This is a genomic window from Polynucleobacter parvulilacunae (assembly GCF_018881715.1).
In the GTDB taxonomy this organism is placed as follows: Bacteria; Pseudomonadota; Gammaproteobacteria; order Burkholderiales; family Burkholderiaceae; genus Polynucleobacter; species Polynucleobacter parvulilacunae.
In genome coordinates this window covers 288,357-346,027 of record NZ_JACVPW010000002.1, presented here as the reverse complement: position 1 = coordinate 346,027, position 57,671 = coordinate 288,357, and the positions used below count along the sequence as shown (strand labels likewise).

Genomic DNA, 57,671 nt, shown 5'->3' with positions numbered 1-57,671 from the left:
GGATGCACCCGCATCTAATTTGCTCAAGTCTAGAAGGGACTTAAACATAGAGTTTAAGGTTTGGATACTTTTTCTAATTTGCAGAAAGTTAATCTTTTCCTTGTGGTTGAGTTTATTTGGCTCAAATAGATCTAGATAAATATTGACGGCATGAAGTGGCTGCCTGAGGTCATGGCTGGCTGTCGCAATAAATTTTGATTTAGCGATATTTGCCGCAATTGCAGTATTGCGCTCAAGCTCTAGTTCTTTATTGAGGGTTTGATTTTGAATTTGTAGGCTCACTGTTTTAACCCATGAGCTAGAAAAATATGATGACATCTTTATTGCGTATAACGAGAATGCAAATTCACCCATGAGAATCGGCCATGGAAACATGAGCGGAGGTGTAAGGCTGGAAATAAACTGACCTGCAAAGATTGGTAGCGCAAAGCAGATAAAGGTTGAGCGATGAATAGAATAGCCATAAAGACCTACAAACACAGCCGTTGAGCTCATCAATAGATATAAGCACTGTAAGTTAAAGGGAAGGGTTGGTGCAACGATGAGCCAGCCTAAGCCCCAACATGCAGTAACAGTAAATACACCAAGATTCAGGTTGAATATTTTTCGTTTGACCGATAGCTGTTGATCTTTGTTCCTAGTCAAGACCATATAGGCCCTGAAAATTACGCAGACCAACATGGTTCCTAGCCAGATAGAAAGCGGACCAAGTGGCGCCTCCTGAAATACTAAGATACCAGTGAGCAGGGGTCCAATAACTGTTCCAGCCGTATTGGCTTTAGAGGCTGTTTCAAGAAATTGATACTTTTCTTCCAGCAGCAATTCGTTGTTGTTTTCTATTGAGAAGGTATCCATGTTTTATACCCACCCGTTCTCTTTGGCTTTAATAACAGCTTGTGTACGGTTAAATACTTTGATTTTCTTAAAGATCTCACCTAAGTGCACTTTTACAGTCTGCTCACTGATGTTGAGGGAGTAGGCGATCATCTTATTGGAGTCACCATTAGAAATGTGGCTCAGAATTTGTTTTTGTCTATCGGTAAGCTGGGTCAGTTCAGCCTCGTTTGGGCTCAATCCCATCAAGCTGCACAGACTTTGATAAATATAAGAGGTGTCACTACTTTTCGGAATAAAGATGCTACAACCAGCATCAAGACACTCTTTTTCTAAACTTTCTTGTTCCAGACCTGAAATCGCAGCAATTGCTATGATGTCTTCACACTTCTTAAACTCTTGGATTCCGAATAGTTGGTTTTCTGAATCTGGGATTAATAGGTCCAAAAGAATGATCCATTTGGACTTTTTTGAGCGGACTATATTGAGACCCTCTTTAATCGAGTTTGCTGAAAATACTTGAGTGCCGGAGGAAAAGAATTTTCGAGTAAGGAACTGATGTAGGGCATCCCTGTAGACCGGATGATCGTCGACGATCAACAATGACACGGGATGCATGTAAGTCCTTATTTTTACTTTATTTATTGCTTATATTGGGAGGAATAATTATGTCATTTGTATCACGATTTCTACTAGTACTTTAGCTCTAGGGCTAATATTGACCAAGATCAATATTTTGGCCTCAACCTTTATTTAAACGACCTATTTAATGGATTTTTCTAAATTCGCACCATTGGGGTCTTCGAAAAAATCATGAAAAATACGTGGCTAGAGCTAAAGTGCTATGGCTCTCAAATGAGGATGTACTTAGGATGACCTAAGTTCATTTTTTGGAGGTCCTTATGTCCTTTACTTCATTTTGCGGTCGTCATCCACTAGCTACTTTGTTGACATTCTCTCTGCTGGTTTGTGGTTCAGCCGCTCTTGCAGGTACCAAGATCCAGTTAAACATTGATGACTCTGTTCAGGCTAATTCCAAAAATCCACATCAGATTCCTACCCACATGGATCCGAAATCTGAAAGCCTAGCTGAGGAAATTCGACTCATCAAGTACGAAGTCAGCGAAGTAGCGCTTGAGGTAGAAGAATCAATCCATAGTGTTGCGATGCGAGATATTCACGGGCAATCCCATCCCATTCTTGACTATACAACTGGCACGTCCAATTAAATACTTTGGAGGGCGGGGATGAGAAATTCTCTTTCAGTATTTGAGGCTTTAGGCAACGAGACAAGATTCAAGGTCTTTGACTTTATCTATCAATCTGGAAAATTAGGGGCTAGACCCAAAGACATGATTGATGAATTCGGATTTGATTCTGGAACGTTGGATTTCCATCTTAAAAAGCTGGCCTCCTCAAAATTAATTTGCTTGAAGGCCGGTGGCCGCAGAGGCGTTTACTGTATCTGCGAAAATATCCCGCAATGGTTAATGCAGGCATTTGAATCAACCCATATTGTTCATGAATTACTGATTGGTGAGCGAGCTTCTTCATCTGCATCCAAAGCAGGAGCGCTTCACTAGTTAGCTTTGGTTTATTATTTTCCGAATAGGCTACCCATGGGTAGCCTATTTAGCTTATGGGATGGCAATTATTGATTTGGGTCTCTAGAGTTTCTTGAAAAATAAGATATCAATCAAAAGGTATTGGAAAGAAAAATGCATCAATACCTTCTTTTGGCCTGTATTTAATATCTGAATTTGGTGGCACTGTCTCAATCCAGTTGACGACCCCGTTTGCTCTCTGATCATTAATAAGCTTAGAGAAGCCAATTTGCCCTGCATTGGGTTGGCCTTCACGATTACTCCAGAGTAGATCAAAATAGTTCTTGTAGGCATTCCAAAGATTAGGCTTGTGGATATTGTCTCCACTCCATATGTAGGAACCAGGCTTCGCCGAAATAATGGTGCCAGCTTGCCAAAGTTTTCCACTGCCAATATTTGGGGTATCCATATTGGAAGAAGTGATGTAAATCTTGCGCTCCTCCTCATGGCCTTGAACGTTCAGGATAGCAAGCTTATTGTGCATATCTCTAGGTGTGCCTGGGTTGATCGCAACTCCTGAGGGATTCAATATAGGCCAGATACGTGCGCTCTCTAAGGCATAGGAATCAGCTTGAGCATTCTTTGAGGCTCCCCCAATTTGCTTTGGACCATTTAGCAGGGCATATGTTTTTCCAGACTCTTTCTGGTCGCTCTGGAATTGCCATAAGAAACGTACGTTTAACTTGCCAATATAGGGTTGCGCAACAATATCTTGAGAGGTTTTATCTTCGGGTTTGCCATTCTCAAATCCATTTTGGACAAAATCCCAAAGATTGCTAACAAAGGCGTTCTCCTGTCCGATCTCAAAAATAAGTAAATCAATATTGACATCTCTGCCCTGTCGCAATTGTTTGGCTGCATCAAAAATGATGTTGTCATACCAATTCAGAACACCTGGTGCGTGTTGGTTTGTGATGGGCGGGTTAATATTGTCTTGCCAAAACGGTTTCTGTACAACGCTATTGCCTACAAAGCCCATACCTTTTCCTGCATAAAACTGCACTTGGTAGTTGCCAATGGTGGCTGTGGGTAAATTAGTGCCGCTCGAGTTTTCAGTGCCAGCACCAGCGAATTTGCCCTTGCCGGTATTGGCTTCAACTGCATCTCCAAGATCTTTAAAGTAGCCATAAATCACTGGGTTTACTTCGGTAAATCGAAGGGCATTGTTAGCTTTGCAAGTTAAGCCAACCGTTTGTAGGTTTAAGGAGCCGTGAACAGTAAAGAACTGATCGACGCCATTGCCAAGTTGGAAAACCTTGGCATGGGTTTCTGGTGGATTCCAGAGGCCATTTAGCTTCCCGATTTGAATATTGAAATTTCGTTGTTTATTTTTCAAAAGATTCTGCAGATCCGCAACAGAGTCTCTACTTGCTCCGACTAAGATTCTTCCTGAATTGATTAATTGGCAGGAATCGATCTTCTTCAGAGCTAAACGTGAAGCATCTCGGTTAGTTGCTTGTTTATCTTTTGTTAGAAAAATGACGCCTTGCTTTTGATCTATACGGCAAAAGTAATCTGTATTTAAAAATCCCATATCCATATCAAGTTGATACTGACCATTTTCTTGGGCGCATTGATTTAATGGTGTTAACCAGGGATTGAGTAAAGGGTCTTCGAGGGGGTTTGAATATCCATAGACGTGTGCAGCTGACATGAATCCCAGTATTGAAGCGAGAAGATATTTATGTGGATTCATAATCATTGGCGCTTAAGGTCGACATTCCGTTAGTTGATGCTCAATTATAGAATTTGCCCATATGAAGAGCCCATCTTATTGCCTGGTCTTTTTGGGAGGAAAGAGTCATGACCCATGGTGGGTAAGCACTTACAATGCTTTTATTGATAAATGGCTTCGGATGATTTTGAATGACTAAGAAAAATTTACTACAAATCATACGTGGGGCCCTACTCCTCTTTGTTATAGCAGGTTTGTCTGGCTGTATCGGCATGCCTAGAAAGCCGGCTGTTCCATCTGACCAAACAAATCAAGCTCAAATTGCAGGGATGCCCGACATCCGTTATTTTGTTGACACCAAAGAAGGTATCAAGAAATATCTTTTAGCCTCTCAAAAATTTGAAGCCTCTCAACCCAAGCGAGTATTGGAGGATAGTACAAGCTATCTTTCTCTATCCGGTGGCGGTGATAACGGCGCATTTGGAGCGGGATTATTAGTTGGGTGGACTAAAAGCGGTACGCGCCCTGAATTTAAATTAGTAACGGGCGTGAGTACTGGTGCATTGATGGCGCCATTCGCATTTCTGGGTTCTGAAAGCGATCCAGTATTAAAAAAACTATATACCGACACGGATCAGTCCAATATTTTTGTGCCCAGGAACATCTTCTCCGGACTGATGGATGACTCCTTGGCAATAGACCATCCCTTGAAGAAGCTTTTAGATATTCATGTCACTGAAAATCTATTGCACAAGATTGCTTATGAATATCAAGTGAAGCACAGAGCTTTACTGATTGGCACCACTGATTTAGATGCGGGTCAGCCTGTAGTGTGGAATATGGGTGAGATAGCCGCTAGTAGCGACCCTGCCGCGTTAGATTTGTTTAAAAGAGTGATGCTCGCCTCAGCCTCCGTGCCAGCTCTTTTCCCGCCAGTGATGTTTGATGTATTTATTAATGGCCAGGCATACCAAGAGATGCATGTCGATGGCGGCGCCTCAACCCAGGTTTTTCTATACCCATCTTCTTTACCAGTGGTGGTTGATAAGCTTGTAAACCCATCGGTTAAGAAAAGACGGGCCTTCATCATTCGTAATGACAAATTAAGCGCAAGCTGGGCGGACACCCAGCGTTGGTCCGTTTCGATTGCATTGAGGGCAATTGAGCAAATTATTAATAAGCAGGGTATTGGCGACTTATTACAAATCTATGAAACCACCAAGTTGGATGGCGTGGAATTCAACCTTGCTTATATAGATTCAGATTTCAATCAGCCTTCACAAGGATTATTTGATGAGAGTTATATGAATGCACTGTTTGAATACGCATACTCCAAAGCAGTTTCAGGATACCCGTGGGTCAATTCTTTACCAAGCTATTCTGACGGTAATAAAGTTGTAGATAAAAATCCTAGCGCACAATAAGGTATTGCCCCGGTGTTTAGTTGCGCTGAGCCTCTGGATTTTCCTAGTGAGGAATTCATGACTTGCAGGGTATTTAATGGACTACGCCTTCTATCCGTAACTGAGTGGTATTTAGAGTGTTTGGTATGATCTTTTCATCGCCTCATCTAGCGACCTCACTGCCCAATAAAAGTAAGCCACCAATGAAAATCCTCAAAAATATATTTACCGCATTCATTCTTTTGATTGCTGCCCAAGCATTTGCAGATACTGCAAGCGTGTATTTCAATGGCGACATTCTGACCATGGAAGGTGAAAAGCCGCAGTATGTTGAGGCGGTAGTGGTGAAGGGTAAGAAGATTGCTTACGTTGGCAATATGAAAGAGGCTTTAAATGAGGCTGGCGCCAATGCGGTAATGAATGATTTGAAGGGTCAAACCTTATTGCCAGGCTTTATCGATGCCTGGGGGCACTTTACTTTGATTGCGCAGAATACTTTGACTGTTAATTTAGGTTATTTTTCATCCAAGCCTCCGCACACCACTCAAGAACTCATTAGCCGCCTGAAGAATGAGGCGCGACCATTTAATGGTTGGATTATTGGATCGGAATATGCGGATGCTTTTCTGACTGATGGTCCTTTAACGATTGCACAGTTAGATGCAGCCTTTCCGAATCAACCCGTATTTATAAATAATATTTCTACTTTGACCGGTATTGTGAATACTGCAGGTCTACAGAAGCTGGGGATTACCAAAGATACTAAAGTTACCCAAGGCATGCTGCCCGTGGATCCAAAAACTAGAAAACTTACCGGTGAATTGATTGGCAATCCCAATATAGAGGCAACCGCGAAGGTGTTCGGTAAGTATTCTCGTGATTTAACGATGGAAACATATCGCAAAGCTGAAAAGATTTATGCCTCCAATGGATATACGACTGCGCAAAGTTATGAATCGACAATTCAAGATATTAGTAATATGCGCCAAGCGGTAGATCGCAACGTTATTAGCTTGGACCTGATTGCATTGCCTACCAATGATGTGGTTGATCAACTGCTCGCGACTAACCAAAATTACCCATTTGGTATCTATACGAAGGGTGATGGTGGTTTTAAGGTTGCTGGAGTACTGGTCTCAACGGATGGTGCGCCGCAATTGCGTTTGGCCTATTTCACTAAGCCTTATGCCGACACCACAGGCTTTCCAAAAGACTGGCGTGGTATGGCTGTTGCCACTCAAGGCTTAGTGGATAAATACGCCAAGTTAGCTTACGAAAAGAATATCCAGTACTTCGGCTACTCCAATGGAGATGCTGGTATTGATATGACGCTTTCTGGAATTGCCAAGGCAATACAAGAAACAGGCGTTACTGAAGACCGTAGATCAGTCATCTCGCATTCCTTTTTTGTTCGTGATGATCAACTAGATCAATACAAGGCCAATAAGATTCTTCCTCAATTTATGGCTAACCATATTTGGATGTATGGCGATGTGTATAGACAGATCCTGGGGGATGAGAGGGCTAGCAATATGGTTCCGCTCAATTTGGCCAAAACAAAAGGTATGCAATTTGGTCTTCACAATGACGCACCTTCATCTGGCCCAAGCGCATTATTTACGGTTTGGACTTCTGTTAATCGCAAAACCTATGGAGGCAGCACTCTAGGTCCCGATCAACGCATTGATCCATACACAGCACTGCGTGGATTTACCACTGTAACTGCGTATCAGTACAAAGAAGAGGCTTTAAAGGGCAGTCTTACTGCTGGCAAGTTGGCTGATATGGTGCAGCTTGATCACAATCCATTAAAAGTCGATCCAATGGAAATTAAGGATATTCAAGTTGTGAAGACTGTTAAGAACGGTAAAGATCTATATGTTCGCCCATAGCAACTCAAGCACTAAAAATAGTCGATAGTGATTAAAAGAAAGGCCATCTACGGGTGGCTTTTGTATCAGCAGTAATTTCTTCATTGCTTAATTGCTTAATTACATTTAGTGTATTTACGGTTCTTGGCATCCACAAGATAGGCGTCAAACACCAGAAGAGGATCAAATTGGTTCTCACCCAGAATAGCGAACTGAAATCTCTTCGGAGTAGGTTGGTTTGAGCCAAACCAAGAGTAGGAAGTCATATAGCGAGAGGTCTTACCGTTTACAGTGAGGTCCACATCAGAAGCGGTACCATTTTGCTCGGGATTGACCAGGCGATACTCAACAACGGTCTTGGCGTGGCAGTAAACAGCGCCTTCAGGTTTCTCAATGGCAAAACATGGGCTTGAGAGTCCTATGGATGCAAGTGTCAAAAAGGTGGCCACTGTTCTCATATTATTTCCTCAGAAGAAATTGAAGGGTTGGTTTGATTGCTTCTAGGCAAGCCTTAGCATCAGCATTATTCATAACAGCATTTCTGTAGCCAACATAGTAAAGTGACCAGATACCAAAGCAACGCGCCTGAATGTCATCATAAGAATCATGATTTAAGGCATCTACTATTGGTTGAATGATTTGCATAAGCTGTTCAATGATCAGCGCCTCGTATTTTTCTGACCATTTCCATCCAAATGCGGCGCCTTCTTTCCGAATGCTCTTAATGGCTATATCTTGTTCATACAGCTTCAGTAGATAACCCTCTATAAATTGGATTGCTGTTTTCGATTTTGAAGCAGAGAAAGGTTTGACTTCTTTGATCTGCTCGGCATTTACTTTTAGGATCACCTCGGCAAGTAAATCGCGCTTATCCAACCCTAGGCGATAGAGTTGCATTGGACTTATGCCAGCCGCCGTAGAAATTTCCCTGATACCGACGTCTTCATAGCCGCACTCCTCAAATAGCTGACGCGCAACATTCACTACGTCGACCAATCTTTTTTGCTGTTTTGCTGCAAATGCAGGGGACTTGGTCATGGAAACAGGCTTTTTACGTAGATTGGCATGTAATAATGATGTGCATAAATGATAACACGTTAACAAAATGAATTTAAAGACCTCATTTCTAGCAATTGCCTCGATCCTCCTCCTGGCTTCATGTACCACCTACCGATATGAATATATTGCTCCGCCTACTGAAAGCGGCAAAACTTGCGCCGTTCATTGCATGAGCACCAAGAATGTTTGTTACAACGGCGCTCAAGCTCAAGCACAGACAAATATGAATGCTTGCCATCAGCAAAATAGCTATAGCTATCAAGCCTGCGTCAATCGTGCGCAAAGTCACGATGATGTGAAGAAGTGCAACCCCAACCCTCAGTACTGCTCAGTAAATCCAAATTACTGGAATTGTGATGAGTCATACCGGCAGTGTTTTGCTGCTTGCGGTGGAACAGTTAACGTATATAAAAACGAGTAATCAATGCCATCAAAAATTACCCCATTCATTATTAAATTTTGCGTTTTCCTTGGAGGGGTAGGCACATTTAATGCTGCCTTTGCGCAATGCGCTACAAGTGGAGACCCGGTTTCTATTACAGGAACAAACTGTCCAAACGTAGCTATAAACTCCAATAAGTCTGAAGTATCAGTTCAATCTGGAGCTTATGTTGGAACCACTGCATGGCTGCCAAATCCTGCGCTGTTGATTCAAAATGCGACTGTTCAAAATCTAAATAACTCAAGCCTAATACAGGGTCAAACCACTAACACAAGCGGTATTCAGGTTGATGGCACAGCAGTTGTAAAAAATCTTAACAATGCAGCTCAAATCAATGGCGCTCTGTATGCCATTCAACTCACTGGCTCTGGAAGTATTGCAACATTAAATAACACCGGAACTATTTATAACAATGGTAACAATGCGATCGCCCAGGGTATCTATTTGTCAACGGCTGGCGGATCCACATCCATTGGCACTATCAATAATTCTGGAGCTATTAATGGTTCCGCTGGCGCAATTTATCTTGATACGGCAACAGGTTCAAATACTGCATCCATAGGAACTATTAACAACAATGGCTCAATAAATGGTGGGCAGGATGCTGGCATCCTCGTCGGTACGGGTAATACTATCAATGTAATTAACAATAATTCTGGCGGTGATATTCGAGCTGGCGCTTGTAATGGGCTTACTTGCTATAACTCAATTCGTAACTGGGGCACGATATCGACCATTAACAACTTAGGAAATATTGCGGGCAGCACGGGCTATGGATTCATAGGTTACAGCATTGAAAATAATGGCCTCATTAAGACGATCAATAATGCGCAGTCAAATCTGACTTATACCGGCATATTGCCAACTAATTACAACGTCATCATTAAGGGCATCAGTAATTACGGTAAATCCACTTTTTCAAATGTGTCAGGCAGTCCGATGACTTTTGGCATTGGTACTGGCTCAGCGATTAGTCGATCCAATACTTACGTTGATGTGTTGAGTGGGCTTACAGCTCAAAATTTAGCAAATAAATCGGGCTCACTAGGTGGTGGCATTGTATTAACGCAGTGGAGCTTAATAAATACATCGGGTACAAATTGGAGCTTAACTACAACACCCAGCGCACCTGTAGCCCCAGTAGTCCCTACTAGTTTTGCAGCAACGAAACTGGTGGCCGCCTTAACTACGGCATATACCTTTGCTGCCGGTGGAGGCTCTAATCCAGTACTCACCAGTGGAGTAACTTTGGGTAGCGCGGTTCAGGACTTAACAACTAATCAGGTTAATCAACTGATTAATGTGCACGCCGAGGGCTACTCATCCAATATGACTATTGGTCTTGAGCAGATGGCCCATATCACCAATACCGTGATGGATCGCATTCATGCGCCATTGAGCTCTTCACCTTCTACCAAGGTTTATCAGGATGATGAAGGTCGCTATGTCTGGGCTGATGCGGCTGCAGTCAAGGGTACCGTTAACAATTACAACAATCTTGCAGGATTTGGATACAACTTGTACGACCTCATCATTGGCGGAGATATTAAGCGCTCTAAAGATGGTGGATACGGTGTGTTCGCGGGTACCGGCTCTACATCAATGACTGAGAGTCAGCAAGTTACGCAAAACTTCAACACCACCAACTTCTATGCAGGTTTATATGGCGCTAGAAACTTTGATGAGCAGGTGAAACTCTCTGGAGCGTTGGGTTATATGTATGGTAGTACGAATGCCAATCGAAATACTCCAAATGTTGGCCTATTTACCGGCGGTAATGCAACGAGCTCCTATAAAACGAATGGCGTGTATGCGGCGGCAAAATTAGCCAAGGCCTATCAAGCAGAAAGCTTTACGGTTTCTCCATTTGTGGGAGCATCCTATTCGCAACTGTGGATGGGCGGTACTAGCGAGCAGGGCGGTAATGACTTTAACTTTGCTATCAGCTCAGCAACAGCCTATACGGCGGTAACATTCGCAGGTTTGGATTTTGTCTATCCTTTACTCAAGGGTACCAATGATCCATTGTCATTAATTGGGTTCTATAAGCTTGGTTATGACTGGTATGCCAATAGCAATTCAGCGCATTCAATTACTGCTACAAGCCCAACTTACGGCTCTTTCACGCAAGTTGGCGCCAATATGGGCCCTGTATCCAATATGGTTGGCTTGGGTATCCAGGGTGGAATAACGAAAGAAGTATCTGCTCGTATTGGTGCAGTAGCTTCCTATAACACCTATGGTCATGAATATGGTGGTGGTGCTGAACTTCGATTTAAGTTCTAATTATTTGTTCTACCCACCTAGTACCTAGTGGGTGAGGGTAAAGAAAAAGCCACCTGCGGGTGGCTTTTGTACTCCTGTAGGTCAAACCTTAATTTGATTTAGCTTGCTTTAGGTGCGCCCGGTTGCTTGAGGGGATGTGCATCTGCGAAGCTAGGAATCTTCATGCAGTTTTTAAAGATGTTATCTAGAGTGGGAGCAGTGCTCATATCTACATTAAATAGCTTGGCACCAATGACATGTGATGCTAATGCAATATCAGCAATCGTCACTTCATCACCAAAAGCGTAAGTCTGAGATTTGCCTAGCTTGATGAGTGTGTTTTCAATCGCTTCATTGCCTTTAGTAAACCAATGCTGAGCCCATTTGGTTTGCTCTGCTTCATCTAAACCCCATTCCTTATTCAAAAAGTTTCTGACTCTCGGAACAATTAAGGGGTGGGTGTCTGCAATAGTGATTAACGCCAGTGCTTTGACTTCTGCTTTATCAAGCGGGGTGCTGGGGATGAGTTTTGGGCTAGGCCAAATATCTTCAATGTATTCCAGAATGGCCAAGGATTGAACAACTTCATTGCCGTCATGCTTCAGCAAAGGCACTATGTGTTGTGGGTTCAGGGTGCTATAGGCTTCGCTGAACTGCTCACCGCCAGCTAAGTTGACTGAGACCTCTTCAAAGGGAATGCCCTTGAGGTTAAGGGCAACCCTAACGCGATAAGCGGCTAGTGACCGCCAGAATCCGTAAAGAGTAACACTCATGTGGTGATTTGCTAATGAGTGCTTAGGCGTTAATGAAGTTGCGAATAGCGTCCATGAAGACCGCCGGTGCTTGCAACTGAGGAACGTGTGCCAAGCCTGGCAAGATGTTCAAAGTTGCATTTGGCAAGCCAGCATGGAGCTCTACAGACATTGCTGAAGGAGTTGCTTCATCAAGCTCTCCAACCAGCACCAACACTGGCTGAGTTACTTTGGAAAGTTGATCACGAATATCTAGGCCGGCTAGAGCAGCACATGCGCCATGGAATGTTTCAGTATCGAGAGTCAAGAAACGTTTCTTTCTTTCGGCAACAAGTGTTGGGTTCTGCTCTTGGAACTCAGGAGCAAATAAGCGGCGCATTGCAACATCAGCAATTGCTTCCAAACCTTTTTCTTTAGCGGCACCAGACATTCCACGGAAAGCCGCACGACCTGGCTCGGAGAACATCGCGCCACAATCTGCCAATACTAAGCGTGAAGCAAGCTGTGGGTGACGAATGCTGGTGATCAAAGCGATGAAGCCGCCGTAACCATTACCCAAGAAGATGGGTTTTTCAGAAAGGTGTAAAGTTTCAATGCCTTTGGCAATATGGTCTGCAATCACGTTGAGATCACCGCCTACAAAGTCAGAACCTTCAAATCCAGGAAGGTTCAGTGAGATCACTTCATGGGTTTTAACCAAGTCTGCTGCCAGTGGCGCAAATGAACTGCTGTCAGCCAATAGAGAGTGAAATAAAACAATCGGCTTGCCTGAGCCTGATATGTCCAAACTCAATTTCTTGTTATCAATGGTTAAAGTTTTAATTGCCATGTGAATTTTTTCCTTGCTCTCTATTGGAAGACGGGTGATTAGTTAAGGCGTGGCTGGCTGGCGGTATCTTTGTACCAGTCAAATGGCGCATCATCTAATCGAATCATTACACTCTTAGTTTCAAAGTGTTGGTCAAAGGATTCTGTACCGCACTCACGACCAATACCGGAGTCCTTAATGCCGCCCCATGGTGACGCTGGGTCTAAACGGTGATGGTCATTTACCCAAACAATGCCGCATTTAAGTTTGGCGGCAACGCGGTGCGCTCTAGTCACATCGTTTGTGCGGATAGCGCCAGCAAGGCCAAATGGAGAATCATTAGCCAATTCAAGACCTTCTTCTTCGGTTGTGAATTTAGTAACGGATACGAATGGTCCAAATACTTCCTCTTGGAAAATGCGCATATTTCTAGTAACGTCAGCAAAAACGGTTGGCTCAACAAAGAAGCCGTTTTGCAGGCTTGGGTCAGCAGGTACTTTGCCTCCAGCAACCAAACGGGCTTTGTCTTCATTCAAGCCAATGTCGATGTACTTTAGAACACGCTGCTGTTGACGTGCGGACACCACAGGCCCCAGTTGCACAGAAGCGTCAATTGGGTTGCCGATACGAATTGATTTTGCTTTAGCTGCAAGCTTCTCTACAAACTCATCATAAATTTTTGCTTGAACAATCTGACGGCTGCCGCAAATACAGGTTTGACCTGCACCAATGAAGGCGCCAAATGCGGCGTAGTTCACTGCTTGATCTACGTTAAAGTCATCAAATACGAGTACTGGTGTTTTGCCACCGAGTTCTAAAGTTTGGTGTGCAAAGTTGCTACCAGCTAATGCACCAGTAATGCGTCCAGCTTCTGTGCCACCAGTAAGAACCCACTTAGCCAAACCAGGATGCTCAGCAAGTGCTTTACCAGTCGATGGCCCAAGTCCAGTAATGACGTTAAATACTCCTGGAGGTAAACCAGCGTCAACAAATAACTGAGCAAGACGTAGTGTAGTGAGTGGGGTGTATTCAGAAGGCTTAACGACTGTGGTGCAACCAGATGCGAGTGTAGGAGCCAAGCTCTTTACCATGATCATCAGCGGATGGTTGAACGGTGTGGAGTTACCAACTACGCCAATAGGAGTACGCAGGGTGTAGTTTAGATAGTTGCCATCTACTGGAATCACTGAATCACGGCGTGCAATTGCGAGGCCTGCGTTGTAACGGAAGAAGTCTGGCAAGCGAGAAACTTGTGCGCGAGTCTCATTCAATGAGCGACCGTTATTAGCGGTTTCTAGTGTGTAGATTTCTTCTAAGTTCGCTTCAAAAACATCAGCCAATTTATTAATTAATTTTGCTCTTGTGCGATTAGACATTGCACTCCATTCGGAGCTAGCAAAGGCCTTAGCAGAACTTTTTACTGCCTTATCCACGTCTGCGTCTGTCGCATGTGAGATTTGTGCAAGCATCTCACCAGTCGCTGGGTTTAAAACATCCAGCAGTTCTGGTTGTGATGCAGGCACTTCTTTGCCATCAATGAATAATCCACGAATGGGTACTTGCTTGTTAGATGTTGACATGGTGGTCCTTTAAAAAATAAATTGAATTAATTAACAATCATTCCGCGTGAAACTGCATTACTGACCCGCTTACCAGCAGCGAGTACGTGCTGTTCAGCTAAACGCTGGGCAGCCTTAATAGATCTGGCTTGGACGATATCGATGATCTCGCGATGCTCTTCAACCAGGGCCTCTGGCTTGCCGTGATTCATATTGCTAACGCTGATCTGAACTGCTCTCTCCATTAAATCAATGAGGTCAATCAGTTGATCGCGCATGCGTGGATTGCCGCCGAGTTCAGCCATGTTGCGATGGAACGATTTGTTGTATCCCACAAATCCATCTGTCCATTGGCTTTCATCAAAGTGTTTGTATTGATCTAAGGCTTGTAACTGTTCATCAGTCGCATGACGAATAACGCGCTCGATATTGGCTCGCTCAAGTGCTGCGCGCAAATGAAACATGTCCAACATATCTGAAATCGAAACAGGGGCTACGCGATAACCTTGGCGTGGAATGGTGATTACAAGACCTTCGCGCTCTAGGCTAATCAGGGCATCACGTACTGGGGATTTGCTGACTTCAAACCGCGCTGCTAATTCAGCCTCTCGAATCTCAGCGCCAGGCATGAGTTCGCACGTCAAGATATCGTGACGTAGTTGCTCGTAGACTCTCTCGCGGAGCAGTCTACCGTCTACTTCTACGGGTTCTGTAATTGTGGATGTCATGGTTTCAGAGATATTAGGTTCTCTATAAATATTGATCGTAATATATCACAAGGGTTTTCTAGTACGCCAAGTAATTTTATAAGCAATTGATTAATATAGATAAATAATATTTACAGAAAAATATTGCTTAAATTAAAATTTATTGTAGTATATCAACCAAGACATTAAAACAACTATTAAAGAGTACAAAACACCGCGAGGAGACAGTTATGTTGAAAAAGATCCACCTAAAAGCCATAGCGCTTGCAGTAACGGGGGCGCTGTTAACCCCCGCAGCCTTTGCTGCTGATCAGGCGCCGATTCGGGTTGGTTTTCTAACCATTAAATCGGGCGCATTAGCTGCAGGCGGAAAACAGATGGAGGAGGCAATAAATCTGTTTATGAAGGAGCGCAACAATACGATCGCTGGTAGAAAGGTCGAGCTTTTTGTTGCTGATACTTCTGGTCAACCAGCTGTTACTAAAACTAAAACACAAGAGCTGGTAGAAAAAGATAAGGTTCAAGTCATTATTGGACCTTTGGCAGCATTTGAGGCGATTGCAGTGGATGACTACATTAAAAAGGTAGGCGTACCTGTAATCTCTCCATCTGCAGGCGCCGAAGATTTGACACAACGTAAACCAAATCCTTGGTTTGTTCGTGGTGTTGGTAGTTCGGCTCAACCAAGTCATGCGCTTGGTGAGTACGCTGCTAAAGATCTGAAGTACAAGCGCATCGCCATCATTGCCGATGACTTTGCTTTTGGTCATGAAATTGCAGCTGGCTTCCAAAGAACATTTGAAGAGAACGGCGGCAAGGTAGTGCAGAAGCTCTGGACTCCTTTGAACGTAGCGGACTACGGTACTTATATTGGTCAGATCAAGCCAAACGTTGATGCTGTGTTTGCAGCCTTTGCAGGTGGTAACGGCGTGAAGTTTGTGAAGCAATATAGCGAGTACGGCTTAAAAGGAAAAATTCCACTGCTTGGTGCAATGACTACAGTTGATGAGGGTATTTTGCCTTTCATGGGTGACGATGCAATCGGTGTGATTTCTACCGGTTGGTATTCAGCAAACTTGAACAATGCTGCTAATGCAAAGTTTGTAAAAGATTTCAATGCGATGTACAAAAAGGATCCTGGCTACTATTCCATGGGTGCTTATGGCGCAGCCTTGATGCTTGAACAAGCATTAAAAGATGTCAAGGGCAATATTGAGGATAAGAATGCCTTCATGGCTGCATTGCGTGCGGTGCAGTTACCAAATGATCCAAGAGGTAAGGTGACATTAGATGCCTTGGGTAACCCAATTATGGATATCTATATCCGTAAGGTGGAGAAAAAAGACGGCAAGCTTACTAACGTTGTACTTAAAACTTACCCAGCGGTTAGTCAGTTCTGGACGTACAAGACAAAGGACTTCTTGGCTAACCCTGTTTACTCCAGAGATTACCCACCTGCGAACAACTTAGAAAACTAATTCGCCGCACATGTCCTTTTGGTTAATTCAGAGTCTTAATAGCCTTGCCCTAGGGGGAGTTCTTTTCACCCTAGCGGCAGGCTTTTCATTAATTTTCGGATTAATGCGCATTGCCAATCTCTCGCATGGCGCGTATTTCATGTTGGGCGCTTATGTGGGTTTAAGTGTCATTGAGGCTGGCCATTCTTTCTTTCTCGCCATCCTCGCTGCAGCTTTGGCTATTGGTCTTTTGGGCTGCATAGTAGAAAGAGTGATTCTGCGCCGTTTGGCGGGCAACAGCCTTTCTCAGGTATTGGCAACTTTAGGTGTCGCTTTTGTGATTGCCGATTGCAGTCTTTGGTTCTGGGGCGGCGATCCCCGTCCTGTTGCGGCCCCAAGCTTTCTTGCTGGGGGTGTTCAGATCCTTGGCCAAACCTTTCCCCTCTACCGTATTGCATTAGTTATTTTTAGTATTTTTGTTGCACTCGGTTTATGGCTCTTGCTTGATAAAACAAAACTGGGAGTCATGATTCGCGCCAGTGTTGACGATCGCCAAATGGCGCAGGGTATTGGTGTACCTGCCACAAAATTGTTCTCCATTGTTTTTTGCTTGGGCACGGCCTTAGCAGGAGTAGGGGGCATTGCTGCCGCTCCGATTTTGTCGGTTTATCCAGGTCTAGACGCTGATATGTTGCCTATCGCATTGGTAGTTGTAATTCTGGGCGGACTCGGGAGTTTATTAGGTGCATTCATTGGCAGCTTTTTGATTGGCTTTATCTACAGCTTTGGTCAAGCCCTATTCCCTGATTTGGCATACATCGTTTTATTTTTGCCGATGTTGATTATTTTGGCTGTTCGCCCCCGTGGCTTGTTTGGAAAGATTAGCGCTTGAACCGCATTTTCTATATCGGCATTCTGGCTGTATTGCTTGCGCTCCCAATCATTATTGGGGGCACGTATTACACCAACCTAGCGAGCCAAATTCTGATTGCCGCCATTTTTGCCATGAGTCTGAATTTACTTGTGGGTTATGCCGGCTTAACCTCACTAGGTCATGCGGGATATTTAGGTTTAGCGGCATACATCAGTAGCTGGTTGACTGTAAAACTGGGTTGGAGTCATGCCAGTACTGCAGCGATTGCAATCGTTAGCACTACTGTCGTAGCCGGCATTTTTGGACTCATTGCTTTGCGCGCTACCGGCATTAGCTTCTTGATGATTACTTTAGCCTTTGGACAAATTCTATGGGGCTTAGCGTATCGCTGGGCTAGTGTTACTGGCGGTGATAACGGAATTTCTGGCATCACTAGACCACATATGTTCGGGCTTGACTTAGGAGAGGCGAATTACTTCTACTACTTCACCCTTTTCGTATTTTTGTTAGTTTGGGTTGCGATTGCAATCTTGGTACGCTCTCCATTTGGCGCCACCATTCGTGGGACTAAAGATCAGCCACGTCGAATGAGTGCGCTTGGGTTCAATGTCTGGCTTATTCGCTGGGTAACCTTTACTGCTTGTGGCTTCTTCGGTTCCATCGGTGGAATTATGTATGTCTACTATCACCAATTTATTAGTCCACACAGCCTTTCATTAGCAAACTCTGCTGAGATGCTCTTGATGGTGATTGCTGGTGGAGCTGGTACCTTGATGGGTCCAGTCATCGGCGCTGCTTTAGTCATGCTATTAAAGAACGTGGCAAGTCAATATGTTGATCACTGGGTAACTTTATTAGGTTTGGTATTTATTTTCATTGTGATGTTCATTCCAGGTGGCATTGTTGCTGGTTTTGAGCGTATTAAAAATGCACTCAACTCAAATAAGTAAAAGATGAGTCCCATTCTTCAAGTTTCCGATTTAAGTAAATCCTTTGGTGGCCTGAAGGTGACTAAGGGTGTCAATCTCACTGTGAATGCAGGTGAGAGGCACTTATTGATCGGGCCAAACGGCGCCGGTAAAACTACGCTGTTTAATTTAATTGCTGGTGATCTAGCTTCAGACTCTGGAACGATCACGCTAGCAGGGAAAAATGTAACCAAGCTGACAACTGCCAAGCGCGCACAACTGGATTTAGCAAGAACCTATCAAATTCTGACGCTGTTTGGAAAAGACAATTTAATTTCAAATGTGAAGTTAGCGCTGTTAGGAAAAATGCCGCTGCGTTGGAAATGCTGGGGGTCTTTCTTATCCGAAGCGGATTTAGACCAGAAAGCATTGGCTGTACTGGAGAAGGTAGGGCTTGGTGCCAAAGCCTATTTGCCTTTAGAGCAAACATCCTACGGAGAAAAACGTCGCCTAGAAATTGCAATGGCCTTAGCTCAAAACCCAAAAATCCTATTGCTCGATGAGCCTTTGGCAGGTTTGTCGACCGAAGAGCGTGAAACGATTACCGCTTTACTCCAGCAAATCGATCGCAACATTACTATCTTGATGATCGAGCATGATATGGCTGTAGCCTTGGCCTTTGCTGACCGAGTAACGCTCTTGCATTACGGTGAAGTGATTACCAGTGGCACACGCCAAGAGGTCGTAAACGATCCACGCACCAAGGAGATTTATCTTGGCCACTAATTCCATATTAAAGATCAAAGACCTCAATGCTTTTTATGGCGATAGCCATATCTTGTATGACGTGTCATTTGAGCTAAAGAAGGATACCGTTTTAGCTCTCTTGGGCCGAAATGGTGCAGGTAAAACGACTTGTATTAGTTCCATTATTGGATTCTTGTCCGGTAGAAGTGGCTTGATCGAGCTAGATGGCGTGCCACTGCAAAACTTATCACCAGAGAAAATTTGCCAGGCAGGCATCGGGATTGTTCCGCAGGGACGTCGCATTTTTCCTAGTCTGACCGTAAAAGAAAATTTAGATGTCGCTTATCAAGCGCCTCGATCTGGAAGTTCACGCCAGTGGTCTCTTGAAGATGTCTTTCAGTTCTTCCCACGCTTGAATGAGCGCAAGAATCAAATTGCAGGCAGCTTATCTGGTGGTGAGCAACAGATGTTGGCCATCGGCAGAGCTTTGATGACCAATCCTAAAGTCTTACTTTTAGATGAGCCTTCAGAAGGTTTGGCGCCGCAAATTGTGAAAGAGGTGGGCAATATTATTGCTACGCTCAAACCCTTTATTTCTATTGTGCTGGTTGAGCAAAATCTTAATCTTGCTTTAAGTGTTGCAGATGACGTAGTGCTGCTGAATGGTGGCAGAGTAGTCTTTGCTGGCAGCAAATCACTGTTTACTGAAAAGCAGCAGGAGCTACAAGCTCACCTGAGCGTGGAGTAATCGATATGCAGGATTTATTAAAGACAGCAAAGATCGGCAATTACGACATTCAGTATCTAGATGTTGGTCAAGGTGTACCAGTGGTCTTAATTCATGGCTTAGCGGGTGACTACAGCGCCTGGACAGCCCAGATACAGCTTCTCAAAGATCATTTCAGGGTGATTGCATTTGATAACCGTGGGGCAGGTAAGAGCACTCAGGTTGATGAACCGATTAGTACTCAAGACCTTGCAAAAGATACTCTTGGCTTGATGGATCACCTTGGTATCGAATCGGCACATATTGTGGGTCGATCCATGGGTGGTGCGGTAGCGCAACATATGGCGCTCATGTCACCAGAGAGAGTGAAATCTTTAGTGCTGTGTGCATCATTTGCAGTGCTTGATCCACTAGGTCGTCGTGTGTTAATCAATATGCGCGAAGCACTGGAGTGGCGTATGAATTGGGCGGACCATGCTCGTCATTCAGTCCAAAACTTTGTGTCAGCGGACTTCTTTAATACAAAGCAAGAGCAAGTTAAAAAGATTGAGGCACTCATTGGTGGTGAGACTAGATTACCCGCTTGTTACATTCGTCAGAATGAGGCCTGCCAAAATCATGACACCACTGCTCAGTTAGCCAAAATACAGCAACCAACACTCATCATGGCCGGAAAGAATGACCCCATTTGTTCTTTGACTGCTACAGAGATCATGAGTAAAGGCATCCAAGGTTCAGAAACCATCCTATTTGACAATGCGAGCCATTTTTTCTTGATGGAGCAGCCTGAGAAATTTAATCAGAGTCTTAAAAACTGGCTAGATACGCATTAATTAAAGTCTGGTAGACGAGAAAATAACCAAGTAATCAGATTGGAAAGGCTTGTGAAGCCGATCAAAAGCACTGGGGTGAGGGCGGCATCTTTTAAAAATCCGCATTTGCGATTGAAAGCCAATCAAGTGGGTTAGTCCTTTTGCAGAAATACGTTTACGGTTTCTGAAAGTTTCTTATAGCTTTGGAATAAGAATGCATGCCCACCCTCATAAAAAGCTAACCAAGCAAAAGGTATTTGGTTGGCAATAACTACTGAGTTTTTGGGGTTATCAATGATGTCTTCACGACCATCCGCAACTAGAACGGGAACTTTAATATTCTTTAGATCCTTGTAATTTTGATTGTCCGCATCCCATAAGGTGATGCGAGCACGAACTTGGCGCGCTTTTGTTTCCTTTGATACTATAAAGTCATCAGGGATAGTCCCTGCAGCTTTTGCTGCTACCCAGCGTTCATACACCAGCTTGGCAGCTGCTTTACCTTCAGGTGTCATTGGGAACAGCAACTCGAAATTCTCCATCGGAGAAAGGCTTGGGTTATTCAATTCCTCGCCAACTTTTTTATTGATGGCAATCTGATATTTGCCACCGGGATTGGGGGCGCACAGAATTGCTTTGTTGATTAGCTCTGGGTGTCTGATAACTAGTTGTTGTCCAATCCGAGCACCCATTGACCATGAGAATACATTTACCTTGTTAAAGCCCAGCGCTTTAACAAGGCCCGCGGCATCATCTGCCATTTGTGGAATGGTGGTGTTATTTGCTTTGGTGTCAGTAGATAGTCCGGCACCACGATTATCAAAAATGATCAGTTGATTATTTATTGCTAGCTCATCAAGTAGGGCGGGGTCCCATGCACTCAAGGTACCGGCATAACCCATGATCATAATCATGGGGTCGCCTTTACCTTTTAGGTAGTAGGCTAAGTTCACGCCATTCACCGAGGCATACTTAACTTCAGGCTTTTCTTGTGCTTGCGCTGGAATGTGCACACTAAGAGAAGCCAATAGGGTGGCAAAAGTTAAATAAACACCTCGCATAAAGGAGATCTTTAAAAGGCTGGAGACCTTATTGAATAGCTTCATGATTACCTATTGTTTGCGTTATTTTGGATAAAAGAAAATATTAGCATTGCAATGCTGGACCTAAAAAACTGGTTATTGCTAGTGGGTCGCGCGAGATTCAAAATCCCTAATAACGGATCGTCAAAGCGCTTTAACCTGTGCCTATGGCTGTTTTAAAGGTGAATTGTTGATAAATAATCTTTATTGACCAAAGTAGAGTAAAATACATTTAGCGATTTTCAAGCTAATAGTGTTGTTGTACTAGTAATTAATACCGCAGTTCTGCGATAGTTCTTCTTAGCATCTCCCTCGCCATTCTTGACTTTCGCCCTATTTGGGGCATAGCCCTTTTTTATATTTTTTTAAGGAATAGTCAGATATGGCAAATGGAACTGTGAAGTGGTTTAACGACGCTAAAGGCTTCGGCTTTATTACCCCTGAACTCGGCGGCGAAGATTTATTTGCCCATTTTTCAGCAATCAATAGCAGCGGATTTAAGTCTTTGGCTGAAGGTCAAAAGGTGACTTTTGATATTACTACTGGCCCTAAAGGCAAGTTAGCATCCAATATTCAACCTGTTTAATTCGGAAGCAAATGCCAGGCGGAAATTATTTGCCTGGTTCAAAGCCCAGCATGACTGGGCTTTTTTATTTTTATTAAGGATGTTAAATGGCAAAAGAAGAATTGCTTGAAATGGAAGGTCTTGTTGATGAAGTGCTGCCGGATTCTCGTTATCGGGTTACCTTAGACAATGGCCATAAGCTTATTGCCTATACAGCAGGAAGAGTCAAAAAAAATCACATCCGCATTTTGGCTGGAGATAAGGTTTCTTTAGAGCTCTCTACTTACGACTTGAGTAAAGGCCGTATCACATTTAGACATATTGAGAAGAAGCAATCTTTTGCTGGTGCGCCGAAAAGACGATATTGATCTTTGAAGTTTAAAGCCGCAAGCTAAATTAATATCAGCAAAGAATCTCAGGCGCTGGTCGATAACACCCTAGGCAGTCAAAAAACATTAGAACCACCTTCGGGTGGTTTTTCTTTGATTGCTTATTGCCGCTATAAGTTACCGACACATTCCAAACAGCTAAAAGAAAAGAGACCACATTGCTGTGATCCCTTTGTATAACTGGTGGGTCGGGCGAGATTCGAACTCGCGACCAACGGTGTTTAGGCTGTAACTTGACGCTGTTTGATGAGTTCTGCAGCAGGGATCCGAACAATCTTGCCGTCAACGGTAGTTACGATTGCGGTATTGGTTTGAATTGCCAAGTCTATTGCGGCTTGTCCAGCACGTTGCATGGCGTAGTAAGATCCAGCAATATCAGGATCTGATGAATTACGTATATCTTTGCTTGGAATAGTCATAGTCAACCTTGGTCTGTTTGTTCGGGCGGAGTTTTATCTCCATCTAACAATATCCATGATTTTACAACTTTTTGATATTTGGGCAAATTCTCGAGGCCGGCGGTATATCGCCTACGAATGACCTCTTCAGGGATGTTGTGCCCTCCCTGTGCCACTCTCTCTTTTACACGCGAAATAGCTAACTCAGAGGAACTTAGTGCAATAAACCAGAGTTTGATGGCGTACCCCAGATCTTTCCACTCCTGAATACGTTGCAGATAATGTGTGCCAGATAGAGTAGTTTCAAAGGCAAAGCTTTCGCCTGATTTGGTGTACTCATCTAATTCGTTTAGCATCAATCGAGCTGCTTTGAATGAAACAGACTCTGGGTTAAATGGTGCTAAACCAGCGGCTATGAGATCAGCATTAACAAAGCGAAAAGTATGCGCTTCTTGTGGCAAGAAGTTCTTGGCAAAGGTAGTTTTACCGGCTCCATTGGGTCCGGCAATAATGATAATTTTTTTATTTAAATTGACGGTCATTTGATTGTGCTCTTAATATAACTTTGCTTAGTTTCTTCTATTAATTGGGCGATACTTTTTTTGCCATTTATATAGTCAGTAAGTTTTTGTTCAAACTGCGTTGCTAGGGCGATGCCTTCAATTCGAGCAGAGGCAATGGCGTTGCAAACGATGTATTGGCGAAGCTGATGTGTTGTTACGAGCTTTGCTGGCATTCCACTATTTTATTGGATTTGGGTTGGATTCCCTAGCCAAAAAATGGCCCTAAAATACCCTTTAAAGAGCTATTCGGGGGGGGGTTGATGTAAGTGATAAAAAAGCCCCGCAGAAGCGAGGCTTAGTAATGCTGGTGGGTCGGGCGAGATTCGAACTCGCGACCAACGGATTAAAAGTCCGCTGCTCTACCGACTGAGCTACCGACCCAGTTAAGCCATAAATTATAGCAAGAAGTTTGTAGCTCTTCCCTCGGTCTGCGGGGTCTACCCCTCAAGCCTTGTAACTACAAGATCCTAGGAGTTGACCCGTCTGGCAACTGGTGGATTTTTGGAAAAATAATCCTTAATTCCCCTCAAAATCGCCTCTGCAATCCGATCCTGATAGCTGTCATCGTTTAATCGTGCCTCTTCCTGTGGATTACTAATAAAAGCGGTCTCAACCAGGATGGAAGGGATGTCTGGGGCCTTCAAAACCGCAAAGCTGGCCTGCTCAACCTTGGGTTTATGTAAGGCTGCAAATCCACCAATTTGTTTCAGTATGGAGTTGCCTACCTGTAGAGAGTCCTTAATTTGCGCCGTGGTCGACATATCTAAGAGCAGGTTAGCAACTTGTCTATCTTGGGTCTTGATATTGATGCCACCGATCAGATCGGAGGCATTTTCTTTATTGGCCATCCAACGCGCTGTTGTACTACTCGCTCCCATTTGTGAGAGTGCAAATACCGAAGCCCCTTTGGCATTTCTTTCGATGAAGGCATCTGCATGGATTGATACAAAGAGATCTGCTTCAACACGTCGGGCTTTTTGTACCCGGACATGCAGCGGTACAAAGTAATCGCCATCTCTAGTTAAGAAAGGGCGCATATAGGCTTCGCCTTCAATCTTATCTTTCAGCCTCTTGGCAATAGCGAGTACAACATTCTTTTCTCTTGAGCCTGCAGCACCAATGGCGCCAGGATCCTCGCCACCATGCCCAGGATCAATCGCTATGGTGATCAAGCGCTTGTATTTAGCAGGCGCTGGCAATTCTTTGGTTTCAGGTATGGCTTGAGCTACAGGGGCCGCTGGAACTTTGGCAAGCTCCTTTTCTTTCTTGGTCGCAAACTGCGCAATCAAATCTACTTCTTCATTGGATTTTTCAAGAGCGCTTTCTTTCTTGGCGCTACTTCTGACTAAAGCCATTAATGGATCTGGTGGGGTAGTGGGGTAGAGGTCGAACACCATGCGGTAGTTGTACTCACCAATGGGGTCAAGCGTAAAGAGTTGCGGCTTGATCGGTTCTTTAAGATCAAACACCAAACGCACAATACCCGGCTGAAATTGCCCAACCCGTACTTGTGAAATATACGGATCGTTTGGTTTTACTTTAGCAACCAAGTCTTTCAGCGTCGGATTAAGTTCTAGGCCCTGGACATCTACCACCAAGCGATCTGGGTTTGTCAGAATCTGCTGGGTAATCGGCAGTGGTGTATCGGATTCCAGGGTAACGCGGGTGTAGTCTTCAGATGGCCAAACACGTACCCCTAAAATCTTGGCGCCCCAAGCAATATCAATCTCAGTCAACAGTAATGCAAAACTCAAGAACTTTGCTGAAGTCTTGAGATGTTGCCTCCTGGAGAGATTCATTTTTTTATTGCTCATTACTTATCAAGAATTGGTCATCACTAAAAGTGATTGAATTTCTTCAACTACAACTTGGCCTTGCTCTGAGAAGGCATTCATCGTAATGGAGCGCTCGTTTTCATCGGCGCCAGTAATAAGTTGTAATTGAATGTCAAATGTTGGCAGAGTGCCCTCAGCTTTTTCCGGCCATTCAATTAAACAGAGTCCTGGCACATCAAAGTGCTCCGCAAAACCCGCTTCTTGCCATTCCAATGGATCACGCATGCGATATAAGTCAAAGTGATGCACTGTAAATGACTGATTATTCTTTGTAATTGGATAAGGCTCGCACAGAGTGTAAGTAGGGCTCTTTACTTTGCCCTCGTGACCAAGGCCTTGGATGAGGTATCTGGAGAAGGTAGTCTTGCCAGCCCCTAAGTCTCCCTCTAGGGAGATATTGAGATGGGCGCTAGGGTTCTGGGAGATCCATCGCTCAAGACTGGCGGCAAAAGCTTTAGCAAGTGCAGCGGTTTCCGCTTCCTGCCTACAATGTTGCTTAAGGGCTGCTTTTGATGCCAAAGGCATCTGATTTCCGGTCATTGCCCTAGTTTATTCAATTATTGCGCTACATTCTGTATTCCATATGCCTTTATCTGCCAACCCTCAGTCTTTAGATGAGTCGAATCTACGTGATTGGCTTGGGGCTCAAGCTACGGCGCTAGGCTTTGATGGCTTACGCATTACCGATACGCACCTGGGCCCTGCCAGTGAGCGCCTTAATAAATGGCTAGCTGAGGGACGCCATGGTCATATGGAATACATGCAGCGCCATGCTGATCTTCGAGCTAATCCTGAGCTCCTGGTGCCGGGGACGGTCCGAGTGATTTGCGTATCTCTTAATTATTTGCCACCAGATACCAACTTTGATGCTGAGTGGCAAAGACTCGAGGGTCCTACTCAAGCAGTAGTGTCGATGTATGCCCGCGGGCGCGATTATCACAAGGTATTACGTAATCGCTTGCAAGAATTTGCCAAACTCATAGAGGAAAAGATTGGTGCATTTGGTTATCGCATATTTACTGACTCAGCACCCCTCATGGAAGTGGAGTTAGCTCGCAAGGCAGGATTAGGTTGGCGTGGCAAACACACACTCTTACTAAATCGTGAATCCGGCTCTACCTTTTTCTTAGGCGAAATCTTGGTAGATGTGCCATTGCCAATAGATCAAGAGATTGAAGAGCATTGCGGCACCTGCACTGCTTGTATTGATGTCTGTCCTACACAAGCAATTACGGCACCATATCAATTGGATGCACGGCGTTGCATCTCCTATCTCACGATTGAAAATCCTGAGGCAATTCCAGTGGAGTTCCGCTCTGCAATGGGTAATCGCGTATACGGCTGTGATGATTGCCAACTCATTTGTCCTTGGAATAAGTTTGCTAAGCGTACAGAGTTGCCAGACTTTGCAAGACGCCATGGCCTAGGGCAGGCAACACTATTGCAGCTTTGGTCTTGGACCGAAGCGGAGTTTGAACAACGTCATGAAGGCAGCGCCATCCGCAGAATTGGTTATAGCCGCTGGCGTCGTAATTTAGCAGTAGCCATGGGTAATGCGCTGGCAAGCTCTGCTATAGCGGATGGTGATAAATCAGCAATACGCTTGGCATTAGGTGAGGCGCTTACAGATGCTGACGCTTTGGTGGCTGAGCATATTGAATGGGCTCTAGCTTCCTACAAGGCTTACAATTAATCCATGTCATCCGCAGACCAGCCCTACATAGATCCTAGCGAAATCGCGCTAGAAGAGTCTGCAGCACAACGCTTTAAAAATCCCGGTGATGCATTTTGGTCTGGCATTCGGGATGCAGCAGGTGCTCCTGCGATGGTGCTCTTTGCTGGCATGGTTGGCTTTGGGGCAATGGGTAAAACCAACGGCTTTGATGTTTGGTTTACTACTTTCACTTCATTCTTTATGTTTGCATTACCAGGGCAGGTGGTCTTGCTCGAGATGGCCATTACCGGTTCATCCGTTGTGGCGATTGCTTTAGCAGTCACGCTGACATCTACACGCTTTATTACGATGACGGTGACACTCTTTCCACAGTTTCATCAAAAAGATCGTAACCGCAGTCTGTACGCTTCAGTGCATTTATTGGCAATGACGGCATGGGCTATCTCCATGCGTGAGTTTCATGCGATCGAGGTGAAGCATCGTCTTAGCTATTTTGTTGGCCTGGGATTGCTATGTTGGTTAATTTCTATTCCAGGGACCATCTTGGGTTTTTACTTGGCGGGTATGGTGCCTGCCCCCGTAACCTTTGGCCTCGTGTTTATTAACCCGTTATTCTTCTTGCTTACCTTTACTGAAGTGAAGCCTTGGATTAATCGCCTTGCGATTTTCTTGGGCTGTATCTTTGGCCCCATCTTCTTTGTGATCGATCGTGACACTAGTTTATTAACAGCAGGATTAGTATCTGGAACGATTGCTTACTTCATTGATCGTAAGCTCTTACGCAAGAAGGCTGGGATGCTTGGATGAGCGGGGCGATGGACACCTTAAATCATATGAGTGATGCCCTTTCTGGTTGGGGGCTATGGATCGCTTTGGTAGGCGCCTGTCTGGGTACTTACTTCTGTCGTGCCATTGGGGTGTTTCTGTCACAGAGTATTAACCAAGATAGCGAGATCTTTCGCTGGTTGGCTGCCGTTACCTATGCGATGGTTGCTGCGCTTACAGTGCGCTTGATTGTTATGCCGCTCGGTCTCATGGCAACAGTGCCTTTATGGATACGTGTTCTGATCTGCGCCTTAGCGATTGGCGTGATGGTATCTAAACCCACAAAACGATTGGTTCCAGCCTTATTGACTGGAACCTTGTTGATGGTGGGTTACGGCGTAATTCGTTAAATAAAAATACGCTGCACCACTATCTTTTTTGCCTTTATAGATGCGCCGCCAAGATTCTGGCGATATGCACAACTTCTCTTTGGGTGCCATCTGCAATTTGATGACGGCAGCTCGTTCCATCAGCTACCACCCAACTATCCGGCGACTTACGAATACTTGGCAATAAACTCGCTTCTGCCATTTGCTTGGACACTTCAATATGTTCAGCTTCGTAGCCAAAGCTACCGGCCATACCGCAGCAAGACGATTCAATCAGCTTCGGCTCTGCATTTGGAATAAGTTTGAGCAATTCCATTGCAGGAGTAACGGCTGCAAATGACTTCTGATGGCAGTGTCCATGAAAGAGCACTGCTTTATCAGCTGCTTTGAGATTGAGCTTTAGATTTCCGGCTTTAGCTTCGCTAGCCAAGAACTCTTCTAGTAACTGCGCTTGCTTAGAAACGCTCACTGCACGTTCACCAAAGCCCATTACGAGTGCTTCATCTTTCAAGGTAAACAAGCAAGAAGGCTCTAAACCAATAACCGGAATATTCTTATCCGCATAAGGCGCTAGGTGATCAACCAACTCACCAAGTGTTTCCTTCGCTTTATCAACCATGCCGGCCGCAAGATAGGTTCTGCCGCAGCAAAATTCTTTAGAGCAAGCACTTGCTGATTTTGTTGAGACCTCTTGGTTCTTGCTTTGTGTTTTATGGGGGATGTGCACGCGATAGCCTGTAGCCTTTAATACTTTTAATGCGGCGATCAGATTTTCATCTTCGAAGTAAGCATTAAAGGTATCGGCCAATAGAACTATGCCTTTGCCATCGGTATTGCTGGCTAGTTGCTCCGGAGTGTATTGATAAGCAGTTTTTGCTTTCTGGTTCCAGAAAGTTTTGCTCTTCCAGATCGGCAGACTTCTTTGCGCAGAAATGCCCATGATCCATTCTTGTAGGATTGCAATGGGCTTAATGTGGTTGCGCAAATTCAGTAGAGCTGGCAAGAGCGGAATAGCGCTAATTGTGCTGGCATATTTGGGTAAATAGGCAACTGCTAGGTCTCGCAAAGAGTGGCCAACACGCTTCTTATAGGCAGACAAGAACTCAATCTTCATCTTGGCCATATCCACGCCAGTAGGGCATTCGCGGCGGCAAGCCTTGCAGCTTACACAAAGCTCCATGACTTCTTTAACGGCTTCGCTTGCCAATGGAGAGGACTCTTCAGTGCTACCACTATGTAAACCCAGTTGATTGGATAGGGCAAGACGTAAGGTATTGGCTCTACCGCGAGTGAGGTGTTTCTCATCACGCGTGACACGATAGCTTGGGCACATGACTTCCGCATCAAATTTACGGCAGTGGCCATTGTTATTGCACATCTCGACTGCTTTAGCCAAACCTAGTGCTGGATCGCCGCCAGTGCCTGGTGCAGTAGTTGCCTCAGTAACGGGGTCATTTTGCACATTCCAGGCAGACCAATCTAATGCAGGCTGTAGTGGAATGACCCTATAGCTTGGGGGAAATCTAAAGTTACTTACATCATCCATCTTGGGCGGATCAATGATCTTGCCGGGATTAAATAGTCCATTTGGATCAAAAGCGTGTTTGATTTCTGCGAGGGCTTCAGTGATCTTGGGGCCAAATTGCCAGGAGATCCACTCACCACGGCAAAGCCCATCGCCATGCTCGCCGCTATAAGCACCTTTGTACTTGCGTACCAATGCAGAGGCTTCTTCAGCAACAGCGCGCATCTTCTGGGCGCCATCTCTGCGCATATCTAAAATAGGGCGCACATGTAATGTGCCTACGGACGCATGGGCATACCAAGTGCCCCGTGAACCATATTTAGCAAATACATCAGTCAATGCTTGGGTGTAATCAGCCAAACTCTCGAGTGGTACGGCACAGTCTTCAATAAAGCTCACTGGTTTGCCATCACCCTTAAGGCTCATCATGATGTTCAGACCGGCTTTACGTACTTCCCATAAATTCTTTTGCAAGGATGCATCAGGCATCGGCACTACTGAGCCAGGTAAACCTAAGTCGCTCATCAATTCTTGTAGGGCTTTGAGCTTATCCAAGAGTGGGGCATGCGCCTCGCCAGAAAACTCTACCAATAAGATCGCCTCAGGCGTTTGTGCCGTGTGATCGATTAAGGCGGTTTCAATAGTCTTCTTAAAGCTTGAGTTACTGCGCGCCAAATCAATCATGGTGCGATCGACTAATTCAACGGCGGTAGGGCCAAGCTTCACAATATGTTGGGCGCTATCCATCGCTTTATAAAAGCTAGCGAAGTTCACAATACCCAATACTTTGTGTTGCGGCAATGGTGCTAGCTTGAGTTTGAGTGACTTGAAATAACCCAGAGTGCCTTCACTTCCAACCAATAGGTGAGCAAGATTCACGCTGCCATCTTGGGTGTAAGGTAATTCACTTTGTGGGTGAAAGATATCCAAGTTATAGCCAGCAACCCTTCTTAATACCTTCGGAAAGCGTGCCTCAATCTCTGGTTGTAGAGTGGTGGCTAGGTTTTTTACAAAGTCTCCTAACTGCTTTGCGGCTCCAGTGCTACTTGCGTAATCACTGAAGTTGGCAATTCTGCCATCTGCTAGCCATGCATCAATCCCTAAAACGTTGTGCACCATATTGCCGTAAGCAATTGAACGGCTACCGCAGGAATTGTTACCTGCCATACCGCCTATCGTCGCTTGTCCTGCAGTAGAGACATCGACTGGATACCAAAGACCGTGCTGCTTGAGTGAGCCATTTAAATGATCGAGCACAATGCCAGGCTCAACTTCAACATAGCCTTTGTCTAAGTTCACATCTAAAACATTTCTGAAATATTTGGTGTTATCAATAACCAATGCTGCACCAGTAGTTTGGCCACACTGGCTGGTGCCGCCGCCACGAGGTAAAACGGGTACCCCCATCTCAGCTGCAATCTGAATGGCATTCGCAATATCTTGCGCAGTCTTCGGTATAAACACGGCAACTGGCATCGCCTGATAGATAGAGGCGTCCGTTGCATAACGTCCGCGACTCGCGCTATCGGTCATTACTTCACCGGAAGTCTCCTTGCGAAGACGCGCTGCTAATGCGGCTTGATCAACCATCAGCTCTTTGAGTGCTTTCATTTCTACGGGCTTATTCATGATTTTGTAGTTTCTAGGCTGACTTCAGATTTGAGTAGCTGCGCAACGACGTCGCGTTTATTTCTGACGTGCTGGATCATCATTTTGCGCATGCGTGCACTATCACGTGCCTTGAGGGCATCCAGCATCTCTTGGTGTTCTTCCACGGCCTTTTCCCATTTGACGCCGTCTTGGTTTGAGCGAAAGCGCAGCGCTTCAATTCGTGCGTTTACTTGGGTAAAGAGTTTAGAGAGAACGGGATTGTTAGCCGCCTGATTAATCAGATGGTGAATGCGCAAATTGAGTTTGTAATAACTTGATAAATCACGACGCGCATATGAAGCCATCATTTCATATTGGAGGGCTTCTAATTCCGAGAGTGCGGCATCACTAATATTCTTGGCAGCTAACTCTCCAGAGAATCCCTCCAAATCCGCAATCACGTCAAAAGTATTTAATACGTCATCCAGACTGAGTTGCACTGCAATTGCGCCGCGATTGGCGATTAATTCCACTAATCCTTCAGCGGCCAGACGGCGAATCGCTTCACGAATAGGTGTGCGAGATACATTCAGGCTTTCGGCTAATTCACGTTCGTTGAGTTTGCTGCCAGGGGCGATCTTGCCCTCTACTAATAGAGAGCGTAGCTTTTCGAAAGTCGCTTCATGCAAACTTTGAGAATTCGGCTGTTCTATGACTGTCATGCGCTAACCCCTAATGAAGCTCTAGGCTTATTAATTTGTATACAAAAACAAGAATAAACGATCTTTTTGCATAAATACAGCCTTTAAATGCCTAATATGAACTTTATTTTGAGATTAATTTCAAATAATTTGTATACAAAATGGAAATTTCCCAAAAATTGTCATACACTAGCAGCAGAAATTACTACCTACTAACTATCTATAAAACCACCATTAGTGAGACACAGCATGTTGAAACTTGATAACCACGCATCAGGACGCCATTTTTTACATATTCCTGGCCCAAGTCCTGTTCCTCCGCGCGTATTGCGTGCCATTAGCTATCAAACCATCGACCATCGCGGTCCTGAATTTGGTGCGTTTGGCCTCAAGGTATTGGACGGCATTAAAAAGATTTTCAAAACTGAGCAGCCTGTCATTATTTATTCCGCTTCAGGAACGGGTGCCTGGGAAGGCGCATTAGTGAATGTTCTTAATCCGGGCGATAAAGTGTTGTTCTATGAAACTGGTCAATTTGCAAACTTATGGCGTGCACTTGGTAAGCGTCTTGGTTTAGATGTAGAAGTAGTTGGTAAAGCAGGGCAAGATTCTTGGCGTTGGGGTGTCGATGCATCTGTGATTGAAGAGCATTTACGTAAAGACACTGGTCATGAGATCAAAGCAGTTTGCGTTGTACACAACGAAACTTCGACCGGCGTGACATCAAATATTGCAGCGGTTCGCAAAGCGATTGATTCCTTAAAGCATCCAGCCTTATTGCTCGTAGACAGCGTATCTGGCTTGGGTTCAGCCGATTATGAGCATGACAAGTGGGGTGCTGACGTTACCATCTCTGGCTCGCAAAAAGGCTTGATGTTGCCACCCGGCATTGGCTTTAATGCTTTATCTCCACGCGCAATTGAAGTCAGTCAAAATAACAAAATACATAAGTCATATTGGGCTTGGGATGAGATTCTTGAGTCGAATAAAAATGGTTACTGGCCAACTACTCCAAGTACAAATCTCATGTACGGTTTGCATGAAGCGATGGACATGATGATGGCTGAAGGCTTAGACACCATTTTTGCTCGTCATCAACGTTTAGCTGCGGCTTGTCGTGAAGCAGTGAATGCTTGGGGTCTAGAAATTCAATGTCAGGATCAAGATTGCTATTCACCAGTCCTCACTTGCATTGCTACTCCTGAAGGTATGGATGCGGATGTATTGCGTAAACATGCTTTGGAGAAATTCAATCTCTCTTTAGGAACTGGTTTGGGCAAGATCAAAGGCAAGGCATTCCGTATCGGCCATTTGGGTGACTGCAATGAGCTGAGCTTGATGGCCGCCCTCAGTGGGGTGGAGATGAGCCTGGGTTCTATGGGTTACAAACCTAAGGCCAGTGGCGTAGTCGCAGCCCAAGAGTTCCTTAAATAAGAAGGACTTAGAGCAGCACAGAAGCGCATTAAGTGGGGTGGAGCCTGATTCTGTATAAGGAATCGCGCTACACCCCTTATAATTCAAGTACTTATATAGAAGTGCATGAAATAAATACACCATATTCGAGACAGAAAGATTAAACATGACTGCAACTAAACCTTACTTAACTCAAGCCGACGCTCAAAAGATTTTGGACGCTGCCGACAAACACGCAGCTGCAAATAACTGGGCAGTAACGATTGCTGTTTGTGATGATGGTGGTCATATGTTGGGTTTAATCCGTCGTGATGGTTGCGCTCCTGTATCTGCATACATTGCTCAAGAGAAAGCTCGCACAGCTGCAATGGGTAAGCGCGAGAGCCGCGTTTACGAAGAAATTATTAATAACGGCCGTACTTCATTCTTATCTGCCCCACACATTTCGGGCATGTTAGAAGGTGGGGTCAATATCGAGGTAAACGGGTTTACCATCGGCGCAGTCGGCGTTTCCGGCGTTAAATCGACAGAGGATGCTGAAACCGCTAAGGCCGGCATTGCTGCCATCCTGTAAGTTACCTTGACAAATACTGCTACTGAAATAAATTCTTCTACAGGGGTTAGCGATGCCGCTACCCCTAGTGTTAATAACACTGACGCTGCTGCTGTCGCTGTTACAGCCACTCCGGCAACAATCACTTTTGCTGATTTTGGTTTAGACCCGAAAATTCAAAAAGCGGTTCTAGAGCAGGGCTACAACACTCCGACTCCGATTCAAGCGCAATCGATCCCACACGTTTTAGCGGGTAGCGATTTGATGGGTGCTGCGCAAACCGGTACTGGTAAGACAGCCGCCTTTGTGTTGCCGATTATTCAAAAGATTTTGCGTCATGCTAGCAATAGCGCATCACCAGCACGCCATCCAATTCGTGCATTGGTTCTAACGCCAACACGTGAATTAGCTGTGCAGGTTGCTGAAAATGCAGCAAATTATTCCAAGCATACCGATTTACGTGCTGCCGTTGTGTATGGCGGCGTGGATATGAAGGAGCAAGTTGCTACCTTGCGTAATGGCGTCGAGATTTTGATTGCTACACCAGGACGCTTGCTGGATCACATTGGCTCTAAAGTCGCCAACCTCTCACAGGTAGAGATTTTGGTATTGGATGAAGCTGATCGCATGCTCGATATGGGTTTCTTGCCTGACTTGCAACGCATCATTGATTTGATTCCAGCACAAAGACAGACGCTCTTGTTTTCGGCGACTTTCTCCCCAGAAATCAAAAAGCTGGCACAAAGTTATTTACGTACCCCTGTCACTGTTGAAGTAGCACGTCAAAACGCTGCAGCAGATACGGTGAAGCAGGTGGTCCATATGGTTGCGTCAAGCGATAAGCAGCGCGCGATTGTCCAAGTGTTAGAGGCTCGAACACGTGCTGGTTTATCACGCCAATGCATCATCTTTACCAATAGCCGTTTAGGCTGTGCCAAGTTATCTCGCGCACTTGAGCGTGACGGTATTAAAGCGGGCGCGATTCATGGTGACAAGAGTCAAGGTGAACGCACTTTAACTTTAGATGCTTTTAAGTCAGGCGCAATCGAAGCCTTGGTCGCAACCGATGTTGCTGCACGTGGTTTGGATATTTCCGATATGCCTTGCGTGATTAATCACGAGTTGCCATACAACGCAGAAGACTTTATTCACCGCATTGGACGTACTGGTCGTGCCGGTAGTAAAGGTGATGCGATTGCCTTGGTTGATGCCAGTGAAAAACGCTTGCTCGACGATATTGAAAAGTTGATGAAGCGTAAGTTGGATGTGAAGCCTTTGCCTGAAGGCGCGCCTTCACAAAGCCGTCCATCATCCAGTGGTTATGGCAGCTCTAGCGGCTCTAGAAGCTCTTACAGCGCACCAGCCAAAATGTCAGACCCTTTCTTCTACAAGCCTTACGAGCCAAGCACATCAACTACTTCTACTGCAGACACTGCAAAGCCTGAAGAGAAAAAAGTGGGCATTACGCCTGCTAAGCCCGCTGTTGGCGCGTTGCTTGGCGGCTTTAAGAAAAAATAATTAACTTCGCCATGCATGAGTGGCTGCTAATAGCCACTCTGCAATAGTGACATTCTCACCATCAGGCAAATTCTTTAATCCTAAATGGTTTGCCGCTTTGCGTAATTCCAGCAGGGAATGTTTTTCATCTTGAGTATTAATTTGAGTTGCTAGAGTTTGCTTACTCAGTTTTTCACCATACTCATCGAGCACCAGTGGTAGATGAAGATATTCTGGTTTCTTGTATCCCAATACTTCTTGTAGATAAATTTGTCTTGCCGTGTTGCTGAGTAAATCTTTCCCTCTCACAATATGGGTGATGCCTTGCTCGGCATCATCAACGACTACTGCAAGCTGATAAGTAAATAGGCCATCACTCCTGCGTAGGACAAAGTCACCCACTTCAGTATTGAGGTTTTGGTTTTGCGGCCCTAGTGCTAAATCCTCAAACTCAATATGGCAATTTTGGGGTAAGGCAATTCGCCAAGCTTTTTGTAATGCCCCTAAAGTTTCTGTGGGGTTGCTGATGGCATCCTTGGGGCGGCAGGTGCCGGGATAGAGCATCTCTTGGTTGCGCGGGGTTTGGATTCCGAGCTTGGCTAGGGAGTTGGCAATCATTTGCCTGGAGCAGGAGCAGGGATATAGGCATTGGAGCTCATTTAAGCGCTTTAGAGCCCTTTGGTAGGCGTCTTGGCGCTTGGATTGAAAGATGACCTCCTCATCCCAGGAAAGGCCGCAAGCAAGCAATTGGGACTGGATTTGCTGGGCCGCTTCAGGGGTGCAGCGGGGGGTGTCTAAATCCTCGATTCTGAGCAGCCATTTACCCCCATTTTTACGGGCATCTAACCAGCTTCCAAGGGCGGCAACTAGTGATCCGGCATGTAGCGGACCGGTGGGCGAGGGGGCAAATCGCCCACGATAGCCGTCGGCTGGGGATGAAGGGTTTTTAAGTGTCGACACAGCTAAAATCATCTCATGGCTTCACCCCGTTTTGTACATCTTCGCGTCCATTCCGAGTTTTCGATTACGGATGGAGTCGTTCGCATTGACGATGCGGTTGCTGCCGCCGTCAAAGATGAGATGGGTGCCTTGGCCATTACTGATTTAAGTAATTTATTTGGCTTAGTGCGCTTCTATACCGCCGCTCGTTCTGGTGGGATTAAGCCGATTGCTGGAGCAGACGTGTGGATTAGCAATCCACAAGATCCAGATCAACCCTATCGCTTATTACTTTTGGTTCAAAACCATTCTGGCTACCTCAATTTATGCGAGTTGCTGAGTAGAGCGTCTTTAGATAATCAATCCCGTGGTCGCGCAGAAGTGGATTCAGCCTGGTTTAGCGAACCTGCTGCAAAGGCAGAAGATAAAGCCGCTAAACGCACCCTTGCTTATGGCTTGATTGCACTCTCTGGCGCGCGCATGGGAGAAGTGGGTACGGCACTATTAGGTGGCCAAGAAGATCATGCCAAGATTGTTGCCCAGCGTTACGAAAAACTCTTTCCGAAGTCTTTCTATATTGAGGTTCAACGCGGTGGCAATCCTCAAGATGAAAAGCAGTTGCAGCTTGCTTGCCATCTTGCCAATGAATTAGATCTGCCCGTCGTGGCTACGCACCCTGTTCAGTTCATGCAGAAGAGCGACTTTACTGCCCATGAAGCCCGTGTTTGTATTGCTGAAGGGGAATTGCTAGGTAACCCACGTCGCGCCAAAAAGTTTAATGATGAACAGTATTTCCTGACCCAGGAAGAAATGGAAAAACGCTTTGCGGATTTGCCGGCTGCTTTGGCAAACTCAGTTGAAATTGCGAAGCGTTGCAATCTCTCTTTAGTGTTGGGTCAGCCACGCTTGCCAGATTTTCCAATACCGCCTGGAATTACTTTAGAAGACTATTTGTTGCAGCAATCTGAGGTCGGTTTGAAGCGCCATATGGAGCGCAACTTCCCGGATGCGGAAGAGCGCGCAAAAGAAATGACGCGCTACCAAGAGCGTCTTGTATTTGAAGTGAAGACAATCGCTCAAATGGGTTTCCCAGGCTACTTCTTAATCGTGGCAGACTTTATTAACTGGGCCAAAAATAATGGCGTACCAGTAGGTCCTGGTCGTGGATCTGGTGCGGGCTCATTAGTAGCTTACTCATTGGGTATTACCGATCTAGATCCACTACGTTACAACTTGCTCTTTGAGCGCTTCTTAAATCCAGAGCGGGTATCGATGCCCGACTTTGATATTGACTTTTGCCAACACGGTCGCGACCGTGTGATTCAGTACGTTAAAGATAAGTATGGCAAGGATGCGGTGAGCCAGATTGCTACCTTCGGTACGATGGCTGCGAGAGCGGCTATTCGTGACGTGGGGCGTGTGCTGGAGCAGGGCTATAACTTCGTTGACGGTATTGCTAAGTTGGTGCCAAATAAGCCGGGTCAGTACATGACTATTGAAATGGCGAAGAAGGAAGAGAAGCAATTAGCTGAACGCGAAAAGAATGAAGATGAAGTGCGTCAATTACTTTCTTTAGCGCAGCAGTTAGAGGGTATGACCCGTAACGTCGGTATGCATGCGGGTGGTGTGTTGATCGCCCCAGGACGACTCACTGATTTTTGTCCGCTTTACACGCAAGAAAGCAAAGACCAAGACAGCAGCTCCGTCATCAGTCAGTTCGATAAGGATGACGTAGAAGCGATTGGCTTGGTGAAGTTCGACTTCTTGGGCTTGACCACCTTAACGATTTTGGCTGCAGCAGAGCGTTGGATTAAAACGCTGCATGCAGATCGCAGGGATTGGAGTATCGGCGAGATTGCGCTTGATGATGAAAAAGCCTTTGATGTTCTGAAGCGCGCTAATACAGTCGCCGTGTTCCAGCTAGAAAGCCGTGGCATGCAAGGCATGCTTCGGGAGGCTAAGCCTGACCGCTTCGAAGACATTATTGCGTTAGTGGCTTTGTATCGTCCGGGCCCAATGGATTTGATCCCAGACTTTATTGAGCGTAAGCATGGACGCCAAAAAGTAGAGTACCCCGATCCGCGTATCGAACCTGTTTTGCAAGAAACCTACGGCATCATGGTCTACCAAGAGCAGGTGATGCAAATGGCGCAGATGATTGGCGGCTACTCATTAGGTGGCGCTGATATGTTGCGTCGTGCGATGGGTAAGAAAAAGCCAGAAGAGATGGCTCAGCATCGCAAGATCTTTAGTGATGGTGCAAAAGCAGGCGGTATTACAGAATCTAAGGCAAACGAGATCTATGACTTGATGGAGCGTTTTGCGGGCTATGGATTTAATAAGTCCCACGCTGCTGCATACGCACTCTTAGCCTATCAAACTGCTTGGCTCAAGGCGTATTACCCTGCTGAATTTATGGCGGCCAACTTATCACTCGCCATGGATGACACCGATAAGGTGAAGATTCTGTATGACGATTGCTTGGCTAACAACATTCGTGTGTTCTCACCAGATATCAATACCGGTGTTTATGAGTTCACGCCATTACGTGCTCCAGATGCAGCTCCTGATTCGCCGATTAGTCATGTGCGTTATGGCTTGGGCGCAGTGCGTGGTACGGGCGAGGCTGCAATTGAGTCGATCGTTAAAGCGCGTGAAGCCGGTGGACCATTTAAAGACTTGTTTGATTTCTGCGCACGCGTCGATCGTCGCCAGGTAAACCGTCGTGCTATTGAAGCGCTGATGCGTGCCGGTGCATTTGATAGTCTTTATCGGGATACTGTTCCTGCTGGCGGTAACTTGTATGACATCCGTTCCACTTTGCTTGCATCTCTTGCTAGAGCTATTGAAGCCGCCGAACAAGCAGAAGCCTCGATTCATCAGGTAAGTTTGTTTGAAGTGGCTGGTGAAGAAAATCGCCACCTCCCAGAGTTAGTGCGTGAGCCCGTCTGGTCAGAGAAGAAACGATTGCAAGAAGAGAAGACTGCTTTAGGCCTTTGTTTAACGGGTCACATGTTTGATGCATATCGTGATGAGACTTCCCACTTTATTCGTCAGCCTTTATCAAAAGTTGCCGAAGGCAAGGATCAACTCATTGCTGGCATTATTACTTCCGCTCGAATGCTGACAGGCCAACGTGGTCGCATGATGATTGCAACTATCGATGATGGTACGGCTGCCCTTGAGGTGACCTTGTATAGCGAAGTGTACGAACCAAATCGTTCTTGGCTTAAGGAAGATGAGCTGTTAGTGGCAAAAGTAAACATAACGCCAGATAAATTCTCAGGCGGGATGCGTATCGTGTCTGAAGCAGTCATGGATATCACTGGTGCACGCATGCGCTTTGCCCGTAACGTCCATGTCTGCATTGATAACGCCATTGATATCAAGATGCTCCGTAGCCAAATCAATCCTTATCTCATGGCTAATCGCGTGCGGGATCCCAAATTAGGGGCGCATGCTCCGGCCGCGCCAGGATCCAATGAGGGCATGAAAGGCTTGATGTTGACTGCTGCCGTAACAACCAGTGGTGGCGCTTGCCTCATGCAGTTCCCGGAAGAGCTGCGCATCTATCCAGATGACGCTTGCTTGCATGGCTTAAACCAAATATTGGCTTCTAAGCAAAAAGATCCCGTACAGATTCAGTATCACTAAGAGCCATTAAGGGCCACTAAGGGCTACTAAGCAGAATTCCCGTGGGAATCATTGCTGTTAGTTTGATATTGCTTTTTGAATGGCCTCAATCACCTGCTTGGGCTCAAGAAGGTCCAAACACTCGCTGTAGCTATCCGCTTTATCTAAGCAGCCTGCTTTGCGGCAAGGTACGCATTCACCTGGACCTTGCAAGATAGTGACGTTGCCAACTGTTTGGGTGCGGGCACGCAATTGATATGGTTGTTCGCCAATAAAGCCGTTAGGCCATGGACCAAAATTGGTTGGTGGCGTTGCGCCAAAGAGTGTGATGGTTGGGATATTGCATGCCGCAGCCAAATGGGTAATTGAAGTATCAACCCCAACATATAAAGCGGCGCCACGAATTAATGTTCCTGCCTGAGGAATAGACAACTTGCCTGCGGCATTAATGACTTGTTCTGTAGTTCCCCCATCAAGCAAGGAAATGATGTCATGGTTGAGTTGCACATCTTGCTTCGCAGGGGATGCGCTCAAAACCACTTGATTGCCTTGCTGAACCAGCCAAGTAATGAGTTCTTGCCAATACGCCAATGACCAACGTTTGTAAGCAGTCAACGGCCCTGGGTGGACAACAACATAAGGCTGCTTCAGCTCATTAGCAATGATGGGTGTTAAAGGCTCGCCTTCAGGCGGTGTTACTGAAATAGGCTTGAAAAATAGCTCAGCAGGATTTTTAAAGAAGGCTTCTAGTAGGCGCAGCTTTTCTGTGATGACATGCTGTTTAAAGTAATCAACATCCACGGTGTGCATGCAGATGAATTTCTTCCAAGCGTTTTGCTTCTCACTCTTGCTGCGCTTACGTTGATCTTGAGCTTCTTTACCTTGCGGGTGACCACCAAGCACGCCTACTCTTCTAAAAGCTGCTACCAAGCCATACAGGTAGGCACGGTCACTGGGTTGCGTCACTACTGCTAAGTCATAGCGCTGAAACAGTCGATTAATGAGTGAGAGATATTCACCGAAGCCGGGGCGATCTGAAGTTTCAATCATTTCAGCAATATCAGGATTGCCATGCAACATCTCTAGCTTGCCGCGATATCCTAAAAAATGAAATTCTGCATCAGGCCAAAGCTCTCTCGCCTTGCTAATTAAGGGTGTTGTTACTAAAACGTCACCAATTTGCCGCGTGGCAATGAACAAAACCTTTTTAGGTTTGAGTTTGGAGAAATTGCTCATCAAATCTATCCTTACAGGGCCTTAGCCAAAATCTTTTCGCGAACGCGGCGAGCATTCTCGGCAGCATTGCTTTGATCATTGATTTTATGAAAGAGATGGAGCACTTCGGTAGACCATGAGCCTGACTTGCGATGGATGCCGTGGTGTTGCAAGCGGAATACAAAATCAGCGTCTTCATGACCCCAGCCTGTCATAGTTTCATCAAAGCCATTGATCGCTTCGGCATCTGCTTTCCAACAGGCCATATTGCAACCTTTGATACGGCGCCAAACAAATTTTTTGTAATCACGCCAAGATCCATTTCCAAGCTTGATCTTGAGGGGCCAGTATTTATTAATACCTCCACCAATACGCTTGCCAATGAGGTTTGAGCAAAAACGCTTAAAACTCCACTGAGACCAAGTAAGTAATTCTCTGGTGAGGCTTTCATTAAGCAAGATTCTGCTGCCAGTAACTAAGTAACTTTTTTGCGCCAATGCGCGATGACGCGCCACAAAGTCGGGTTGCACAATGCAATCACCATCTAAAAATACTAAGTAGTCACCGTGAGCTGCAGCAATCGCTTGATTGAGAATTTTAGTTTTCCGAAAACCCTGATCTTCTTGCCAAAGATGCTTAATCGCTGCGGGATGCGAGCTTTTAATAGACTCGATCACTTGTTTTGTAATGTCGGTAGAACCATCATCAGCAATAATGATTTCAAAGTCTTTATCGGTTTGCATAGCCAGCGATTCGAGGCAAAGCTTGAGGGCTTGAGGCCAGTTGTAGGTGGCCAGCAAAATCGAAATCATTTACCGGCGCCCTGATTGAGATGCCATAGTTTGATATAGCGGTAGTAAGTTCCCTGACCGTTAGATACGGCCAATGCAAATCCTTGAGCGCCATCTAAAAAGCCTGCACGCAGAATATATGTCCTAAAGAATGCCCAGGCCCCATGAAGAACAGCCTTTAGGGGGCTACTCGTTTTACCTTTGGCAAATGCTTGTTCAGCAGACGCAGTAGAGTAGCGATCCAACTTTTGTAGCACTTGAGAGTAGTTCATGAAGCTGTAGTGCAGCATGGGATTCTTGAGTTTGGCAACCTGGCCATTAGGGATGAGGCGCTCATGAACGAGGTCATCGGAAAAGCGGGCGGTTCCGCGCTTAAAAAGGCGATCAACGTAATCAGGGCTCCAGCCAGAATGGCGAATAAAGCGTCCGCAATACCAAGATAGTCTGGGGATGGCAAAACAATCCACATGGGCGCTATGGTGAATGGCCGTCAAAATTTCAGATTTGAGGGCAGGAGTCAGTCTTTCATCTGCATCGAGGGAAAGCACCCACTCGCCTGTAGCGAGGTCAAGCGCGCGGTTCTTTTGGGGGCCAAAACCAGGCCAATCAGGCGGCTGGGAAAGGGTGGCACCATGCTTTTGGGCTATTTCCAAAGTGCGGTCAGAGCTATTGGTATCAACAACCACGATCTGCTGGGCGATCCCCTCTAGGGAAGCCAGACAATCGTCCAAATTGGCCTCTTCATTGCGGGTGATGAGTATGACTGATAAGGTGGGCATAATTCATTATATGAATGCTCAAGACCGTACCGCCCTAAATCGCTTAATTACCTACCTCAAGCCCCATATTGGCTTGATTATTGGTTCACTTTTAGCCATGGCTGTTGTAGCCGGGGCTGAAACTTCGATTCCGGCCCTCATGAAGCCGTTACTGGATCGAGGATTTACTGGGCAACTCAATAGCAAGTTATGGCAAGTACCTGTTTTCTTAGTTGGCCTTGCGTTAGTTCGCAGTTTGGCTCAGTTTTTATCAAGCTACTTACTTACCAGAGTGATTAATTCGGTGCTGCTGAAGTTGCGTGAGCAAATGTTCCAAACCCTCTTGCATGCCAGCACCACCTTTTTTCAGAAGAATTCCGCATCCAATTTAATTAATGGAGTGGTATTTGAAGTAAATAATGTTCTTACTGTGATGGGTGGAATGTTAATCAGCTTGGTTAGAGATTCACTCACCGTGGTTGGTTTAATGGGGTATTTGATCTACTTGAACTGGCAATTAACTTTAGTCGTTTTAATTATCTTTCCCGTGATTGCATTCATCATGAGCAAGATTAATCGTCGCTTAAGATCTCTTAATAGAGAGCAGCAGGCACTCACTAGCGATCTTGCATATATTGTTGAAGAAGCTGCTGCTGGATATAAGATCCTTAAAGTACATGGTGCGCATGAGTATGAGATGAATCGCTTCATGGAGAAGGCTGAGCGCTTACGCCAATTCGCCTTAAAGTCGGCGGTAGCTGGAGGCCTGAATCAACCAATTACGCAGCTCATTGCCTCAATGGCTTTGTCGGTGGTGCTGGTGATTGCCTTAATGCAATCTGCCACTGAAGGCACCACTGTCGGTGGTTTTGCGGCATTTATTACTGCAATGATGTTGGTGATCTCTCCTTTAAAGCATTTGGCTGATATTAATCAGCCCTTGCAACGTGGATTGACTGCGGCGGAAATGATTTTTGGCTTAATGGATCAGCCATTTGAAGAGGATGAGGACCGCAAACAAAATATGAAGCCTTTGGATAAAACTAAAGGCGGAATTCGTTTTGAGAATGTCGGATTTGCATACGAACAAGAAGGCGATCGTAAGGATGCTCTCAGTAATATCAACCTCACAATTAATCCTGGCGAAGTTGTTGCTTTTGTTGGGCCTTCCGGTGGTGGCAAGTCAACCTTAGTAAATTTATTGCCTAGATTCTTTAAGCCAACAAGCGGCCATATTTTCTTAGATGACATTCCATTAGAAGATATCGTGCTGGCCGATGTACGTCGCCAAATTGCTTTTGTAAGCCAGGATGTCATTCTCTTTAACGATACGATTGCTGCTAACGTGGCTTATGGCGCTGCCGGCCAAGATGGGATCGATCGTGGTCGCGTGATGGAGGCCTTGGAGGCTGCCAATCTGAGCGCTCTTATTAAGGAGTTGCCAGAAGGGATTGATTCCTTGGTGGGCGATAACGGCAATCGCTTATCTGGAGGCCAGCGTCAACGCTTAGCAATTGCGCGTGCTATCTACAAGGATGCCCCAATTCTGATCTTGGATGAGGCCACATCAGCCTTGGACTCTGAGTCTGAGCGTCAGGTTCAGGAAGCGCTCGATACCTTAATGGCCAACAGAACTACTTTGGTAATTGCGCACCGTTTATCAACCATTGAACATGCCGACCGAATTGTGGTGCTTGAGCAAGGTAAGATTATTGAGAATGGCTCACACGATGAATTGGTCAAGCATGACGGGCTTTATGCAAACTTACATCGCATTCAATTCTCAAACGCTTAATGCAATCTAGGAAAAGCAGTCAAGGAAAAAACTAAGATAGTCAGCTAAGAACGATATCGTATTGTTCTTGGCGGAAGCTTCCCTCTGCTTGGAGGGTAATTGGCTTGCCAATAAAGTCACCTAACTGTGCTAAAAATTGATTTTCTTCTTCGAGGAATAAATCAATCACGTCAGGTGCCGCCACAATCCGAAATTCTCTTGGATTAAATTGGCGATGTTCCCGAACGATTTCTCGTAGGATTTCGTAGCAGATCGTTTGCGCAGTTTTAATCTCGCCCTTACCAAGGCAGGTGGCACAGGGCTCGCAGGTAATATGGGCCAATGATTCACGAGTTCTTTTGCGGGTCATTTCTACTAAACCCAATGCAGAAAAGTCACTTACTGATGTGCGGGCATGGTCGCGCTCTAGATTGCGCTTGAGTTCATACAAAACAGATTCTTGATGGTCTTTGCCAACCATATCAATGAAGTCAATGATGATGATTCCGCCTAAGTTGCGTAAACGGAGTTGGCGAGCAATTGCTTGAGCTGCTTCTAGGTTAGTTTTAAAAACGGTGTCATCAAGATTGCGTGCACCTACATAGCTACCGGTATTCACATCAATCGTTGTCATCGATTCTGTTTGATCAATCATAAGGTAGCCGCCGGACTTGAGGTCCACTCGGCGACCCAAAGCTTTATTGATTTCAGCATCGACATCAAATAAGTCAAAGAGGGCGCGTTCACCGCGATGCAATGTCAATTTGCCCAAAAGGTTGGGCATATAGGCAGTAGTAAATGTTTTGAGCTTCTCAAAATTTTCAGCAGAATCGACGCGGATTTGAATAGTCTCTTCTCCAGCAACATCACGCAATACCCGCTCAGCTAAGCTCAAATCTTGATACAGCAGGGTAGGGGCAGGATTATGTTTCATGGCCGCATGGATGTTTTCCCAGGTAGTGCGCAGGTAAAGCATGTCATGCTTAAGCTCAGTGTCTGATGCGTCTTGGGCGCTGGTACGGACGATAATGCCGCCTTTTTCATCTGCTGCCATGAGGCCAGCAAGACGCGCTTTGATTGCTTCACGTTCTTCTGGCTGATCAATGCGCTGAGAGACGCCAATGTATTTCTCGGTAGCAGCATCACTGCCAGCTGGAGGGAGGTAAACCAAATTACGCCCCGCAATGCTGAGTTGGGTTGTAAGGCGCGCACCTTTGGTGCCAAGTGGATCTTTTAATACTTGGACCAATAGTGTTTGACCCTCAAACAATAGTTTTTCAATTTGCGCTTGAGGATTGTTTTGGGTAATGTCCGCAACGTGCATGAAAGCGGTGCGCTCCAGCCCAATCTCAATAAATGCAGATTGCATACCCGGCAGCACACGAACTACTTTGGCTAAATAGATATTTCCCACGATGCCGCGTTGGCGTGTGCGCTCAATTTGCAACTCTTGAACCGCGCCTTGCTGAATTAAAGCAACGCGGGTTTCTTGCGGGGTGATATTGATCAGTATTTCTTCGTTCATACGTGAGTCAGGCCGGCAATTTCTAGTAATTTTTGGGTTTCACAAAGGGGTAAGCCCATGATACCGCTATAGCTACCTTCGATAGATGGAATAAAAGTGCTCCCTAAACCCTGAATGCCATAGGCTCCAGCCTTGCCAAACGGTTCGCCACTAGCTATATAGGCGTCAATTTGCTCTGGAGTAAGTTCGGCGAATTGCACGCGCGATACCTGTAGCAAAAGCGTTGGTTTTTGGGTTGGGCTGACTGTAATTGCTACCGCTGTTAATACTTCATGCACTTTGCCACTGAGCATATTTAAAATACGGGCGGCATCGACGGCATCAATTGGCTTTCCTAGAATCTCACCATCAGGATCATTGGGTAAGCTAACGGTAGTATCGGCGCAGAGAATTGGCGCCCACGGTAAACCACTTTTTTTCCATCTAGTGAGTGCCGCTGCACTTTTAGCCAAAGTAACTCGCTCCACATAGATGCGAGCTTTTTCTTGTGGCAGTGGAATTTCAATACTTTCGCTATCCTCATCTGGAGAAGGCAAAAGCATTTCAAAGCGAATCCCAATTTGCTTGAGGAGCTCTTGGCGTCGAGGACTTTGCGAAGCAAGGTAAACGAAGGAATGCGCAGGATTGATTAGCTTACTCACGATGGTAAGGGTGGCCTTGTAGGATAGTCCAGGCTCGGTAGAGTTGCTCAACCAACAACACTCTGGCCATCGCATGAGGAAGCGTCAGGCTGGATAGTCGCCACATCGCTTGGGAAGTGGTCTTCAAGCTCGCATCCAAACCATCTGCACCACCGATTAAAAATGTAATGTCAAAGCCTTCTTGGCGCCAGCTAGCCAGTTGGGTTGCTAGGTTCTGGGTAGTTTGATCTTTACCGCGCTCATCTAGGGCAATCACTCTAGATCCCTTTGGGATGGCAGCCGCAATTTTTACCGCTTCTTTAGCCGGCGTTAGGTCGGGTTTAATTTCTTTGATTTCAATGCTGCAATCTGCAGGCATTCTTTTGGTGTAGTCATGGGTTGCTGTTGCAACCCAATCGGGCATCTTATGACCAACTGAAACTATCGTGAGGCGCATTGATGCAGGTGACGACGAAATTATTCGTCGTCGTCTTCTTCAGAATCGCTAGCTTTAGCAAGACCTTTGCTACCAGCTAATTTCACACGTACGGGTTTGGCCCCCCACATGCCTTCAAGCTGATAGTAGGAGCGCAGCATCGGTTGCAAGATATGAACTACGATATCGCCACAATCGACTAGCACCCATTCACCGGTCTCTAAACCTTCGATAGAAATCACTTCACCACCTTTGGCATTCACCTCTTCTTTGACAGACATAGCCAAGGAACGAGTTTGGCGATTGCTTGAGCCAGTGGCGATGATCACCCGGTCAAACAATTCACTTAATTTAGTGGTGTCATACACGCGGATATCTTGCGCCTTAACATCTTCTAGGGCATCAATCACGACGCGTTGTAATTTACGTAAGTCCATATTTTCTCGACAATAATTTTTATATTTAGGGTGATCTTAGCTTGATTACTGATACAAGCCCAGATTTGTAATGATTTCTAGGGTGTGGGTGGGGATTTCCTCGGAAGCAATAGAGCTCCGAGACGATGATTTGAGGCGTCCTCTTAACTCTGTTGAGGAGAGGTCGACGTTGAGGCTTTCATCGATATATATGAGGCCACAAGCGCTATTTTCAAGGGCAGCGACATCCATTGTCTGATGTTCTTTTAGGAATTGACTCACTTCAGAGCCTAGTTCAGGGTTGGTTTGTGCTTGTAAGTCATGATGCGGTCTAGTCGCCACGGCGAAATTGACGTATTGGCTGAGCTTTTCCCAAGAGTTCCAGCTGGGCAGGGCAACGAGTGAATCCGCTCCCATTAGCCAGGTCAGACTGGCATTTGGCCCAAATCGCTCACGCAGCGCTTTAACGCTATCGATGGCGTAGCTGGGTCCGGCGCGATCAACTTCCATCCGATCAATGCCCACTTGTGTAGAAATCTTGAGATACAAAAAGGCGCGCGCTAAATCAATGCCGGCCGCCTCAGTTAATTGCAGACGCGTTTCCGCTGGAGTGATGCCAGTTCCTTTTTGCCAAGGCTCACCACTCGGGATAAGTAGTAGCGCATCGAAGTGAAGGAGTTTGGCAAAGTGCGTGGCCAACTTAAGGTGACCCACATGCGGGGGGTCAAAAGTACCCCCAAGAATGCCAATTTTTTTAATAGCGCTCAATGTTCGATGCTCAGGCTAGCCAATCGCGCGGCTTAAGGTAATAGTCATAAAGCTTAGCTTCTGGTGTGCCGGGTTTGGGATGCCAGTTGTACCACCATTGCACCACTGGGGGCATCGACATCAAGATGGATTCAGTTCGTCCACCTGAGTGCAGGCCAAATATAGTGCCCCTATCAAAGATGAGGTTGTACTCAACGTAACGACCGCGGCGATATTCTTGGAAAGACTTTTCTTCTGGCGTAAAGCTGTCTTGATAGCGACGCTGCACGATTGGGAGGTACGCATTGATGAATGCATCGCCTACTGCGCGAGTCATAGCAAAGCTTTTCTCAAATCCAAGCTCATTAAAGTCGTCAAAGAAAACGCCACCAATACCACGAGGTTCTTCACGATGTTTTAAGTAGAAGTATTCATCACACCATTTTTTAAAGCGAGGATAGAGCTCTTCGCCAAATGGATCTAATGCATCTTTAGCGGTTTGATGAAAGTGTTTGCAATCTTCATCCACGCCGTAATAAGGGGTGAGGTCAAAGCCACCCCCAAACCACCAGACAGGCTCCTTGCCAGGCGCTTGCGCAATAAAACAGCGCACATTCATATGGGTGGTAGGAACTTTGGGATTGTTCGGATGAAAGACTAAGGAAACGCCCATAGCCTCAAAGCTTCGTCCTGCTACCTCTGGGCGGTGATGCGATGCGGAGGGGGGCATTTGATCGCCACGAACATGCGAGAAACCTACGCCACCCTTTTCTAGAATATTGCCGCCATCCAAAATGCAGGTACGACCATAACCTTTGAGCTTGCTGTCTTCCGGCTTATGCCATTCGTCAGTAACAAAGACTTTGCCATCCAAAGCACTCATCGCGCTTGTGATGCGATCCTGCAAGCCTAAAAAATATTCCTTTAAGGCGTTGATATCAATTTGGGTATGTTGTTCTGACAAGGTGTTCTAGCTTTATGGATTTACTTGATTGCGCGATAGCCAATATCTTTACGATATTGCATGCCATCGAATTGAATCTTATTGATAGCTGCGTATGCTTTTTGTTGTGCACCACGTACTGTGTCAGCAAGACCAACAACACACATCACGCGTCCACCCGATGTCACTACCTTGCCATCTTGCAACTTAGTGCCAGCATGGAAGGTCATTTGATCTTCGGTGTCAGCAGGAATGCCTGTAATAACATCGCCTGCGCGAGGAGTGTCTGGATAGTTGTGGGCAGCGAGTACAACACCTAAAGCGGTGCGGCGATCCCATTCCAAATCCACTTCATTCAGCGTGCCATCAACCGCATGATCTAGGGCATTAACGAGATCGCTGCGTAAGCGGGCCATGATAGGCTGAGTCTCTGGGTCGCCCATACGGCAATTAAACTCCAAAGTCTTGATCTTGCCATCAGGGGCGATCATCAGGCCTGCATATAAGAAGCCTGTGTATGGGATGCCATCTGCCTTCATGCCTTGTACAGTTGGCATGATGACTTCACGCAATGCACGTGCATGAATTTCTGGGGTGACTACAGGAGCGGGGGAGTACGCACCCATACCGCCAGTGTTTGGTCCTTGGTCAGCATCGAGCAAGCGCTTGTGATCTTGGCTGGTTGCCAAGGCTAGAACATTTTTGCCGTCTACCAAAACAATAAAGCTAGCTTCTTCACCAGTGAGGAATTCTTCAATCACAACACGAGCACCTGCATTGCCGAATTTGTTATCCGCCAACATCATGTCAACAGCAGTATGAGCTTCTTCCAGGCTCATGGCGACAACTACGCCTTTGCCAGCAGCAAGGCCATCAGCCTTAATGACAATCGGCGCACCTTTAGCATCAATATAGGCGTGTGCCTCTAATGCATTGGAGAAGGTTTGATAATCCGCCGTCGGAATGCCATGGCGTTTCATAAAGGCTTTAGAAAAGTCTTTAGAAGATTCCAATTGAGCAGCTAGTTGCGTTGGCCCAAAAATGCGTAAGCCATTGTTACGGAATACATCAACGATGCCAGCAGCCAATGGCGCTTCTGGACCTACAACGGTTAAATGAATCTTCTCGCGCTTAGCAAAGTCAGCTAGCTCCTGCAATCCGGTGATTGGCAAGTTTTCAATACCTGCAGCAGTTTGCTTGGCAGTGGCAGTGCCACCGTTACCCGGGGCAACATATACAGTTTGAACTTGTGGGGATTGCGCTAACTTCCAAGCAAGCGCATGTTCACGTCCGCCAGATCCGATTAAAAGAATTTTCATAGCGATAGTTTGTCAGTATTAATGAAGTAAAAATGCAGTAAATTTTTTATAAATGCAAGGTCAATTAAAGTGCAGCGTTCGTAAAGACTTCTTGCACGTCATCTAAGTTTTCGAGCGCATCGAGTAACTTTTGCATGCTTTCAGCTTGATCGCCCTCTAGGGCAATCTCAGTCTCAGGGCGCATGGCAACAGTAGCTAGCTCAGGCTTGAGACCAGCCTTACTAATAGCATCTTGCACTTTAGAAAAATCCGGAACAGGTGAGAGTACTTCTAATGAGCCATCATCATGAGTAATGACATCTTCGGCGCCAGCATCTAAAGCAACTTCCATCAGTTGATCTTCACTAGTGCCTGGTGCAAATAGCATTTGGCCGCAGTGTTTGAATAAGAAAGCAACTGAGCCTTCTGTACCCATATTGCCGCCATTTTTGTTAAAAGCATGGCGAACTTCAGCAACGGTGCGAGTGCGGTTATCGGTTAAGCAATCGACAATGATGGCTGCGCCATTCATGCCATAACCTTCATAACGAATCTCCTCGTAATTCACGCCTTCAAGAGAGCCGGTGCCGCGCTGAATCGCTCTTTGCACGTTATCGTTGGGCATATTGGAGTCTTTGGCTTTATCAATAGCCAAGCGCAAACGGGGGTTTGTAGCAATATCACCGCCGCCCAATTTAGCGGCTACGGTAATTTCTTTAATGAGTTTGGTCCAAATCTTGCCGCGTTTTTCGTCCTGACGACCTTTGCGGTGCTGAATATTGGCCCATTTCGAATGGCCGGCCATACGGGTAAGTCCTTTAAATAATTTGGCTAGAAGACCTCATTTTAAGGGGTTCTAGACCCAAGGTAGGGGGTATCTGACCATTTTTTGTTACACTCTCATGTCTTAGCAGTAACAAAGTAGCAAAGTAAGCAGAATTTCCACTGCAAACACCTGCCTCGGTGATGGAATTGGTAGACGTGCCGGACTCAAAATCCGGTGCCGCAAGGCGTGGCGGTTCGAGTCCGCCCCGAGGCACCATCAATTTAGCTGCTCTTACGCACTTTGCAGTATTTTTACTGCCACCTGCTTGGTAGCAAAACTAAAGCTCAGAATCTCATAGCGCCATTGGTATTGATGGACTGCCTCTTGGAAGGCTTTAAATTCATCCTCTTTCCAGGATTTATAGCCAATGAATTCATCAAACACAATGACGGTTCCGGAAATAATCTGAGGTCCAAGTAAATCAAAAATCGTTTTTGTGGAACTGTACAGATCGCAATCGATATTCATAAAGCGGATGGGGCCACTATTTTCTTTTAAGAACTCAGGAAGAGTGTCTTCGAACCACCCTTGATGCAGGATGACATTGTTTGGGACTTCAGGTAGCACACCATTGGCGCTATAACTTCCGCTAGGCTCATCGTTCCAGTTCTCAGGAATGCCCTCAAAGCTATCAAAGCCATGAACCTCACCTTTTACAAGGCCGGCAATATTGCGAATGGATTTTCCGTTATAAACCCCAAACTCCAATACCAAACCCTCCAGCTTTGCCTGTGCTAGCGCCAGCTCAATTGTTTTTGTGTTGCTGCCAATCAATTTTCCAGATTGAGCTTGAGACTTCAGGTATTCCCATGATTCAAGTTCTGCTTTCACCTTTACATTACTGCCAAGAGATTGCAATATTTTTGAGCCCGCCTCATGATTTCCAAAATGCTCCTGAAGCATTCCTAGGAAAAAAGCGTAGGTAGGATTTGCTGGATTTAATGCGCTAACGTTTTCTAATGCTGCAATTGCAGCCTGATGATCGCCAAGATCAATCAGTACGGTGTGGCTGTTGAATAATGGTTCTTCAAGGTCGGGCTCGCACTCAATTGCGCGCTTATAAGCCTTAAGCGCTTCATCGAGTTCACCGAGATCCGTTAGTGCTACGCCAAGGCTATTCCAAGCGCTGGCATTGCTTGCCTGGAGATCCAAGGATTTTTTAAGCCACTCTTTTGCCTCATGCGGCTTCATCGACTTGAGAAACATAGATCCAATGTTGTAGTGCGTCACGGATGACTGGGGATCTATCAGCAAAGCCTTTTTATACAGGCTGTAGGCTTCTTGAAATTGATTTTGCTTGGTTAGGTTATTAGCCAGGTTAACAACCGGTTCAATTTGATTGGGGTTGAGTAGGGATGCTTGTCTGTAAAGTTGATTGGCAATCTCAAATTCATTTAAATTGGAGTAACAGATCCCTAATTGAAGGCAAATCATTGCTTGATTCGGGTTGAGTTGATACGCCCTAGTAAACAGTTGAGCTGCTTTACTGAAATCCCCTAAATGCTGTGCAATTGAGCCTGATAGACATAATGTTTGCAGATGATTCGGATCCTCATTCAGAATTAAGGCATAAAGAGAATCTGCTTTTTGTAGCTCACCTTGTTGATGAAGGGCGATTGCCTGGGGGAGAGTGCTTGCGACAGTCATATTTATTTGGCCGGTAATCGACTATTTAAATTTCGTAGGAATCAGATTCGTTTGACATCGCCTGCTCAACAATCTTCTTTGTCAGGGTTGGCGAGAAGAGTTCGATGAATGTGTAAACAAAAGATCTGAGGTAGGCGCCTTGTTTTACGCCTAGATGGGTGACGTTATTTCCAAATAGATGGCCAGCGGGGATGACTTTGAGGTTGCGATCTCTATCGGGATCATAGGCATGACCAGCAACAATGCCAATGCCCATTCCAGTTTCTACATAAGTCTTAATTACGTCGGCATCAATTGCCTCCAAAATAATATCTGGCGTAATGTTTCTTTGTGCGAAGGCTGCGTCTATCTTGCTACGACCTGCAAATGCTTTGTCGTAGGTGATGATGGGGTACTTAGCGATCTCTTCAAGCGTCAGCGTGGCTTGGTTTAGAAGTGGGTGACTGAGTGGCACCATGAGTACGTGTTGCCATTGATAGCCCGGTAAAGCTAATACACCGGGGGTATTGGCGATGCCTTCAGTTGCAATTGCAATATCTGCGCGATCATGCGTTAGTAGTTCTGCAATTTGACCTGGGCTACCTTGTTGAATACTCACTTTTACCTTTGGAAAGCGCTTGGTAAATTCGGTAAGCACTTTAGGTAGTGCATAGCGTGCTTGTGTATGAGTAGTTGCAATCACAAAGCTGCCTTGATCTTGGCTAGCAAAATCTTTGCCGACTCGCTTGAGGGTTTCAACTTCATCCAGGATGCGCTCAATCGAGCTCAAAATACGCTTGCCTGGTTCAGTAAGAGAGCGAATGCGTTTGCCGTGGCGGCGGAAGATCTCCACGCCCAATTCATCTTCTAGCTCAATAATGGCCTTAGATACGCCCGGCTGAGAAGTGAAGAGCGCTTTTGCGGCAGTCGTTAGATTGAAGTTCTGTCTAACCGCTTCCCGTACAAAACGGAACTGATGAAGATTCATGGGGATTCCTATCTATATATCTACAAAGATATAGGAATCAAATTCTAAATGATTTTTGGGTATTAAGCCCTAGAAACCCAGCGCAATCCAATAAGTGCTAACAGGAAGTACAGCAAAGGCGGGGTGAGGGCCGTCAGTAGTGCTGGCCAAGAACCTAGGAGACCTACATTTGAGAATAGAGAGTTAAACAACTGAAAGCTCATGCCTAACATGATGCCGCCAAATACCTTAATACCTACGCTACCTGCGCGCACCTTCAGATAAGCAAACGGCAGTGCTAAGGTGAGCATCACAAATATAGTGAATGGATAAACCACTTTTTTCCAGAAAGCAATGGAGTGTCGCTGCGCATCTTGTTTGTTTTCGCGCAAATGCGTAATAAATCGACCCAGACTCACGATAGACATTTTTTCTGGGCTAATTAAGAGTACGTTCAGAATTTGAGGCGTAACCTCAGATTCCAGAGTAAGAATCGGATGTGTAAAAGTCTGTGCTGAAAAAACTGGATTGAGTGGATCGGATTGTTTGGTTTCCTTGAAGCGCGTTTCGGTTACATCGTTCAAAACCCAAATGCCGGTTTCATCGAACTGCCCAGAGACCGCGCTGCGAATGGAGAGCAGATGATAGGTGTCATTAAACTCATACATACGAATATCGCGAATTTCATTATCTTTATCTACTTTGCCAACGTTGACATAGCGCACTCCTGGGCGAACGGGGCCACTGCCATCTTCATCACGTAAGCGATCCTTGACCCAGACACCCGTTCTAAATTGGGAGGAGTAGGCTGAACCCATAGCCTTCATGCGGATTTGATCTGACTTTGCTTCGGTGTACGGACCAACCCATTCACTCATGATGAGTGTGAGTGCAATCAAGGGTAAAGAGATCTTAGTGAGGGTAATGAGGCCGCGTTTGACGTCTAATCCAGCGATACGCAAAATAGTGAACTCAGACTGGCTGGCCAACATCGCAAATACATAAATACTGCCGATTAGGCCTGCAATCGGAATGATTTCAGAGATGCGGCTTGGGGCTTTTAAGAGAACATGTAGCAAAGCCAAAGGCAGTGTGTAGGCACCTTGTACGGAACCAAGCTCACTCAAGATATCGAAGAATAAAAATAAGGCCACTAAGGCGAACAAGATAAAGCCAAAAGCAGAATAGATCTGCTTAGCTAAGTAGCGTTCATAAATGAAGGGGAATAGCAGTTTCATTTAGCGGCCATGGAAGCAGGTAGTTGACGACGCCACCATTTCAGAGAGGGGTTGATACGATTGCGAATTAAGGCCGTTGCAATCAAGAGCGCAAGTAAGTGAATAGGCCAGATCGCAACAAAGACACTGACCTTACCTTGTGAGACAAAATTCTGCGTGAGATTAAGTAGATTGCTGTAAATCAAATAAATTAATACCGCATAGAACATCGCCGTGTAGTTACCAAGGCGCGGGTTGACATATGCCAGTGGAATAGCGATCAACACTAAGCCTAATGCCATCAAGGGCAGGCCAATACGCCAAAGCAATTCAGCACGATTGGGGTTCACTGACGTGGGATTTGGATCCTCCAACAGCTCGGTAATCGTCTTCTCGCGATCGCGTGGTGCAGGTGCCAAGGAGTCTTTGCTACGAATCTTAGTGCTGTATTCGTTAAATTCAAGAATCCTAAAATCAGGCTGAGTAGGCTGTCCCTCATAGCGTCTGCCGTTATGGAGCACGATCGATTTTTCGCCACCTGCAGAGTTTTGGATATAGCCGGTAGATGAAACTGCAATGCTGAGGCGTCCATTCTTGGAATCGGCTACGAAGATATTTTTGACTTCACTTTTATCGATATCAAGCTCTTCAATAAAGAACACGCGTTCTGCTTTAGCGGACTCTTTAAATTGACCGGCACTCACCATCGATACGTCATCACGCTGTTGAAAGCGCTGGCTAATTAAGGTGGACTCGCGGTTTGCCCAGGGCCAAACAAAAAGCGCTAACAGGGCGATGACGATGATGAGTGGAGTAGCAAACTGGAGGATGGGGCGAATGAGACTTGCAATACTTAGTCCACTCGCAAACCAAACAATCATTTCCGAGTCTTTGTACCAGCGTACTAAAACAATCAGCGTTGCCACAAATAGGGAAACGGTTAAAAGAACCGCAAGATATCCCAAAGTGGCCAAGGCAATTAAGACCAGCGCATCCTCAGGATTAACCGCTCCGTTGGCGGCGTAACCCAAAATTCGAATAACTAAGGTAGTCACCATGATGGTCACTAAGACCAAAAAGACCCCACCAGTCGTAAAACTGAGTTCTCGGCGAAGGGCCTGTTTAAAAATCATAGGGAATAGGGGTCTGGATTGGTGAGGTTATTAGGGGGATTGTTGGGGCTATAAATGGCTTATATTGCTAGTGATCGGGGAAGTTCGTCTCATGTCGGAGGATAATGGATAAACGTCCCAAATTAGCAATTACCTCCCTTTTGAATCGACCAAAATACCGTAATAGATTATGACAATTCAATTCAGTGCCAAGATTTTCCCTCAAGCCGACATTCAGAGCCCAAAACTCCAGAAATCTAGCCTCAAGCCCCTGCTTACTCATAGCGCCGACTGCTTGGTTTTGGCCTATTCCAAAGCAGATTTGGATAGTTTTTCCGCCGCTAAGGGTACCAAGGTAAAAGCAGGGTTTTTGCCGGAGTTGGATCTATTGCTCGGGGGCTCTGTAGGCCATGCCAATCTCGTTGGCGATTTGGATTCTCAGCAGGCTGCTCTCTGCATGTTGCGCGCAGAAAAATCTTGGGCTGCCAATGGCGTAAAAGTAAAACGAGTATTGCTCGTGAGTTTGGGTGATGTTCATCTTGCCAGCGAGCGTAGTTTGACAACGTACTCTAAAGTTGCTCGTCCAGCTTTGAAGGTATTGAGCGGCGGATCTATAGAATCTGCCCTTTGGTTTACCCCAAGCTTTGCACTTGCGCATCACGCAGACTTCATCGCGGAGGAAGTGCGTCTCACTATTCAATACGCCGGCGATCAGGCCTACCGTTTTGGTGTGCGTCAGCCTGCTATGAAATTTAAAGCAAAAGATAAAGCAGACACATTTAAGCACCTCATCTTTGCAGGTAATGATGCTTGCGCTAAGGAGCTGAAGCTTGCAGTAGAGCAGGGCGTATCGATGGTTGAGGGCATGAACTTGGCAAAGGATCTTGGTAATCTTCCACCGAATATTTGCACGCCAACCTATTTGGGTAAAGCTGCACAGGGATTAAGTAAGAAGACTGGTCTCAAAGTTGAAGTGCTCGGTCGTAAACAAATCGAGGCTTTGGGAATGGGCTCATTCTTGTCGGTTGCTAAGGGATCTGACACGCCGCCACAATTTATTGTAATGAAACATCAAGGTGGTAAAGCGGGAGAAGCCCCGATTGTTTTGGTTGGCAAAGGTATTACTTTTGATACTGGCGGCATCTCACTCAAGCCAGGCGAAGCCATGGATGAAATGAAATACGATATGTGTGGTGCAGCCTCAGTAATCGGCACCATGTATTCAGTTTCTTTAATGAAGTTGAAAAAGAATGTCATTGGCGTTATTCCAACCTGTGAAAACATGCCATCTGGTCAAGCTACCCGTCCTGGCGATATCGTCAAGAGTATGTCTGGTCAAACGATTGAGATTCTCAATACCGACGCAGAAGGTCGCTTAATTCTG

The 57,671-nt window shown here is 45.6% G+C and carries 55 protein-coding genes, 2 tRNA genes and 1 pseudogene (2 of these 58 cut by a window edge); 24 read left to right on the top strand and 34 right to left on the bottom strand.

The features are described from left to right. Both ICN18_RS07000 and ICN18_RS06995 read right to left on the bottom strand, forming a co-directional pair. A protein-coding gene (locus tag ICN18_RS07000; RefSeq protein WP_216189786.1) for an ATP-binding protein crosses the window boundary here: on the bottom strand, positions 1–855 show its beginning. The gene continues 903 nt to the left of window position 1, outside the view; 855 of the gene's 1,758 nt are visible here — the first part of the coding sequence; it begins with the start codon at positions 853–855; the stop codon falls past the left edge of the window. A gap of 3 nt (positions 856–858) precedes the next feature. Then, positions 859–1,452 (bottom strand): response regulator transcription factor, encoded by a 594-nt coding sequence (locus tag ICN18_RS06995; RefSeq protein ID WP_216189785.1) that lies wholly within the window; start codon positions 1,450–1,452, stop codon positions 859–861. A 284-nt stretch (positions 1,453–1,736) separates the two neighbouring features. On the opposite strand from ICN18_RS06995, the gene ICN18_RS06990 reads away from it, so the two are divergent. Both ICN18_RS06990 and ICN18_RS06985 read left to right on the top strand, forming a co-directional pair. After that, positions 1,737–2,063, top strand: coding sequence for a hypothetical protein (locus tag ICN18_RS06990; protein WP_216189784.1), 327 nt, complete (start codon positions 1,737–1,739; stop codon positions 2,061–2,063). 18 nt (positions 2,064–2,081) lie between these two features. Next, positions 2,082–2,417, top strand: coding sequence for a winged helix-turn-helix domain-containing protein (locus tag ICN18_RS06985; protein ID WP_216189783.1), 336 nt, complete (start codon positions 2,082–2,084; stop codon positions 2,415–2,417). Between the two features lie 109 nt (positions 2,418–2,526). Here the strand turns inward: ICN18_RS06985 and ICN18_RS06980 are convergent, their stop codons facing one another. Next, positions 2,527–4,134, bottom strand: coding sequence for a hypothetical protein (locus ICN18_RS06980; RefSeq protein ID WP_216189782.1), 1,608 nt, complete (start codon positions 4,132–4,134; stop codon positions 2,527–2,529). Positions 4,135–4,304: 170 nt separating this feature from the next. Between ICN18_RS06980 and ICN18_RS06975 the strand changes: the two genes are divergently transcribed. Beyond that, complete coding sequence (locus ICN18_RS06975; RefSeq protein ID WP_216189781.1) at positions 4,305–5,537, top strand: patatin-like phospholipase family protein; 1,233 nt, start codon at positions 4,305–4,307, stop codon at positions 5,535–5,537. A gap of 182 nt (positions 5,538–5,719) precedes the next feature. Continuing rightward, a complete protein-coding gene (locus tag ICN18_RS06970) occupies positions 5,720–7,408 on the top strand; it encodes an amidohydrolase (protein ID WP_216189780.1) in 1,689 nt (562 codons plus the stop codon). Between the two features lie 95 nt (positions 7,409–7,503). On the opposite strand, the gene ICN18_RS06965 is transcribed toward ICN18_RS06970, so the two are convergent. Both ICN18_RS06965 and ICN18_RS06960 read right to left on the bottom strand, forming a co-directional pair. After that, positions 7,504–7,845, bottom strand: coding sequence for a hypothetical protein (locus ICN18_RS06965; RefSeq protein ID WP_216189779.1), 342 nt, complete (start codon positions 7,843–7,845; stop codon positions 7,504–7,506). Between the two features lies 1 nt (position 7,846). Next, positions 7,847–8,425: a TetR/AcrR family transcriptional regulator gene (locus ICN18_RS06960; protein WP_216189778.1), complete on the bottom strand. Its 579-nt coding sequence runs from the start codon at positions 8,423–8,425 to the stop codon at positions 7,847–7,849. Positions 8,426–8,492: 67 nt separating this feature from the next. Between ICN18_RS06960 and ICN18_RS06955 the strand changes: the two genes are divergently transcribed. Both ICN18_RS06955 and ICN18_RS06950 read left to right on the top strand, forming a co-directional pair. After that, the gene (locus ICN18_RS06955) at positions 8,493–8,867 is read left to right on the top strand and encodes a hypothetical protein (RefSeq protein WP_216189777.1); all 375 of its coding nucleotides are present in this window, start codon (positions 8,493–8,495) and stop codon (positions 8,865–8,867) included. Between the two features lie 3 nt (positions 8,868–8,870). Beyond that, entirely contained in the window at positions 8,871–11,174 is a 2,304-nt protein-coding gene (locus ICN18_RS06950; protein WP_216189776.1) for an autotransporter family protein, read from the top strand. Positions 11,175–11,272: 98 nt separating this feature from the next. On the opposite strand, the gene maiA is transcribed toward ICN18_RS06950, so the two are convergent. The 4 genes from maiA to ICN18_RS06930 are packed head-to-tail and all read right to left on the bottom strand — an operon-like array spanning position 11,273 to position 15,000. Beyond that, positions 11,273–11,926, bottom strand: a complete 654-nt coding sequence (gene maiA, locus ICN18_RS06945; protein ID WP_216189775.1) for a maleylacetoacetate isomerase — start codon at positions 11,924–11,926, stop codon at positions 11,273–11,275. A gap of 22 nt (positions 11,927–11,948) precedes the next feature. Beyond that, positions 11,949–12,734, bottom strand: coding sequence for an alpha/beta fold hydrolase (locus tag ICN18_RS06940; RefSeq protein ID WP_216189774.1), 786 nt, complete (start codon positions 12,732–12,734; stop codon positions 11,949–11,951). A 38-nt stretch (positions 12,735–12,772) separates the two neighbouring features. Further along, positions 12,773–14,293, bottom strand: coding sequence for an aldehyde dehydrogenase (locus ICN18_RS06935; RefSeq protein WP_216189773.1), 1,521 nt, complete (start codon positions 14,291–14,293; stop codon positions 12,773–12,775). Between the two features lie 26 nt (positions 14,294–14,319). After that, on the bottom strand, positions 14,320–15,000 hold the full coding sequence (locus ICN18_RS06930) for a GntR family transcriptional regulator (RefSeq protein WP_216189772.1): 681 nt from the start codon (positions 14,998–15,000) through the stop codon (positions 14,320–14,322). 209 nt (positions 15,001–15,209) lie between these two features. Between ICN18_RS06930 and ICN18_RS06925 the strand changes: the two genes are divergently transcribed. Genes ICN18_RS06925 through ICN18_RS06900 form a run of 6 tightly spaced genes read left to right on the top strand, consistent with a single transcriptional unit; the run spans position 15,210 to position 20,525 of the window. Further along, complete coding sequence (locus ICN18_RS06925; protein ID WP_216189771.1) at positions 15,210–16,457, top strand: ABC transporter substrate-binding protein; 1,248 nt, start codon at positions 15,210–15,212, stop codon at positions 16,455–16,457. 10 nt (positions 16,458–16,467) lie between these two features. Continuing rightward, positions 16,468–17,328 carry a branched-chain amino acid ABC transporter permease gene (locus tag ICN18_RS06920; protein WP_216189770.1) on the top strand — a complete coding sequence of 287 codons (861 nt, stop codon included), beginning with the start codon at positions 16,468–16,470 and terminating at the stop codon, positions 17,326–17,328. Continuing rightward, positions 17,325–18,260 (top strand): branched-chain amino acid ABC transporter permease, encoded by a 936-nt coding sequence (locus ICN18_RS06915; protein ID WP_255532134.1) that lies wholly within the window; start codon positions 17,325–17,327, stop codon positions 18,258–18,260. The genes ICN18_RS06920 and ICN18_RS06915 overlap by 4 nt, the downstream gene beginning before the upstream one ends. A gap of 3 nt (positions 18,261–18,263) precedes the next feature. Then, positions 18,264–19,004 (top strand): ABC transporter ATP-binding protein, encoded by a 741-nt coding sequence (locus tag ICN18_RS06910; protein WP_216189769.1) that lies wholly within the window; start codon positions 18,264–18,266, stop codon positions 19,002–19,004. Next, a complete protein-coding gene (locus tag ICN18_RS06905) occupies positions 18,994–19,713 on the top strand; it encodes an ABC transporter ATP-binding protein (RefSeq protein ID WP_216859996.1) in 720 nt (239 codons plus the stop codon). The genes ICN18_RS06910 and ICN18_RS06905 overlap by 11 nt, the downstream gene beginning before the upstream one ends. Before the next feature lie 5 nt (positions 19,714–19,718). Then, positions 19,719–20,525, top strand: coding sequence for an alpha/beta fold hydrolase (locus tag ICN18_RS06900; protein WP_216189768.1), 807 nt, complete (start codon positions 19,719–19,721; stop codon positions 20,523–20,525). A gap of 131 nt (positions 20,526–20,656) precedes the next feature. Here ICN18_RS06900 and ICN18_RS06895 read toward each other — a convergent pair whose 3' ends face one another. Next, a complete protein-coding gene (locus tag ICN18_RS06895) occupies positions 20,657–21,610 on the bottom strand; it encodes an alpha/beta fold hydrolase (RefSeq protein ID WP_216189767.1) in 954 nt (317 codons plus the stop codon). 358 nt (positions 21,611–21,968) lie between these two features. On the opposite strand from ICN18_RS06895, the gene ICN18_RS06890 reads away from it, so the two are divergent. Next, on the top strand, positions 21,969–22,172 hold the full coding sequence (locus ICN18_RS06890; protein ID WP_215391300.1) for a cold-shock protein: 204 nt from the start codon (positions 21,969–21,971) through the stop codon (positions 22,170–22,172). A gap of 86 nt (positions 22,173–22,258) precedes the next feature. Continuing rightward, entirely contained in the window at positions 22,259–22,519 is a 261-nt protein-coding gene (gene infA / locus ICN18_RS06885) for a translation initiation factor IF-1 (RefSeq protein ID WP_216189766.1), read from the top strand. A gap of 242 nt (positions 22,520–22,761) precedes the next feature. Here the strand turns inward: infA and ICN18_RS06880 are convergent, their stop codons facing one another. From ICN18_RS06880 to tsaE, 6 genes are all read right to left on the bottom strand, one after another. Continuing rightward, the gene (locus ICN18_RS06880) at positions 22,762–22,959 is read right to left on the bottom strand and encodes a hypothetical protein (protein WP_216189765.1); all 198 of its coding nucleotides are present in this window, start codon (positions 22,957–22,959) and stop codon (positions 22,762–22,764) included. A gap of 2 nt (positions 22,960–22,961) precedes the next feature. Next, positions 22,962–23,480, bottom strand: coding sequence for an ATPase (locus ICN18_RS06875; protein ID WP_216189764.1), 519 nt, complete (start codon positions 23,478–23,480; stop codon positions 22,962–22,964). Continuing rightward, positions 23,477–23,674, bottom strand: coding sequence for an antitoxin VbhA family protein (locus tag ICN18_RS06870; RefSeq protein WP_216189763.1), 198 nt, complete (start codon positions 23,672–23,674; stop codon positions 23,477–23,479). Before ICN18_RS06870 ends, ICN18_RS06875 begins: the two co-directional genes overlap by 4 nt. Before the next feature lie 132 nt (positions 23,675–23,806). After that, positions 23,807–23,882, bottom strand: a tRNA-Lys gene (locus ICN18_RS06865). Between the two features lie 86 nt (positions 23,883–23,968). After that, positions 23,969–25,315 carry an N-acetylmuramoyl-L-alanine amidase gene (locus ICN18_RS06860; RefSeq protein ID WP_216189762.1) on the bottom strand — a complete coding sequence of 449 codons (1,347 nt, stop codon included), beginning with the start codon at positions 25,313–25,315 and terminating at the stop codon, positions 23,969–23,971. 6 nt (positions 25,316–25,321) lie between these two features. After that, entirely contained in the window at positions 25,322–25,876 is a 555-nt protein-coding gene (tsaE, locus tag ICN18_RS06855; protein WP_255532129.1) for a tRNA (adenosine(37)-N6)-threonylcarbamoyltransferase complex ATPase subunit type 1 TsaE, read from the bottom strand. Positions 25,877–25,919: 43 nt separating this feature from the next. Between tsaE and queG the strand changes: the two genes are divergently transcribed. Genes queG through ICN18_RS06840 form a run of 3 tightly spaced genes read left to right on the top strand, consistent with a single transcriptional unit; the run spans position 25,920 to position 28,186 of the window. After that, entirely contained in the window at positions 25,920–27,029 is a 1,110-nt protein-coding gene (queG, locus tag ICN18_RS06850; protein ID WP_216189761.1) for a tRNA epoxyqueuosine(34) reductase QueG, read from the top strand. 3 nt (positions 27,030–27,032) lie between these two features. Then, on the top strand, positions 27,033–27,818 hold the full coding sequence (locus ICN18_RS06845; protein ID WP_216189760.1) for an AzlC family ABC transporter permease: 786 nt from the start codon (positions 27,033–27,035) through the stop codon (positions 27,816–27,818). An 8-nt stretch (positions 27,819–27,826) separates the two neighbouring features. Then, positions 27,827–28,186, top strand: coding sequence for an AzlD domain-containing protein (locus tag ICN18_RS06840; protein ID WP_216189759.1), 360 nt, complete (start codon positions 27,827–27,829; stop codon positions 28,184–28,186). A gap of 34 nt (positions 28,187–28,220) precedes the next feature. Here ICN18_RS06840 and ICN18_RS06835 read toward each other — a convergent pair whose 3' ends face one another. Together ICN18_RS06835 and ICN18_RS06830 are read right to left on the bottom strand one after the other, a co-directional pair. Beyond that, positions 28,221–31,319 (bottom strand): FAD-binding and (Fe-S)-binding domain-containing protein, encoded by a 3,099-nt coding sequence (locus ICN18_RS06835; protein ID WP_216189758.1) that lies wholly within the window; start codon positions 31,317–31,319, stop codon positions 28,221–28,223. Next, entirely contained in the window at positions 31,316–32,002 is a 687-nt protein-coding gene (locus tag ICN18_RS06830) for a GntR family transcriptional regulator (protein ID WP_216189757.1), read from the bottom strand. Before ICN18_RS06830 ends, ICN18_RS06835 begins: the two co-directional genes overlap by 4 nt. Positions 32,003–32,230: 228 nt before the next feature. Between ICN18_RS06830 and ICN18_RS06825 the strand changes: the two genes are divergently transcribed. From ICN18_RS06825 to ICN18_RS06815, 3 genes are all read left to right on the top strand, one after another. Then, positions 32,231–33,415, top strand: coding sequence for a pyridoxal-phosphate-dependent aminotransferase family protein (locus ICN18_RS06825; protein WP_216189756.1), 1,185 nt, complete (start codon positions 32,231–32,233; stop codon positions 33,413–33,415). Between the two features lie 145 nt (positions 33,416–33,560). Then, positions 33,561–33,968 (top strand): GlcG/HbpS family heme-binding protein, encoded by a 408-nt coding sequence (locus tag ICN18_RS06820; protein WP_216189755.1) that lies wholly within the window; start codon positions 33,561–33,563, stop codon positions 33,966–33,968. A 6-nt stretch (positions 33,969–33,974) separates the two neighbouring features. Beyond that, positions 33,975–35,465 (top strand): DEAD/DEAH box helicase, encoded by a 1,491-nt coding sequence (locus tag ICN18_RS06815; protein ID WP_216189754.1) that lies wholly within the window; start codon positions 33,975–33,977, stop codon positions 35,463–35,465. Here the strand turns inward: ICN18_RS06815 and gluQRS are convergent, their stop codons facing one another. Continuing rightward, the gene (gene gluQRS, locus ICN18_RS06810) at positions 35,466–36,416 is read right to left on the bottom strand and encodes a tRNA glutamyl-Q(34) synthetase GluQRS (protein WP_216189753.1); all 951 of its coding nucleotides are present in this window, start codon (positions 36,414–36,416) and stop codon (positions 35,466–35,468) included. A gap of 3 nt (positions 36,417–36,419) precedes the next feature. On the opposite strand from gluQRS, the gene dnaE reads away from it, so the two are divergent. Then, positions 36,420–40,037, top strand: a complete 3,618-nt coding sequence (gene dnaE / locus ICN18_RS06805) for a DNA polymerase III subunit alpha (RefSeq protein ID WP_216189752.1) — start codon at positions 36,420–36,422, stop codon at positions 40,035–40,037. 57 nt (positions 40,038–40,094) lie between these two features. On the opposite strand, the gene ICN18_RS06800 is transcribed toward dnaE, so the two are convergent. Genes ICN18_RS06800 through ICN18_RS06790 form a run of 3 tightly spaced genes read right to left on the bottom strand, consistent with a single transcriptional unit; the run spans position 40,095 to position 42,801 of the window. Then, positions 40,095–41,252 carry a glycosyltransferase family 9 protein gene (locus ICN18_RS06800; protein WP_216189751.1) on the bottom strand — a complete coding sequence of 386 codons (1,158 nt, stop codon included), beginning with the start codon at positions 41,250–41,252 and terminating at the stop codon, positions 40,095–40,097. Between the two features lie 11 nt (positions 41,253–41,263). Beyond that, a complete protein-coding gene (locus ICN18_RS06795) occupies positions 41,264–42,043 on the bottom strand; it encodes a glycosyltransferase family 2 protein (RefSeq protein WP_216189750.1) in 780 nt (259 codons plus the stop codon). Continuing rightward, the gene (locus ICN18_RS06790) at positions 42,040–42,801 is read right to left on the bottom strand and encodes a glycosyltransferase family 2 protein (protein ID WP_216189749.1); all 762 of its coding nucleotides are present in this window, start codon (positions 42,799–42,801) and stop codon (positions 42,040–42,042) included. The genes ICN18_RS06795 and ICN18_RS06790 overlap by 4 nt, the downstream gene beginning before the upstream one ends. Positions 42,802–42,811: 10 nt before the next feature. On the opposite strand from ICN18_RS06790, the gene msbA reads away from it, so the two are divergent. Beyond that, positions 42,812–44,575 (top strand): lipid A export permease/ATP-binding protein MsbA, encoded by a 1,764-nt coding sequence (msbA, locus tag ICN18_RS06785; protein WP_216189748.1) that lies wholly within the window; start codon positions 42,812–42,814, stop codon positions 44,573–44,575. A gap of 40 nt (positions 44,576–44,615) precedes the next feature. Here msbA and rng read toward each other — a convergent pair whose 3' ends face one another. The 8 genes and pseudogenes from rng to ICN18_RS06745 all read right to left on the bottom strand — a co-directional run bounded on the left by rng (position 44,616) and on the right by ICN18_RS06745 (position 51,344). Then, positions 44,616–46,079, bottom strand: coding sequence for a ribonuclease G (rng, locus tag ICN18_RS06780; RefSeq protein WP_216189747.1), 1,464 nt, complete (start codon positions 46,077–46,079; stop codon positions 44,616–44,618). Next, positions 46,076–46,720 carry a Maf family protein gene (locus ICN18_RS06775; RefSeq protein ID WP_369411876.1) on the bottom strand — a complete coding sequence of 215 codons (645 nt, stop codon included), beginning with the start codon at positions 46,718–46,720 and terminating at the stop codon, positions 46,076–46,078. Before ICN18_RS06775 ends, rng begins: the two co-directional genes overlap by 4 nt. Beyond that, complete coding sequence (rlmH, locus tag ICN18_RS06770; RefSeq protein WP_216189745.1) at positions 46,713–47,156, bottom strand: 23S rRNA (pseudouridine(1915)-N(3))-methyltransferase RlmH; 444 nt, start codon at positions 47,154–47,156, stop codon at positions 46,713–46,715. Before rlmH ends, ICN18_RS06775 begins: the two co-directional genes overlap by 8 nt. Before the next feature lie 23 nt (positions 47,157–47,179). Then, positions 47,180–47,572: pseudogene (gene rsfS, locus ICN18_RS06765) on the bottom strand (ribosome silencing factor); the annotation flags it as partial. 45 nt (positions 47,573–47,617) lie between these two features. Next, positions 47,618–48,319, bottom strand: a complete 702-nt coding sequence (gene nadD, locus ICN18_RS06760) for a nicotinate (nicotinamide) nucleotide adenylyltransferase (protein WP_216189743.1) — start codon at positions 48,317–48,319, stop codon at positions 47,618–47,620. Between the two features lie 10 nt (positions 48,320–48,329). Beyond that, positions 48,330–49,241, bottom strand: coding sequence for an oxygen-dependent coproporphyrinogen oxidase (hemF, locus tag ICN18_RS06755; protein WP_216189873.1), 912 nt, complete (start codon positions 49,239–49,241; stop codon positions 48,330–48,332). A 41-nt stretch (positions 49,242–49,282) separates the two neighbouring features. Next, complete coding sequence (gene purD, locus ICN18_RS06750; protein ID WP_216189742.1) at positions 49,283–50,560, bottom strand: phosphoribosylamine--glycine ligase; 1,278 nt, start codon at positions 50,558–50,560, stop codon at positions 49,283–49,285. Between the two features lie 64 nt (positions 50,561–50,624). Beyond that, on the bottom strand, positions 50,625–51,344 hold the full coding sequence (locus tag ICN18_RS06745) for a YebC/PmpR family DNA-binding transcriptional regulator (protein ID WP_216189741.1): 720 nt from the start codon (positions 51,342–51,344) through the stop codon (positions 50,625–50,627). A gap of 152 nt (positions 51,345–51,496) precedes the next feature. On the opposite strand from ICN18_RS06745, the gene ICN18_RS06740 reads away from it, so the two are divergent. Continuing rightward, a tRNA-Leu gene (locus tag ICN18_RS06740) sits at positions 51,497–51,581 on the top strand. A gap of 15 nt (positions 51,582–51,596) precedes the next feature. Here ICN18_RS06740 and ICN18_RS06735 read toward each other — a convergent pair. The 4 genes from ICN18_RS06735 to lptF all read right to left on the bottom strand — a co-directional run bounded on the left by ICN18_RS06735 (position 51,597) and on the right by lptF (position 56,308). Further along, entirely contained in the window at positions 51,597–53,012 is a 1,416-nt protein-coding gene (locus ICN18_RS06735; protein ID WP_216189740.1) for a tetratricopeptide repeat protein, read from the bottom strand. Between the two features lie 25 nt (positions 53,013–53,037). After that, on the bottom strand, positions 53,038–53,979 hold the full coding sequence (locus ICN18_RS06730; protein WP_216189739.1) for a CysB family HTH-type transcriptional regulator: 942 nt from the start codon (positions 53,977–53,979) through the stop codon (positions 53,038–53,040). Between the two features lie 62 nt (positions 53,980–54,041). Next, a complete protein-coding gene (lptG, locus tag ICN18_RS06725) occupies positions 54,042–55,196 on the bottom strand; it encodes an LPS export ABC transporter permease LptG (RefSeq protein WP_216189738.1) in 1,155 nt (384 codons plus the stop codon). After that, positions 55,193–56,308 (bottom strand): LPS export ABC transporter permease LptF, encoded by a 1,116-nt coding sequence (gene lptF, locus ICN18_RS06720; RefSeq protein WP_216189737.1) that lies wholly within the window; start codon positions 56,306–56,308, stop codon positions 55,193–55,195. The genes lptG and lptF overlap by 4 nt, the downstream gene beginning before the upstream one ends. Before the next feature lie 175 nt (positions 56,309–56,483). Here lptF and ICN18_RS06715 point away from each other — a divergent pair, with 175 nt between their 5' ends. After that, positions 56,484–57,671, top strand: partial view of a leucyl aminopeptidase gene (locus ICN18_RS06715; RefSeq protein ID WP_439650819.1) — the 5' portion only. It continues 417 nt past the right edge of the window; 1,188 of the gene's 1,605 nt are visible here — the first part of the coding sequence; the start codon lies at positions 56,484–56,486; the stop codon falls past the right edge of the window.

Coding starts and splice junctions, on each gene's coding strand:
- ICN18_RS06835 (WP_216189758.1), bottom strand. CDS start 31,319: ATGAATAAGCCCGTAGAAATGAAAGCACTCAAAGAGCTGATGGTTGAT.
- infA (WP_216189766.1), top strand. CDS start 22,259: ATGGCAAAAGAAGAATTGCTTGAAATGGAAGGTCTTGTTGATGAAGTG.
- ICN18_RS06935 (WP_216189773.1), bottom strand. CDS start 14,293: ATGTCAACATCTAACAAGCAAGTACCCATTCGTGGATTATTCATTGAT.
- lptF (WP_216189737.1), bottom strand. CDS start 56,308: ATGATTTTTAAACAGGCCCTTCGCCGAGAACTCAGTTTTACGACTGGT.
- ICN18_RS06745 (WP_216189741.1), bottom strand. CDS start 51,344: ATGGCCGGCCATTCGAAATGGGCCAATATTCAGCACCGCAAAGGTCGT.
- ICN18_RS06985 (WP_216189783.1), top strand. CDS start 2,082: ATGAGAAATTCTCTTTCAGTATTTGAGGCTTTAGGCAACGAGACAAGA.
- msbA (WP_216189748.1), top strand. CDS start 42,812: ATGAATGCTCAAGACCGTACCGCCCTAAATCGCTTAATTACCTACCTC.
- ICN18_RS06830 (WP_216189757.1), bottom strand. CDS start 32,002: ATGACAGTCATAGAACAGCCGAATTCTCAAAGTTTGCATGAAGCGACT.
- gluQRS (WP_216189753.1), bottom strand. CDS start 36,416: ATGATTTTAGCTGTGTCGACACTTAAAAACCCTTCATCCCCAGCCGAC.
- ICN18_RS06965 (WP_216189779.1), bottom strand. CDS start 7,845: ATGAGAACAGTGGCCACCTTTTTGACACTTGCATCCATAGGACTCTCA.
- ICN18_RS06825 (WP_216189756.1), top strand. CDS start 32,231: ATGTTGAAACTTGATAACCACGCATCAGGACGCCATTTTTTACATATT.
- ICN18_RS06995 (WP_216189785.1), bottom strand. CDS start 1,452: ATGCATCCCGTGTCATTGTTGATCGTCGACGATCATCCGGTCTACAGG.
- ICN18_RS06860 (WP_216189762.1), bottom strand. CDS start 25,315: ATGAGCAATAAAAAAATGAATCTCTCCAGGAGGCAACATCTCAAGACT.
- ICN18_RS06970 (WP_216189780.1), top strand. CDS start 5,720: ATGAAAATCCTCAAAAATATATTTACCGCATTCATTCTTTTGATTGCT.
- ICN18_RS06975 (WP_216189781.1), top strand. CDS start 4,305: ATGACTAAGAAAAATTTACTACAAATCATACGTGGGGCCCTACTCCTC.
- maiA (WP_216189775.1), bottom strand. CDS start 11,926: ATGAGTGTTACTCTTTACGGATTCTGGCGGTCACTAGCCGCTTATCGC.
- ICN18_RS06800 (WP_216189751.1), bottom strand. CDS start 41,252: ATGAGCAATTTCTCCAAACTCAAACCTAAAAAGGTTTTGTTCATTGCC.
- ICN18_RS06955 (WP_216189777.1), top strand. CDS start 8,493: ATGAATTTAAAGACCTCATTTCTAGCAATTGCCTCGATCCTCCTCCTG.
- ICN18_RS06895 (WP_216189767.1), bottom strand. CDS start 21,610: ATGAAGCTATTCAATAAGGTCTCCAGCCTTTTAAAGATCTCCTTTATG.
- ICN18_RS06880 (WP_216189765.1), bottom strand. CDS start 22,959: ATGACTATTCCAAGCAAAGATATACGTAATTCATCAGATCCTGATATT.
- ICN18_RS06920 (WP_216189770.1), top strand. CDS start 16,468: ATGTCCTTTTGGTTAATTCAGAGTCTTAATAGCCTTGCCCTAGGGGGA.
- tsaE (WP_255532129.1), bottom strand. CDS start 25,876: ATGACCGGAAATCAGATGCCTTTGGCATCAAAAGCAGCCCTTAAGCAA.
- ICN18_RS06870 (WP_216189763.1), bottom strand. CDS start 23,674: ATGCCAGCAAAGCTCGTAACAACACATCAGCTTCGCCAATACATCGTT.
- purD (WP_216189742.1), bottom strand. CDS start 50,560: ATGAAAATTCTTTTAATCGGATCTGGCGGACGTGAACATGCGCTTGCT.
- rlmH (WP_216189745.1), bottom strand. CDS start 47,156: ATGCGCCTCACGATAGTTTCAGTTGGTCATAAGATGCCCGATTGGGTT.
- rng (WP_216189747.1), bottom strand. CDS start 46,079: ATGAACGAAGAAATACTGATCAATATCACCCCGCAAGAAACCCGCGTT.
- ICN18_RS06930 (WP_216189772.1), bottom strand. CDS start 15,000: ATGACATCCACAATTACAGAACCCGTAGAAGTAGACGGTAGACTGCTC.
- ICN18_RS06790 (WP_216189749.1), bottom strand. CDS start 42,801: ATGCCCACCTTATCAGTCATACTCATCACCCGCAATGAAGAGGCCAAT.
- ICN18_RS06980 (WP_216189782.1), bottom strand. CDS start 4,134: ATGAATCCACATAAATATCTTCTCGCTTCAATACTGGGATTCATGTCA.
- ICN18_RS06950 (WP_216189776.1), top strand. CDS start 8,871: ATGCCATCAAAAATTACCCCATTCATTATTAAATTTTGCGTTTTCCTT.
- ICN18_RS06990 (WP_216189784.1), top strand. CDS start 1,737: ATGTCCTTTACTTCATTTTGCGGTCGTCATCCACTAGCTACTTTGTTG.
- dnaE (WP_216189752.1), top strand. CDS start 36,420: ATGGCTTCACCCCGTTTTGTACATCTTCGCGTCCATTCCGAGTTTTCG.
- ICN18_RS06925 (WP_216189771.1), top strand. CDS start 15,210: ATGTTGAAAAAGATCCACCTAAAAGCCATAGCGCTTGCAGTAACGGGG.
- ICN18_RS06910 (WP_216189769.1), top strand. CDS start 18,264: ATGAGTCCCATTCTTCAAGTTTCCGATTTAAGTAAATCCTTTGGTGGC.
- ICN18_RS06735 (WP_216189740.1), bottom strand. CDS start 53,012: ATGACTGTCGCAAGCACTCTCCCCCAGGCAATCGCCCTTCATCAACAA.
- ICN18_RS06890 (WP_215391300.1), top strand. CDS start 21,969: ATGGCAAATGGAACTGTGAAGTGGTTTAACGACGCTAAAGGCTTCGGC.
- ICN18_RS06900 (WP_216189768.1), top strand. CDS start 19,719: ATGCAGGATTTATTAAAGACAGCAAAGATCGGCAATTACGACATTCAG.
- ICN18_RS06795 (WP_216189750.1), bottom strand. CDS start 42,043: ATGATTTCGATTTTGCTGGCCACCTACAACTGGCCTCAAGCCCTCAAG.
- lptG (WP_216189738.1), bottom strand. CDS start 55,196: ATGAAACTGCTATTCCCCTTCATTTATGAACGCTACTTAGCTAAGCAG.
- ICN18_RS06875 (WP_216189764.1), bottom strand. CDS start 23,480: ATGACCGTCAATTTAAATAAAAAAATTATCATTATTGCCGGACCCAAT.
- ICN18_RS06840 (WP_216189759.1), top strand. CDS start 27,827: ATGGACACCTTAAATCATATGAGTGATGCCCTTTCTGGTTGGGGGCTA.
- ICN18_RS06820 (WP_216189755.1), top strand. CDS start 33,561: ATGACTGCAACTAAACCTTACTTAACTCAAGCCGACGCTCAAAAGATT.
- ICN18_RS06845 (WP_216189760.1), top strand. CDS start 27,033: ATGTCATCCGCAGACCAGCCCTACATAGATCCTAGCGAAATCGCGCTA.
- queG (WP_216189761.1), top strand. CDS start 25,920: ATGCCTTTATCTGCCAACCCTCAGTCTTTAGATGAGTCGAATCTACGT.
- ICN18_RS06960 (WP_216189778.1), bottom strand. CDS start 8,425: ATGACCAAGTCCCCTGCATTTGCAGCAAAACAGCAAAAAAGATTGGTC.
- ICN18_RS06940 (WP_216189774.1), bottom strand. CDS start 12,734: ATGGCAATTAAAACTTTAACCATTGATAACAAGAAATTGAGTTTGGAC.
- ICN18_RS06730 (WP_216189739.1), bottom strand. CDS start 53,979: ATGAATCTTCATCAGTTCCGTTTTGTACGGGAAGCGGTTAGACAGAAC.